This is a genomic window from Rhodobacter capsulatus (assembly GCF_005144475.1).
GTDB lineage: Bacteria > Pseudomonadota > Alphaproteobacteria > Rhodobacterales > Rhodobacteraceae > Rhodobacter > Rhodobacter capsulatus_C.
Genome location: NZ_SWJZ01000064.1, coordinates 1 through 56,018 on the forward strand (window position 1 = coordinate 1; position 56,018 = coordinate 56,018).

The window sequence follows — 56,018 nt, forward strand, 5'->3', positions numbered from 1 at the left end:
CCCCCCCCCCCCCCCCCCCCCCCCCCCCCCCCCCCCCCCCCCCCCCCCCCCCCCCCCCCCCCCCCCCCCCCCGGGTCGCCTCGGGCTTGCCCGAGGCGAAATCCCTCACAGCGCCGTCCAGCCGCCATCCACCGAAATCGTCGTGCCGGTGATCTGCGCCGCCGCTTCGGAACACAGGAACACCGTCGTTCCCCCCAGCTGCTCGACCGTCGCGAATTGCTTCGAGGGCTGGCGCGTCAGCATCACCTCGCGGATCACCGTCTCGCGGTCCATCCCGTGCACCTTCATCTGATCGGGGATCTGCGCCTCGACCAGCGGCGTCAGCACATAGCCCGGGCAGATCGCATTGCAGGTGATCGGCTCCTCGGCGGTTTCCAGCGCCACCGTCTTCGTCAGCCCCACGATGCCGTGCTTGGCCGCCACATAGGCGGATTTGAACGGCGAGGCGGTCAGCCCATGCGCCGAGGCGATGTTGACCACCCTGCCCCAACCCGCCGCCCGCATCATCGGCAGCGCCGCCGCCGTGGTGTGAAACGCCGAGGACAGGTTGATCGCCAGAATCGCATCCCATTTCTCGACCGGGAACTGATCCACCGGCGCCACATGCTGGATCCCCGCATTGTTCACCAGAATGTCGCAGCGCCCCGCCTGCGCCACCAGCGCCCGACACTCCGCGCCTTGCGACATGTCCGCCCGGATGTAGCGCGCCGTCACCCCGAATTCGGCGCCAAGCTGCGCGGCCAGGGCGTGATCCTCGGGACGATCGGTGAACGAGTTCAGCACCACATCGGCCCCGGCCCGTGCCAGTTCCCGCGCCACCCCAAGCCCGATCCCCGAATTGGATCCGGTCACGACCGCCGTCTTGCCCTTCAGGCTCATGGTTCCCTCCTCCAGCTGTTGCGCAGAAAGAAGTAACCCCATCGCGCGGTTCCGCAACTGCGAAGAGAGGTGCCAAAAGAAAAAGACGCCCGCGCAAGGCGGGCGTCAAGTCATGAGGCAGGTTTCATACAGGCAAGAAACCTATCGAGCAGTGATCTCTTTATAGACCCGCACGGCGCTGCTTCCAAGGGAAAAGTTTGCCTGGCCCTGCGGCAGGCGTTAGCTTGGCGCCTGAAAAGACAGGCAAACGGGAGATTGTTGCGATGCAGGGATCGGTGTTTTTCCGCGCTCTCGCCCTTGTGATATTGGCTTTTGGCGGGGTTTTGGCAGGCTTTTCGGTGCAGGCCGGGCCGATGCGCGGAATCGCCATGCAGGGGCAGCCCGCGCTGGATCCCGGGCGGATGCACCTGCCCTATGCCGACCCGCAAGCGCCTTTCGGCGGGCGGATGCGGATGGGCGAATCGGGAAGTTTCGATTCGCTCAACCCCTGGATCCTGCAGGGACGCCCCGCGCAGGGGATTTCGGGCTATGTCACCGAATCGCTGATGCTGCGCAGTTTCGACGAGCCCTTCAGCCTGTACGGGCTCTTGGCCGAAACCATCGAGACCGACGAGAGCCGCTCCTGGGTCGCCTTTACCCTGCGCGCGCAGGCGCGGTTTTCCGATGGCAGCCCGGTCACCGTCGAGGATGTGATCTGGTCCTTCGAGACGATCGGCACCGCGGGCGGACCGCGCTATCAGACCGCCTGGAAAAAGGTGAAATCGATCCGCCAGACCGGGCCACACAGCCTGCGCATCGACTTCACCGAACCGAACCGGGAACTGGTGCTGCTGATGGGCCTGCGCCCCGTCTTGTCGAAGAAGCAGTGGCAAGGCCATGATTTCGCGTCTGAAATGCAGATGATCCCGGTGGGCTCGGGGCCCTATGTCGTCGAAAAGGTCGACATGGGCCGGTCGATCACGCTCAGGCGCAATCCGGACTGGTGGGGCAAGGATCTGCCGATCACCCAGGGGCTGCATCATCTCGATCAGCTGCGCTGGGAATATTTCGGCGATCAGAACGTGATGTTCGAGGCCTTCAAGGCGGGCGAGATCGACCTTTACCGCGAGCTCAATGCCGTGAACTGGGCTGGCGACTATGATTTCCCGGCCGCGACCGCGGGGCGGATCGTCAAGGACGAGATCGCCCATCACCAGCCCTCGGGGATCAAGGGGCTGGTGATGAACACCAGAAAGCCGCTTTTCGCCGATTGGCGGGTGCGGCAGGCGATGATCCTCGCCTTCAACTTCGAATTCGTGAACAAGACGCTGACCGGTGGCCGTGAGCCGCGGATTTCCTCTTATTTCGCCAATTCGGCGCTGGCGATGCCGCCCGGTCCCGCGACGGGCAAGGTGGCGGAGCTGCTCGCCCCCTTTGCGCCGGATCTTCTGCCCGGCACGCTGGAAGGCTATGCGCTGCCGGTCGCCGATGGCACGGCGCCAAACCGGCGCAACATGCGCGCGGCGTCGAAATTGCTGGAGGAAGCGGGCTGGACCGCGGGCGATGACGGCGTCTTGAAGAACGCCGCGGGCATGCCTTTCCGCTTCGAGATCGTGCTGCAGCAGGGCGCGGCCGAATCGCACGCCGTGGTCGACATCTATATCGAGGCGCTGCGGCGGCTGGGCATCTTTCCACGGGTGACGGTGGTCGATGACGCGCAGTTTCAGGCGCGCAAGACCGATTACGATTTCGACATGACCTGGATGTTCGTCGCCACCTCGCTCTCGCCCGGCAACGAGCAATATCTTTACTGGGGCGCGCAGGGCGCCGACGCGCCCGGCTCGCGCAACCTGATGGGGATGCATGACCCGGCCGCCGATGCGATGATCGCGGCGCTGCTGGGCGCGCAGACACCCGAGGATTACACCGCCGCGGTGCAGGCGCTCGATCGCGTGCTGACGGCGGGGCGCTATGTGATTCCGATCTGGTATGCGCCGGTCATGCGGGTCGCGCACAGTCGTGAGCTTCACTTTCCGGCCCGGGTTCCGCTATACGGGGATTGGCCGGGCGTGACGCCCGATGCATGGTGGCATGAGGCGAAGAAATGACGAAAGCGATCCTTGTGATGGTGCTGGCCGCGGCGCTTGCGGGGTGCAACACGGTTGCGGGCGTCGGCGCCGACGTGACCGATGGCGCCCACAAGGTGCAAAGCTGGTTCTGATCCGCCCTTCGTGGCGCAGGCAGAAGTTTCCCTTTTCAGACCGCGATTTGCGGCGCAAGATCGAGACCTGCGGAGGGGCTCGGAGACGGAGGTCGAGATGAAGTGGCATCATGTGCAGGACAACTGGCCTGCCTTCTTCGAGGCGATCATCGACCGTTGGCCCGCGGCCGACGAGGCCGAGCTTGACGAGATCGACGGCGATCAGCGCGCCTTCATCGCCTATATCATCGAGCTGACCGGGCAAGAGCCCGAGGAAGCCCGGGCCGAGATCCGCGAATGGCTGACCGGGGAATTGCCGTCGGACGTGGTGATGGATCCGCGGCACGACAATCACTCGATCTCCTTGTCGAAGAAATTCGTGCCCGAGGGCGAGGACGAATACGACGACGATTCGCGCTTCGGCGACGAGGAATGATCCGGCACACGGCAAGCTGATCCCGCACCGCTTGCAACCGCAGGCGGCGCGGCTTAGCAAGGCGCATGCTGTCGATCCATTGCTCCACACCGCTCGCCGCCCCGCCTGCCGCCTTCAACATGGCGGCGCATGTGCTTGCCTGCGCCGATCAGCTGGCTGATCGCTCGGCGCTGCAGATCGTCGGCCCTTCCGGGGCCGAACGCTGGTCTTTCGGCCGTCTGGCCGCGGCGGTGCGGGGCACGGGGACCGGGCTTTTGCGCGCAGGGCTCGTGCCCGGCGATCGCGTGCTCTTGCGGCTCGGCAACACCCCCGAATTTCCGGTGGCCTTTCTGGGGGCGATTGCCGCGGGTCTGATCCCGGTGCCGACCTCGGCGCAGCTGACCGGGGAAGAGATCACGAAGATGGCGGCACAAATCGCCCCGGCCGCCGTGGTGGCCGGCGCGGGCGTTTCGCTTCCCGACAATCCGCCGATGATCCTGACTGAGGCAGATCTGAAGCGGTTCGAGGCCTTGCCGCCTTGCGATTATGAGACGGGCCCGGCCGATCGGCTCGCTTATATCGTCTTCACCTCCGGCACTTCGGGGTCGGCGCGGGCGGTGTGTCATGCCCATCGCGCGATCTGGGCACGGCAGATGATGCACGAGGGTTGGTATGGGCTGACCGGCTCGGATCGGCTGCTGCATGCCGGGGCGTTCAACTGGACCTATACGCTTGGCACCGGGCTGATGGATCCCTGGACGGTCGGGGCCACCGCGCTCATTCCCGCGCCCGGCGTCGATCCCGCCATGCTTCCCTTGTTGCTGCGGCGCTTCGATGTGACGATTTTCGCTGCTGTGCCAGGCGTTTACCGGCAGCTTTTGAAGCAACATGCGAAACTTGACCTGCCGCGTCTGCGCCATGGCCTGTCGGCGGGCGAAGCGCTGCCGCGGCTGACCCGGCAGCATTGGACCGAGGCCAGCGGCACCCCGATCTTCGAGGCGCTGGGCATGTCGGAATGCTCGACCTTCATTTCCTCCTGCCCGGCAAACCCGGCTCCGGAGGGGACGATGGGCTGGCCGCAACCCGGCAGGCAGATCGCGGTGCTGTCGCCCGAGGGCGCCCCGGTGCCCCGGGGCGAGCCGGGCGAGCTTTCGGTGCATCGCAGCGATCCGGGGCTTTTCCTTGGCTATTGGGGCGCCGAAGCCGAGGCGCGGGCGAAGTTCACCGCAGATGGGGACTGGTTCCGCACCGGCGACGTCGTGCGGATGACCGAGGCTGGCGCCATCGCCTATCAGGGCCGCGGTGACGACATGATGAACGCGGGCGGCTTCCGGGTCAGCCCGCTCGAAGTCGAAGCCGCCATGGTCAGCTGTCCCGAAGCGGGCGAGGTGGCCGCGATCGAGCTGCGCCTGTCGGAGGAGACCAGCCTGATCGCCCTGGCCCATACGGGATCGGCCTCGGCCGAGGTGCTTGCCGCGCATGCCAGCGCACATCTGGCGCGGTACAAGCAGCCCCGGATCTACCAGCATTTTCCGGCCCTGCCGCGCAACCGTAACGGCAAGATCGACCGAAAGGCCCTGCGCCAGCTGTGGCCGCCACTTGCAGACAGAGCCTCAACCAAATGATCACGCTTGATATTTTCGCAGACCCGACGTGTCCGTGGTGTTATCTTGCCAAAGCGCAACTGGACCGTGCGCTGGAAGCACGTCCTGGTCACCCGTTTCTGATCTCCTGGCATCCGTTTCAGCTCAACCCGACCCTGCCTTCCGAGGGCATGGACCGCGGTGCCTGGTTGCGCGCGCGGTTCGGTGCGCAAGCAGATCAGGCCGACCTGCCCGTGCTTGAAGCCGCCCGGACCGCCGGGGTTGCGTTGAACCTGCCAATAATCGCCCGCGTGCCCAATACGCTGAACGCCCATCGCCTGCTGCATTGGGCCGGGATCGAGGGCGCGCAGACCGCCGTCATGGCCGGTTTGCTGCGCGCTTATTGGCGGGATGGGCAGGATATCGGGCAGACCGAAAGCCTTGTGAAGATCGCCGCCGATGCCGGGCTGGAGCCGACCGTGATCCGTCGTCTGCTCGCCACCGATGCGGATATCGACACCATCAGCTCCCGCGCGGCCCATGCGCGCGAGCGCGGCATTGCCTCGGTTCCGACGTTCATTCTTGACACCGCCCATGTGATCACGGGCGCCCAGCCCGCCAAGCTCTGGATGCAGATCATCGACGAGATCGCCGCGGCGTAGCTGCGCAATCCTGCACGGCAATGTGCTGGACTGCGCTCTGGTTTTCGGCGCGCAGTCGGCTATGGTTCTGCGCAACCTTGAAAGGCTGTGCATGTTTGACCCTCACGCATCTGCGGCGCCCGCCCGCATTCCCGTCTTCGAATTCACCGCGCTCATGGCGCTTCTGGCGGCCACGGTCGCTTTCTCGATCGATGCCATGTTGCCCGCGCTGCCCGAGATCGCGGCCAAGCTTTCTCCCGAAGCGATCAACCGCGCACAACTGGTCCTGACCTTCTTCGTCCTTGGCATCGGCGTCGGCACCTTCGTCGCCGGTCCGCTTTCGGATGCGATCGGGCGCAAGCGGACGATCGTCGTCGGCGTGAGCATCTTCGTGATCGGGGCCGTCATCGGGGCCCAGGCGCAAAGTCTCGAAGTGCTGCTGGCGGCGCGATTCGTTCAGGGCCTTGGCGCCGCCGCCCCGCGGATCGTGCCGATGGCGCTGGTGCGCGACATGTATTCCGGGCGCGAGATGGCCAAGGTGACCGCCTTCATCATGATGGTCTTCATCCTTGTCCCGGCGCTCGCCCCCTCGGCCGGACAACTGATCATCGGGGTCGCGGGATGGCGCGGCGTGTTCTATGCCTTCATCCTGTTTGCACTGATCGGCCTCGCCTGGCTCAGCCTGCGTCAACCCGAGACCCTGACGCCCGAGCGGCGCCGCCCGCTGCGGGCGGCCTTGCTTTGGGCGGGGACCAAGGAGGTCCTCGGCGATCGCGACGTGCGGCTTTACATCCTGACGATGACACTTGGCTTCGGACAGATGTTCGCGCTGCTTTCCTCGTCACAACAATTGTTTGCGGCCTTCGGTGCAGTTGAGAGCTTCCCGAAATGGTTCGCTTTGATGGCGATTTTGGCGGGCTCCGGCACGGCTTTCAACGCGCTCTTCGTGATGCGTCTTGGGATGCGCAAGATGGTGCGGGGAACCTATATGATGCAGGTCGTCTCCTCGGGCGCGATGCTGGCGCTGGTGCTTGGCGGCGCGGTGACACCGCCGCACGGCTTCGTCTTCCTGTTTGCCTGGACGGTCACGGTCTTCATGATGGCAGGGATCACCTTTGGCAACCTGAACGCGCTGGCGATGCAGCGGATGGGCCATCTGGCCGGTCTGGCGGCCTCGGTCGTCTCGGCGCTCTCGACGATGGGCGCGGTGCTGATCGCCGCCCCGGTCGGGCTGATGTTCGACGGCACGGCCCTGCCGATCGTCGTCGCGACGCTGACCTGCTCGAGCCTTGCGGTGATCCTGATGGGCCTCGTGCGCGAGAACGCCTAGGGGGCGTCACGCCCCCTTTTTCTTCTCGGCCTTCTTGCCTGCTACGACCTTCTCGGCCAGATCGCGGGCAATCGCGAAGGCGCCCTTGATCTTCTCGGCCTCGTTCGTCCAGTCCCGCCGGACCACGACCTTGTTGCCGTTGATCTTCGCGGCCCCGCGTTCGGCGCTGATGAAGTCGACAAGCCCGGCCGGGTTCGGGAATTTGTCGAGATGGAACTGCACCGTGGCGCCTTTCGGCCCGGCATCCATGCGCGAAATCTCGGCGCGCTTGCACATTGCCTTGATCCGCACGACCAGCATCAGCGTGTTGACCTCCCGCGGCAGAGGTCCGAAACGGTCGATCAGTTCCGCCGCGAATCCTTCCATCTCGACCTTGCTCGCAAGGTTCGACAGCCGCCGGTAAAGCCCCAGCCTCACATCAAGATCGGGGATGTAACTCTCTGGAATCATGACCGGAACGCCAAGATTGATCTGCGGCGACCAATCTCCGTCGCCGGTCGTTTCCGTCAGCTCGCCCGATTTCAGCCTGGAAATCGTTTCCTCGAGCATCGCCTGATAAAGCTCGTAGCCGACTTCCTTGATATGGCCCGACTGCTCCTCGCCCAGAAGGTTGCCCGCCCCGCGCAGATCCAGATCCTGGCTGGCCAGCGAGAACCCCGCGCCAAGATTGTCGAGACTGCCCAGCAGCCGCAGCCGCTTCGTCGCCTGCGGCGTCAGCGGCAGGCGCGGCTTCGTCGTCAGATAGCAATAAGCGCGCAGCTTCGAGCGCCCGACCCGGCCGCGGATCTGGTACAGCTGCGACAGGCCGAACATGTCGGCGCGATGCACCACCATCGTGTTCGCCGTCGGAATATCCAGGCCCGATTCGACAATGGTCGTGGCCAGCAGCACGTCATGCTTGCCGTCGTAGAACGCGTTCATCCGGTCATCAAGTTCCCCCGCCGCCATCTGCCCATGCGCGACGATGAAGCTGACTTCGGGCACATGGGTGCGCAGGAAATCCTCGACCTCGGCCAGATCCGAAATCCGCGGCACGACATAGAAACTCTGCCCGCCGCGATAATGCTCGCGCAGCAGGGCCTCGCGGATGGTGACGGTGTCGAATTCGCTCACATAGGTGCGGATCGCCAGACGATCGACCGGCGGCGTGCCGATAATCGAGAGATCGCGCACCCCGGTCAGGCTGAGCTGCAGGGTCCGCGGAATCGGCGTCGCGGTCAGCGTCAGCACATGGATTTCGGACCGCATCTCCTTCAGCCGCTCTTTGTGCTGAACGCCGAAATGTTGTTCCTCATCAATGATCAACAGACCGAGGTTACGGAATTTCACGCCCTTGGCCAGCACCGCATGGGTGCCGATCACGATATCCACCGTACCATCCGCCAGCCCGTCGCGCGTGGTATTGGCGGCCTTGGCCGAGACGAAACGGGACAGCGGCTTCACCGTCAGGGGCGTGCCCCGAAAGCGCTCGATGAAGGTCTTGGCATGCTGACGCGCCAGCAGCGTCGTCGGCGCGATCACCGCCACCTGCATCCCGGAACTGGCCGCGACAAAGGCCGCCCGCATCGCCACTTCGGTCTTGCCAAACCCCACATCCCCCACGACCAGCCGATCCATCGGCCGCCCCGCGGCAAGGTCGGTCACCACATCCTCGATTGCCGTCAGCTGGTCGTCGGTTTCGGTATAGGGGAAGCGGGCCGCGAAGGCCTCCCAGTCATGATGCGCCGCCTCAAGGATCGGCGCCGGCCGCAGCAGCCGTTCCGCCGCAATCCGCATCAACCGGTCGGCGATCTGCCGGATCCGCTCCTTCAGCTTGGCCTTTTTCGCCTGCCAGGCGCCGCCGCCCAGCTTGTCGAGCAGCCCTTCCTCGTGCCCATAGCGCGACAGCAGCTCGATGTTCTCGACCGGCAGATACAGCCGATCGCCCCCGGCATATTCCAGCAGCACGCATTCATGCGGCGCGCCGAGCGCCGTGACCGTTTCCAACCCCTTGTAGCGCCCGACGCCGTGATCGACATGCACGACCAGATCGCCCGGAGACAGGCTTTGCGCCTCGGTCAGGAAATTCTCGGCCTTGCGCTTGCGGCGCGGTTTCGCCACCAGCCGGTCGCCCAGAACATCCTGTTCCGAGATCACCGTCAGCCCCTCGGCCTCGAACCCGGAATCGAGCGGCCAGACCGCCAGCCCCAGACCGTCGATGCCGCGGGCATCGGAAATCAGCTGCGCGCCACTCAGGCCTTCGTCTTCCAATAATCCTTTCAGACGTTCACGCGCGCCCTCGGACCAGCTGGCGATGACCACCGGCCCAAGCCGCAACCTTGCTTGCACATGATCCTTCAACGCCCCGAAAAGGCTGACATTTTCCAGCTGCCGTTCGGGCGAGAAATTTCGTCCGATGCGGCCTTCGGCATTCAGGATGCCCGGCCCGGGCGGCGCGGGCAGCACCTGCAGTTTCAGCACCCGGTGTCTTGCCAGCCCGGTCTCCCAGGCCGGTGCGTCCAGATAGAGCAGATCCGGCGGCGCGGGCTTGTAGACCGTATCCAGCCGATCGCGCCGGTTCATCGCTTCGCGTCGGGTGTCATATTGATCGGCGATGCTGTCCCAGCGCGCCGCCCGTTGCGGCTCGATCTGATCGTCCAGCATCACCGTGGCATCGGGCAGATAATCGAACAGAGTCTCCAGCCGGTCGTGGAAGAACCCCAGCCAATGTTCCATCCCGGCATGTTTGCGCCCGGCCGATACCGCTTCATAAAGCGGATCATCCGTCCCGCCCGCCCCGAATTCGATCCGATAATTCTGCCGGAACCGGGTGATGGAGGCCGGATCGAGCATCACTTCGCTGACCGGGGCGAAATCGATCTGGGACAGCTTCTCGGTCGTGCGCTGGGTCGCCGGATCGAAGCGCCGCGCCCCATCCAGCACATCGCCAAACAGATCCAGCCGCACCGGGCCGCCTTCGCCCGGCGGATAGATGTCGATGATGCCACCGCGCACCGCATAATCGCCGGGCTCCGACACGGTCGAGACCGGCGAGAACCCCATGCGGACCAGAAAGTCCTTCAACGCCTTGTCATCGATGCGCTGCCCGACCCGGGCCGAGAAACTCGCCCCCGCCACCAGATCGCGCGCGGGCAGCCGCTGCGTTGCCGCCGAAAGCGTGGTCAGCAGCACGAAGGGCCCCGTGATCACACCCTTCGCCAAAGCCGCCAGCGTTGCCATGCGCGCCGCCGAGATCTCGGGATTGGGCGAGATCCGGTCATAGGGCAGGCAATCCCAGGCCGGGAAGGTCAGAACCACCGCCTGCGGGTCGAAAAAGGCCAAAGCCGCCCGCATCGCCTCAAGGCGACGGTCATCGCGCGCGACATGAAGGACGGGCTTCCCCCTGGCCAATTCCTTGGCCAGAAGTTTCGCGTCATGGCCCTCGGGGGCACCGGAGAGAAGGAAATGCTGCATGGGCGAGAGGTATCGGAACGCGCGGACCTGTCAAGGCCTCAGCCGAAGGGCGACAGCTGCAGGTTCTGGAACATGCCCCAAAGCGCAGTGAAACAGATCGAGCCCATCCCGATCGCCTGCACCGAAACCCGATGCCGCAACAGGATCCGCGCCACCACATCCACCTCGGGCGTCTCGGCCAGAACCGGCTCCAGCCGCGCCGCGGTGCGCAGGCTCAAAAGCCCGACCCCGCTCAGCGGCACCAGGATCAGCGCCACGGCCTGGGCGAATTCGATCCGGAACACGAAGCCAAGCCCCAGGATCAGGCTGATCAGGAACGAGGCGACCAGCGTCAGCATCACCCCCGCCTCGCGGCCGATCGACAGCAACCGGCGCACGTTCACCGCGGTCAGCATCAGCATGTCCTCGGCCACGGGGCCGCCCCTGCGCCGCGCCCGCACGATCAGATCGAAGGGCACGCCCAGAACGTAATGCGAGGCGGTGGACCAGGTCACCGCCAGCGCGATCCAGTACCAGAGGTTCGAAAACGACCGCATGTCGATCAGGTCGAAGATCGTTTGCAGAATGTCCAAGGTCTTGCCCGCGCGTTGCCTGACCCCGGTTTCGCGCATCGGCGGCGTGGTTGCAAGCGCGCCTTCGCGCGGGCGCGACAATGCGGGTCTTGAGCCGGTCTGCGATCCGTGGCACCCACGGCGACGAAGGAGACCGCCCATGACCCTGATCACCCCCCCCTTTCCCACCAATCGCCTGCGCCGGATGCGCCGCACCGAAGCCCTGCGCGATCTCGCGCAGGAAAACCGCTTGTCGGTCAAGGACTTGATCTGGCCGATCTTCATCACCGACGTGCCCGGCGCCGATGTCGAGATCTCCTCGATGCCGGGCGTCGTCCGCCGCACCATGGACGGCGCGCTGAAAGCGGCCGAGGAAGCCGCGACGCTTGGCATTCCCGCGATCTGTCTCTTCCCCTTCACCGATCCGGCGGTGAAGACCGAGACCTGCGAGATGGCCTGGCAGCATGACAATTTCGTCAACCGGGTCATTGCGGCGATGAAGCAGGCGGTGCCCGAGGTCGCGATCATGACCGATATCGCGCTCGATCCCTATAACGCGAACGGCCACGATGGTCTGGTGCGCGACGGCATCATCCTGAACGACGAAACCACCGAGGCGCTGGTGAAGATGGCGCTTGCCCAGGCCGAGGCCGGGGCCGACATCCTCGGGCCCTCCGACATGATGGATGGCCGCGTCGGTGCGATCCGGCAGGCGATGGAGGCCGCCGGTCACAAGGATATCGCCATCCTGAGTTACGCCGCGAAATATGCCTCGGCCTTCTATGGCCCGTTCCGCGATGCGGTCGGTGCCTCGGGCGCGCTCAAGGGCGACAAGAAGACCTATCAGATGAACCCCGCCAACAGCGCCGAGGCCCTGCGCAATGTCGCCCGCGACATCGCCGAGGGCGCCGACATGGTGATGGTGAAGCCGGGCATGCCCTATCTGGACATCTGCCGCCAGGTGAAGGACGCCTTCGGGATGCCGACCTATGCCTATCAGGTCTCGGGCGAATATGCGATGCTGATGGCGGCGGTGCAGAACGGCTGGCTCAACCATGACAAGGTGATGCTGGAAAGCCTGATGGCCTTCCGTCGTGCCGGCTGCGATGGCGTTCTGACCTATTTCGCCCCCGCCGCGGCGAAGCTGATCGGCGCCTGACCGCGCATCGGTTGCCCTTGGCCGCGGGCGCAAGTGACAAGCGCCCGCGGCTGCGCTAATCTCGCTTCAACCGGCCCGTTCAGGCCCGGAAAGACACGGAGCGAGCAGATGACAGAACTTTCCAGACGGTCCCTTCTCGTGCTCGGCGGTGCCAGCCTTGGTCTGGCCGCCTGCGGCAATGGCGTGGGCTCGAACGGCGGCACCACAATCGATGCACGGGTCAATGCCACGCGCGACTACATGTTGCGCAGCTTCCCCTCGACGCAGCAATTGATGAGCAAATCGGTCGGCGTGCTTTACATGCCCCTGATGACCGAGGCGAGTTTCGGCTTCGGCGGCGCCTTCGGCCGCGGCGCGCTGCGGATCAACGATGTCACGGTGGATTACTATTCCGCCGCCTCGGCCTCGGTCGGCTTTCAGATCGGGGCGCAGCAATATGCCCATGCGCTGTTCTTCATGACCGAAAAGGCGCTCGCCGATTTCCGCCGCGCCGATGGCTGGGAACTGGGCGCCGATGCCCGCTACGCCCTGCCCGACGGCGGTGCCGCGATCGGCACCGACACCACCACGACGCTCGCGCCGGTGGTGGTGCAGGTCTTCGGCCAGTCCGGCCTGATCGTCGGCGCCTCGCTGGCCGGGACGAAATACACCCGCATCATTCCCTGAAGACGATCCTCCAAAAACTTGAAAGGCGCGGAATTTTCCGCGCCTTTTCATTTGGATGCAGGTCGAAGCTAAGACGTCAGCCGCCGTAGACGACCTTGACGTAATTCGTCGTCTCTTCGTAATTCGGCACGCCATCGGCCTTGTCTACCGCCTCGGGCCCGGCGTTATAGGCGGCCAAGGCCAGACGCCAGTCGCCGAAACGGTCATACATCATCCGCAGATAGCGCGCGCCGCCGTCAAGGTTCTCGAGCGGATCGGTCGCATCGACGCCCAGAAGCTGCGCCGTGCCCGGCATCAGCTGCGCCAGCCCCGTCGCCCCTTTCGGCGAGACCGCCCCGGGATTCCAGCCGCTTTCCTGCTGCACAAGGCGCAGGAAAAGATCCTCCGGCACGCCATGCCGCGCCGCCGCCGCCTTGGCATGGGCCAGATATTCGCCCTTGTAGCGGCCACTGTAGCGCGGCACCGTCCCCGAGGGCTCAAGCCCGCCCTTCGGCGCATCGGGGCGCAGCCGAACCGAATTGTCATATTGACCGGAAAGCCGACCATCCAGCAGCGCAAACTGATTGCGCCGCACGGTCGATTGCGCCTTCGACGAGGCCCGCCCCAGCACCAGCCCCTCGGCATCGGCCTTGGTGACGACAGCCGGGCTGACCGTCACCGCCATCGCAAGCCCAACCGCTGCAACGATTTTTCGCATAAACAACCCTGCAGGTGCCCTCTTCGGCCGGAACTATAGGCGCAATCGCTCCGCCTGCCTAGCGTCTTGCGCCGCGGCCCGATTTATGGGCAAAGTATTGCCGACGCCCCCAAACGGGGCCGCCTCATCGCGGCCCCGTTTGGGGGCATTTCGGACAATCGCCGGATCACTCCGGCCACTACGGAGAGTTTCATGGCAGGATCGGTGAACAAGGTCATTCTGGTGGGCAACCTCGGGCGCGACCCGGAGGTGCGCAGCTTCGCCAATGGCGGCAAGGTCTGCAACCTGCGCATCGCCACCTCGGAAACCTGGCGCGACAAGCAATCGGGCGAGCGCAAGGAGCGCACCGAATGGCATTCCGTCGCGATCTTCAACGAGGCTCTGGCGAAGATCGCCGAGCAATATCTGCGCAAGGGCTCGACCGTCTACATCGAGGGCCAGCTGGAAACCCGCAAATGGACCGACCAGCAGGGCCAGGAACGCTACACGACCGAGGTGGTGCTGCGCCCCTACACGGGCAACCTGACGCTGCTCGGCGGCCGGGACGGCGGCGGCTCGGGCGGTGGCGGCGGTGGCAATTACGGCGGCGGCGCACAGGGCGGCGGCTATGGCGGCGGTTACGACGACGGCCCGAGCTACGGCGGTGGTGGCGGTGGCGGATCCTCGGCCCCCTCGGGCGGCGGTGGCGGCGGCCGGTCGGACTTCGACGACGACATTCCGTTCTGACGACAAGGGGGGCCGCAAGGCCCCCTTCTTCTTGCGGCCCGGTCTTCGGCTGACCGCGCCGGGGGCGCTGCCCCCGCCCCCCCGAGGTCTTTGCGGCAAGATGAAGGAAAACCCGTTGCGGCTTTCACCTTGGCGCAAATATCCCGGGGGGCGGCGAAGCCGGGGGGCAGAGCCCCCCTCGCGCTCAGCCCAAAGCGCGCAGCCGCGCGATCAGGCTGGACGTATCCCAGCGCCCGCCGCCCAGCTTCTGCACATCCTTGTAGAACTGATCGACCAGCGCCGTCACCGGCAGGCTTGCCCCGGTCTCGTTCGCGGTCGCCAGACAGATCCCCAGATCCTTGCGCATCCAGTCGACGGCAAAGCCGAAATCGAAGCGGTTCTCGGCCATCGTCTGCGAGCGGTTCGTCATCTGCCAGCTGCCCGCCGCGCCCTGCGAAATCACCTCGACCAGGGCCCCGGCATCAAGCCCGGCCTTTTCGGCGAAATGCAGCGACTCGGCCAGCCCCTGCACCAGACCGGCAATCGCGATCTGGTTGCACATCTTCGCCAGCTGTCCCGCGCCGCTTTCGCCCAGCCGCCGACAGATCCGGGCATAGGCCGCAATCACCGGCTCGGCCGCGGCATAATCCGCCTCTGTGCCGCCGCACATCACCGAAAGCACGCCATTCTCGGCCCCCGCCTGCCCGCCCGACACCGGCGCATCGACGAAGCCAAGCCCCTTCTCGGAGGCCAGCGCCGCCAGCTCTCGCGTCACCTGCGCCGAAACCGTGGTGTGATCGACGAAAATCGCCCCCGGCGCCATTCCGGCGAAGGCCCCGGTCGCGCCCAGACAGACCTGACGCAGGTCGTCGTCATTGCCGACACAGGCCAGGACGAATTCCGCCCCCGAAGCCGCCTCGGCCGCCGTCGCCGCGCGGCTGCCCGCGTGCTTGCTGACCCAGGCCTCGGCCTTGGCGGCGGTGCGGTTCCACACCGTCACCGCATGGCCGCGCGCCGCCAGATGGCCCGCCATCGGAAAGCCCATCACCCCCAAGCCCAGAAACGCCACCTTGGCCATCGCCCCTCCCTCCGCACGCGTTTGCGCGTTGAACATTGCCTGCCCGTGACTTAGTAACGCCCCCGCCTGCCCCGTCAATTCTTCGCGTCAAATCCCGGTCAAAGGTCCTCGCATGTATCGGCTGTTCACCTGGTTGGTCCGCATCGTTTCGACCTTGCTTGCCTGTGCCGTCCTTGCGGCTTTCGGGGTCTGGTATTTCGCCACCCGCTCGCTGCCCGATTACGATGCCACCTACCAGATGGAGGGGCTCTCGGCCCCGGTCGAGATCGTGCGGACGACCGAGGATGTGCCGCATATCTTCGGCAAGACCGATGCCGATGTCTATTTCGCGCTGGGGCTGGCCCATGCGCAGGACCGGCTGTGGCAGATGACGATGGCGCGGCGCACGGTGCAGGGCCGGCTCAGCGAGGTCTTTGGCGACAAGACCCTGAAGACCGACGAGCTGATGCGCCGGCTTGATCTTTACGGCGCGGCGCAGGCCTCGGTCGCGGCGCAGGATCCGGTGACCGCCTCGGCGCTTGACGCCTATGCGCGCGGCGTGAACGCCTGGATCGAGGAGGTGAACCGCGCCGCGCTGGGCCGGGGGGCGCCCGAATTCTTCCTCTTCGATGCCGAGATCGCCTATTGGACCCCCGCCGATTCGATCGCGCTGCTGAAACTGCTGGCAGTGCAGACCTCCACCCAGATCGATACCGAGGTGCTGCGTGCCCAGCTTTCGATGCTGGGTCAGGGCTGGGCGCGCGATCTGATGCCCGAGGTTTCCGGCCCCGGCACCATCGCCCTGCCGCGCTATTCCGACCTGTTCCCCGATCTTGCCCCCGCGCAGGTGCAGACCGCGGCCGACAGGGAAGACCCGCTTTCCCCCTTTGCAAGCCGCGATTTCGGCGCCGCGTCGAATGCCTTCGCCGCCGCCCCCGCCCGCTCGGCCGCGGGCGGATCGCTTTTGGCCAATGACCCGCATGCGGCCTTTTCCGCGCCCTCGCAATGGTATCTGGCCCGGCTCGAGCTTTCGACCGGCGGCGTGATCGGCGCGACCATCCCCGGCATTCCCGCGATCCTGACCGGACGCAGCGACCTGCTTGGCTGGGGGATCACCGCCGCCTTTGCCGATGACGAGGACCTTTTCGTCGAGGAGCTTGATCCGAAAACGCCCGAGCGCTACCGCAGCCCCGAGGGTTGGGCCGAATTCACCACCCGCAAGGTGATCGTCACCGTCAAGGACGCCGCGCCGATCACGCTCACGCTGCGCTGGACCGAGAACGGCCCGGTGCTGCCCTCGGGTCACTTCGATCTGGGCAAGATCACCCCGCCCGGCCATGTGATCAGCCTGGGCTGGTCGGCGCTCTCGCCCGCCGATACCTCGATGAGCGCGGCGCTGAAGATCATGACCTCGAAGACCGTGCCCGAGGCGGTGGCGGCGGGCGAAGGCTTCCTCGCCCCCGCGGTCAATCTGACGCTGGCCGATGCGACCTCGGTCGGGCTGGTGACGCTCGGCGCGCTGCCGCTGCGCGATCCGGCCAATGCGACCGAGGGGCGGATGCCGCAGCCGGGCTGGCTGTTGGCGAACCGCTGGCATGGGCGGCTGCCCTATGACAGCAATCCCCGCCTGCTCGACCCCGAGGGCGGGATCGTGGTGAACACCAACAACAAGCTGATCGACCGGCCGTTTCCGCTGCATGTCAGCTACGATTGGGGCGACAGCCAGCGCGTCGCCCGCCTGACCCGGCTGATGGGTGAGCGCGAGGTGCATTCGCGCGAAAGCTTCATCGCGGTGCAGACCGACACGGTTTCCCCGGCGGCGCGCGGGCTTTTGCCGCTTGTGGGCGCCGATCTGTGGTTCACCGGCACCCCCGCGCCCGAGGGCACGCCCGAGCGGTTCCGCCAACGCGCGCTGGAACTTCTGGCCGCCTGGGACGGCGACATGAACGAACACCTGCCCGAGCCGCTGATCTATGCCGCCTGGATGCGGGAATTTCAGGACCGGCTGATCCGCGACGAGCTGGGCCCGGAACTCGCCGCGAAATTCCTCCATATCGAGCCGCTCTTTCTGGAAAAGGTGCTGCGCAACGTCGAAGGCGCCGCGCGCTGGTGCGACGTGCTGCAATCGGCGCCCTCGGAAACCTGCACCGACATCGCCCGCGTCGCGCTTGATGCGGCGCTTCTGGATCTGAAGGAAAAATACGGGCCGCAGATCGAAAGCTGGCGCTGGGGCGACGCGCATGAGGCCCGCCACGATCACGCGGTTCTGGGGCGCAATCCGCTGCTGGGCTGGCTGATGAACATCCGGCAATCGACCTCGGGGGGGGATTTCACCCTCAACCGTGGTTTGACCGCGGGCACCGGCCCCGAGCCCTTCGCCAATGTCCACGGCGCGGGCTATCGCGGCGTCTATGATTTCGCCGACCCGGATTCCTCGGTTTTCATCATCGCCACCGGGCAATCGGGCCATCCGTTCTCGGCCCATTATGACGATCTGGCCGATCTGTGGCGGCGCGGCGAATATATCCCGATGTCGCTCGATCCGGCCCTCGCCCGGGCCGCCGCCGCCGGGATCACCCGGCTGGAGCCCCTCGGCCCCTCGGATTGAGGGCGACAAGGGCGTATTTGGACCAAGAAGAAACCGCAGCTTCTTCTTGGCTTAAATACGCCCTTTTCAAAGGCTTGCGCAGCAAAGCTAAAGTGCGGCGAACTTCGACTTCTGCGCCTCGGTCCAGCGCAGACGCAGCTGCCAGCCGTCTTCGCCCTGCAGCTCGTCGCGGATCACGCCCTGCGCATGCAGCCAGGCATGTTCCTTGCCCGCGGTGAAGGGCAGATCCAGATCTTCCTCGATCCAGGCCTCGCCCAGACGCGTCTCGATCGCCGCCACCAGCGCGCCGATCCCCTCGCCCGACAGCGCCGAGACCGCCTGCACATCGAAGCGCCGCGCGTCCTGTGCGAGCAGACCTTGCCGCACCGCTTCGGACAGGGCGTCGATCTTGTTCCAGACCTCGATCAGCGCCACATCTTCGGCCACGCCCAGAGATTCGAGGATCTCGCCGACATCCTCGGCCTGTTCCTCGGTCTCGGGGTGCGAGACGTCGCGCACATGCAAGATCAGATCGGCTTCCAGCACCTCCTCGAGCGTCGCGCGGAAGGCCGCCACCAGCTCATGCGGCAGGTCCGAGATGAAACCCACGGTGTCGGAGAGGATGATCCGCCGCCCCGAGGGCAGCACAAGGCCGCGCATCGTGGGATCGAGCGTGGCGAAAAGCATGTCCTTGGCCAGCACTTCGGCCCCGGTCATGCGATTGAAAAGCGTGGATTTTCCGGCGTTCGTATAGCCCACGAGCGCGACGATGGGAAACGGCACCTTGCGCCGCGCCGCGCGGTGCAATTCGCGCGTTTTCACCACCTTTGCCAGCTGCCGCTTCAGCCGGATCACCTGATCGTCGATCGCCCGCCGGTCGGCCTCGATCTGGGTTTCGCCGGGACCGCCGACGAAACCAAAGCCGCCGCGCTGACGTTCAAGGTGGGTCCAGGCCCGCACCAGCCGGGTGCGCTGATAGGACAGCGCCGCAAGGTCCACCTGCAGCACGCCCTCGCGCGTGCGCGCCCGGTCGGCAAAGATTTCCAGGATCAACCCGGTCCGGTCCAGAAGCTTGACGCCCCATTCCTTTTCCAGATTGCGTTGCTGGATCGGCGAAACCGGCCCATCGACCAGCACCAGATCGACCTCGGCGGCCTGCAGACGTTCCTTCAGCTCGGCCATCTTGCCGGTGCCGAACAGATGCCCCGCATGGGGTTTCGGCAGGCGCACGATCTCGTGGCCCATGATCTGCAGATCGGGAAGCGCGGCCGCCAGCGACACCGCCTCGGCCAGACGCAATTCCGGCTCGCGCCGGGCATCGACCGCCTTCAGGTCCGGGTGCAGCACCCAGACGCGGGTCGGACGGTCTTTCGAAAGGATGGGATCGCTCAGTCTTCGCCCTCGTACAGAGAGATCGGCGAGCCGGGCATGATCGTCGAAATCGCGTGTTTGTAGACCAGCTGCGATTGGCCGTCGCGGCGCAAAAGCACGCAGAAGTTGTCAAACCAGGTGATCACGCCCTGCAATTTCACCCCGTTGATGAGAAAGATCGTGACCGGAACCTTGGTCTTGCGGACGTGGTTGAGGAAGGCGTCCTGAAGGTTCTGTTTGTCGGCAGCCATTTTTTCTTATGCCTTTTTTTCTGTCTTGTCCTGTCGCGCGGGGCCGGTTTCGGTCTCCCTGCGCAAGTATGCGCAAAGGTGCAAGAGATTCCAGCCAAAAAGCAGAGACTTGCGCCCGGGGCACGGAAATTGACGTTTCCTGTCGCCCGCGGGGCGCAGTCGGGGGCCAATCGGTGGCCTTGCGGCCTCAGACCTCGTCGCCCGCGGTCTCGATGTCGTCCTCTTCGGCCTCGTCGAAGCCCGCCCCGCCGCGCCCCGATTTCGCCGAGGTGACGACGCCGAGCGATTTCAGCTTGCGGTGCAGCGCCGAGCGTTCCATGCCGACAAAGGCCGCCGTGCGCGAGATGTTGCCGCCAAAGCGGTTGATCTGCGTCAGCAGATATTCGCGTTCGAACAGCTCGCGCGCCTCGCGCAGCGGCAGCGACGCGAGCTGACCGCCGAGCACGATCCGCCCCTCTTCGGGCAGGGCTGCATTGCCCGGCAGCTCGCGTGCCTCGATCGGCCCGGTGCCATCGCCCAGGATCAGCACCCGCTCGATCACGTTGCGCAATTCGCGGATGTTGCCCGGCCAGTCCATCGTCTGCAGGCTGGCCACCGCTTCCTCGGACAGCGGCCGCAGCGCCAGGCCCTGGGTGCGGTTGAACACCTCGATGAAATGACCCGCGACCAGCGGCACATCCTCGCGCCGCTCGGAGAGCGAGGGCACGGCGATCGGCACCACATTGAGCCGGTCGTAAAGTTCCTGCCGGAACCGCCCGGCGGCGATTTCGGCGGTCAGGTTGCGCGTGGTCGAGGAAATCACCCGCAGATCGACCCGCACCTTGTCGGAGCCGCCGACGCGGGTGAACTGCTGTTCCGTCAGCACGCGCAGGATCTTCGATTGCGTGCCCAAGGGCATCTCGGCCACTTCGTCGAAATAGATTACCCCGCCATGGGCTTGTTCCAGAAGGCCTTTTTCAATTCCGCGTTCCGGGGTTTCGCGGCCGAACAGCACCTCTTCCATGCGCTCGGGGGCGATCGTCGCGGAATTCACCGTCACGAAAGCCGCCGCCGCCCGGGTCGAATGCTGGTGGATGTAACGCGCCGCCGATTCCTTGCCCGAGCCGGGATCGCCCGTCAGCATCACCCGCCCGTTCGATTTCGTCACCTTGTCGAGCTGGTCCTTCAGCCGCCGGAACGCCGCGGAATTGCCGATCATCTCGCCCGAATGCAGATCCCGCCGCCGCAGGCTGGAATTTTCCCGCCGCAACCGGCTGGTTTCCATCGCCCGCGAGATCACCACCATCAGCTGGTCGATGTTGAAGGGCTTCGAGATGAAATCATAGGCGCCCTGCTTGATCGCGGCGACCGCGATCTCGATGTTGCCATGCCCCGAGATGATGATGATCGGAATGTCCGGGTTGTCGCGTTTCACCGTCTTCAGGATGTCGATGCCGTCCATCCGGCTGTCCTTCAGCCAGATGTCGAGGATCATCAGCGCCGGGGCCTCGGCGTTGATCGCCTCCATGCAGGCGTCGGAATTGGCCGCCGTCCGTGTCGCATAGCCCTCGTCCTTGAGGATGTCGGCGATCAGGTCGCGGATGTCCTTTTCGTCATCGACGATGAGAATGTCGCTCATGGCTCACTATCCTTGATGGCGCGCAGCCCGGATCGGGCGCGGGGCAGTCTGATTTCGGCACAGGCGCCCGGACGGGCGCCCTCGGCAAAGGCGGGCGCATCGGTCAGAGCCAACATGCCGCCGTGTTCCTCGATGATCTTCTTGACGATCGACAGGCCAAGCCCGGTGCCCTTGGCGCGGGTCGTGACATAGGGCTCGAAGAGCCGCGCCCGGTCGGGCGGCAGGCCGATGCCATTGTCCATGATCCGGATCTCGACCGCCTCGGGCTCGACCCTCAGGCTGACGCGGACCTGCGGCGCGTAGCCCTCGGGGGCGCCCTTCTCGATCAGGCTTTCGATCGCCTCGCCGGCGTTCTTGATCAGATTGGTCAGCGCCTGGGAAATCATCGTCGCATCGAGTTCGACCACCACCGGCGCCTCGGGCAGATCGGCGGTCAGCTTCGCCCCGTGCAGCGAGCCTTCCTGCAACAGCACCGCATCGCGGGTCAGGGCCACGATGTCATGATCGCGCCGGTCGGGTTCCGGCATCCGGGCAAAGCGCGAAAATTCATCGACGATCCGGCGCAGATCGTCGGTCTGGCGGATGATCACCCCGGTCAGTTGCGCCAGCGCCTCGGCCTCTTCGGGGGCGATCTGCCGGGTGAACTTGCGCTTGATCCGCTCGGCCGAAAGCTGGATCGGCGTCAGCGGGTTCTTGATCTCATGCGCGATCCGCCGCGCCACGTCGCCCCAGGCCGCCATCCTTTGCGCCGAGACCAGCTCGGTCACGTCGTCAAAGGCCACCACATAGCCCTCGCGCTGCCCCGAGGCCCGCCGCTCGGCCATCCGCACCAGCAGGCTTTCCAGCCGCCCCTCGCGGGAAACCCGCACCTCTTCTTGCACGACCGCATGCAGACCGTCCTGCAACTTCTGGAAAAGAGAGGCGAATTCCGGAACGGCCTCGGCCAGCGGACGATCGGTGTCGCGCGCGGCGGCCAGCTTCAGGATCCGCACCGCCGAGGGGTTGAGAAAGTCGATCCGCCCCTCGGCATCCAGCCCGATCACCCCCGAAGTGACCGAGGAGAGCACGGAATCGAACATCCGGCGCTGCTCGTCGGTTTCGCGGTGCGAGGCCACCAGTTCGGCGCGCTGCCCCTTGAGCTGGCCGGTCATCCGGTTGAAGACCTGCCCCAGCGTGGCGATTTCGTCATCGCCCTCTTCCTCGATCACCCGCGCGTCCAGATCGCCCGCGCCGACGCGCTCGGCCGCCGCCGCCAACCGCCCGATCGGCCGCGACAGACGTTCGGCAAACCACAGCCCCGCCCAGATCGCCGCCAGGATCAGGATCAGCGCGAAACCGACATAGATCAGCCCGAATTCGAACAGCACCCGCCCGCGCGAGGTCTCAAGCTGTTGATAAAGATGGACAGTTTCGCGCGTATTGTCGAGCAGCGACAGGATCTGGCCATCGACCGCGCGCGAGACATAGAGATAGCGGTCGACATAGGCATCGAGCTTGATCAGCGCCCGGAATTCCGAATTCGACCAATCCTCGATCAGGACGGTGTCGCCCTTGGCCGCCGCGACCACCTTTTCCGGCGCCGGGGTTTCATAGTCGAAAAGATAAGAGCGATCGCCGCGGGCGATGATCGCGGCGCCGCCATCGATCACATAGGCTTCCTTCAGCCCGCGCTGAATCCCCTGCTGCCCCGCCACCAGCCATTCGCGCAGATCGCCGTCATCGGCAAAGGTCGCCGCCTGACGGCGCAGGTTGAGAAACCCGGCCAGCGCCCCGGCATCCTGCACCAGATCGTGGCGGTGTTCCTCCTGATAGGCTTCGGCGGCCGACAGCGAGGTGCCGACGACCGAGCGCACCCGGTCGGAAAACCAGCCTTCAAGCCCGATATTGACGGTCAGCCCGGCAAACAGCGCCACCAGCACGGTCGGCACCAGCGCGATCCCGGCAAAGACCCCGGTCAGCCGCAATGTCAGCCGCGAGCCCGTCGCCCGCACCCGCCGCGCCGCCATCATCTGCGTCAGCCGCAGCAGAATCAGCCCGGCCAGAACGAGGAAGTAGATGAAGTCGCCCAAAAGCGTCAGCCGCAGCGCGATGCTGTCGGCGCCCTGCCCCAAAGGCCCCAGCACGACAAAGGTGATGATCGCCAGCGCCGGGCCCAGCACCGCAAGGCCAAAGACGAAGCCGCTTTGCACCCGGCGCTGGCGCCGCAGCCGCGCCAGCTTCTCCCAAGCTGAGCCACTCCTCGTCATGGACACGACGGGTCCCCCGGTTCTCCGCCGCGGCGAATCCCGTGAGGTGGATTTGCCACAATTACCTGTGGCCTATTTACATCAGTTTGCGCCGCCTTGTCACCTGAATATCCAGATCGGTGATCTTTTTGCGCAAGGTATTGCGGTTGATCCCCAAAAGATCGGCACATTTGGCCTGGTTGCCGCCGGTGGCATCCAGCGCGATCTCGATCAGCGGCGCTTCCATCTCCGCCAGAATCCGGTCGTAAAGCCCGGGCGGCGGCAGGTTGCCGCCATGCAGATCGAAGTAGCGCCGCAGATGCCGGGCGATCGAGGCGGAGAGTTTCTCGCCCTCGCCGCCCGCGCCGCGCAGCGGCTCGACCGCGGGCTGGTTGCCCAGAACGAATTCCACCTCGGCGCGGGTGATCTCCTCCTCGGACGCCGTCACGACGAGCCGCCGCACGGTGTTTTCCAGCTGGCGCACATTGCCCGGCCAGGCATAGGCGCGCACCAGCCCCATCGCCTCGACCGAGAAGCGGCGCATGCCCAGACCGTCGCGCTCGGCCCGGCCCAGGAAATGTTCGGCCAGAAGCGGAATGTCCTCGACCCGCTCGCGCAGCGCGGGCACGGCCAGCGTCACCCCGCCCAGACGGTAGTAAAGATCCTGCCGGAACCGGCCCGCCTCCATCAGCGCGCCCAGATCGACCTGGGTCGTCGCCATGATCCGCGGCGCGGGATCGGGCAGCGCATCGAGCATCCGCACGATCCGGCCCTGGGTCTCGTCGTCGTAATCGCCGACCTCGTCGAAGACGAGCGAGCCGCCCTTGACGCGCGCCAAAAGGCTGGAGGGCCCGTCCGCCCCCAGCAGATCGGCCGCCTGCGCCACCACGAAGGGCAGCGTGCGACGGTCGGAGAAATCGTGAATCGCCTTTGCGATCAGGGATTTGCCGGTGCCGGATTCGCCCATGATCATCACCGGCAGATCGGCATTCATCACCCGCGCCACCAGCCGGTAAAGCGCCTGCATCGCCGCCGTGCGCCCGACCAGCGGCAGATCGGTGCCCTCGGGGCGCGAGGTCTCGATCACCTTCGGCACCACCTGCGCGCGGCGTTTCAGTTCCAGCGCGCGCGCCGCCCGTTTCATCAGATCGGGCAGATCGAAGGGCTTGGGCAGATAGTCGTAAGCGTCGGCCTCGGCCGCCTGAATCGCCGTCATGATGGTGTTTTGCGCCGAGATCACGATCACCGGCAGGCCCGGCCGTTCCCGCGCGATCCGCGGCAGCGCCTCGAGCCCGTTGCCGTCGGGCATGACCACATCCGAGATCACCAGATCGCCCTTGCCCTCCTCGACCCAGCGCATCAGCGTCATCAGGGACGCCGTCGCATGGACCTTGCAGCCGGCGCGGGTCAGCGCCTGGGTCAGAACGGTGCGGATCGTGCGGTCGTCATCGGCGACGAGAACGGTGCCATCCATCTGTCAAAGCTCCTTCGGGGCGACGGGCAAGGAAATGCGGAACAGGGTGCGGCCAGGGGCGCTTTCGACGCTGACCCAGCCGTTGTGTTCGGAGATGATCTTCGACACGAGCGCCAGGCCAAGGCCGGTGCCGTTCTCGCGTCCGGAAACAAAGGGCTCAAAGATCGAGCTGGCAAGATCGGCGGGAATGCCCGGACCGTCGTCGATCACCTCGACCTGCAGCGGCAGCCGCTGCCCGCCGCCATCGGGCCGCCGCAGCCGCAGCGCATAATCGTAAAAGGTGCGCAGCCGGATCGTGCCTTGCCCCTTCGCGGCCTCAGAGGCGTTCTTCAGAAGGTTCAGGAACACCTGTGTCAGCTGATCGGCATCGCCGAGCGTCGGCGGCAGCGAGGGGTCGTAATCCTCGACGATCAGCATATGCGCGCCAAAGCCGACGCCCGCAGATTTCCGTGCCCGATCAAGCACATCGTGGACGTTCACCGGTTTCATCTCGGGCGGGCGGACATTGCCGAACTGCTCGACCTGTTCCAGCAGTTTCACGATGCGGCGGGTTTCATCGACGATCAGATCGGTCAGCTCCAGATCCTCGCCCGACAGCCCCATCGACAGAAGCTGCGCCGCCCCGGCAATCCCCGCCAGCGGGTTCTTGATCTCATGCGCCAGCATCTCGGCCATGCCGATCGCCGAGCGCGCGGCCGATTTCACCATGCTGGCGCGGCCCAGCCGATCGGCGATTTCGCGCGGCGAAATCAGCAGCAGCACCGTTTCCGGATCATCGGCGATCGGCGCGGCCTGCAGGTTGCACTGCACCGGCGCGCGTTCGCCCGTGGTCAGATCGACATCGTTGACGAACAATGCCGAGCGGTTCTTGCGCACGCGGGCGAAAATCTCTTCCAGCGGCGCGGAAATCGCCAGCCGCTCGCCCAGGGCCTGGCCCTTGAGCGCGCGGGCCGAAAGGTTGAGGAAAAGTTCCGCCGCCGGGTTGATCTCGATGACCCGGTCGTTGACGTCAAGCATCAGCGCGGGCAGCGGCAGCGAGTTCCAGATGATGCCGGGCGGGGGCAGGTTCATGCGGCCTCCCTGTCGGAAAAGGCGCTGCGGATCAGCGCGAGCGTGGCGGCGGGATCGGTTGCGCGCATCATCTCGGCGCGCAGCGGCGCGGCGGCGGCCTCGGCATACCAGCCCAGATGCTTGCGCGCGATGCGCAAGCCCAGATCGCGGCCGTAAAAACTGAGGATCGCCTCGTAATGCTCTGACACGAAGTCGGAAAATTCGGATCCCACCGGAAGCTTCGGAACCGCCGTGCCAAACAGCGCCGCGGCGATCTGCGCCAAGCGCCAAGGTGCCCCCTGCGCGCCGCGCCCCACCATGACACCCGCCGCCCCGCTGTGATCGAGCGCCGCCCGCGCCGAGGCGGCATCGACGATATCGCCATTCGCCACCACCGGCACCGAGACCGCCTGCCGGATCGCGGCAATCGCCCGCCAATCCGCCGCACCGGTGTAAAACTGCATCCGCGTGCGGCCGTGAATGACGATCATCTTCACCCCCGCAGCTTCGGCCCGGGCGGCGATCTCGGCCGCGTTCAGCTGATCGCTGTCCCAACCCAGCCGCATTTTCAGCGTCACCGGCAGATCGACCGCGCCCACCACCGCCTCGATCAGCCGCAGCGCGTGATCGGGATTGCGCATCAGCGCCGCGCCCGAAAGCCCGCCCGTCACCTTTTTCGCCGGACAGCCCATGTTGATGTCGATGAGTTCCGCGCCCATGTCGGCGACGATCTTCGCCGCCTCGGCCATCGGCGCCGCCTCGCGGCCCGCCAGCTGCACCGAGGTCGGCAGCCCCGCCGTCAGTTCCGCCTGCGCCTTCGCCCGGACCGAGGGCTTGGCGGTCAGCATCTCTCCGCTTGCGACCATCTCGGAGACGACGAGCCCGGCGCCGAACCGCGCCACCATGCGCCGGAACGGCAGATCGGTGATGCCGGCCATCGGCGCCAGAAGCACCGGAGGGTCGAGGCGAAGGCTGTCGAGGCGGATCGTCACTTGGTCTCTCTCTTGCAACTGCTCAAGGAAGTAGCGACCGGCGGCGGGAATCACAATTGCGTCCGGTGATCTGACCCATCACAGGGGCGGGAAAATCGGCAGTTGCACAAATTAAAGGCAATCAGCTGCGGCTCTGTGTGCATTGCACCCGCGCGGCGCATGTCCTAAGCCTTTGGCAAGCAAGGAGGCATCATGGCGGTTGCGGTGATCATCGTCGCGGCGGGTCGCGGCACGCGGGCGGGCGAAGGCCTGCCGAAACAATGGCGCGAGCTGGCCGGGCGGCCGGTTCTGGCGCAGACGGTTGCGGCTTTCGCCGGGCTGGGCCGGATTCTGGTGGTGCTGCATCCCGACGACATGGGGCTTGGCATGGATCTGCTGGGCGGCTCGGTCGTGCTGGTCGCGGGGGGCGCGACGCGGTCGGAAAGCGTGAAGAACGCGCTGGAGGCGCTGGAAGGCTCGGATGTGACGCGCGTCCTGATCCATGACGGCGCAAGGCCGCTGGTTCCGGCTTCTGTGACCGCGGCGGTTCTCTCGGCGCTCGACACCACGCCGGGGGCTGCGCCCGCGCTGGCGGTGACCGATGCGCTTTGGCGCGGCGAGGCCGGTCTGGTGGCGGGCACGCAGGATCGCGAGGGGCTTTACCGCGCCCAGACGCCGCAGGGCTTCCGTTTCCCCGAGATTCTGGCCGCGCACCGGGCCCATCCGGGCGGTGCCGCCGATGATGTCGAGGTCGCCCGTCACGCGGGGCTTTCCGTGGCGATCGTTCCGGGGCATGAAGACAATCTGAAGATCACCTATGCGCCGGATTTCGCCCGCGCCGAGGCGATCCTGCGCGAAAGAAAGGGGCTGACGATGGATGTGCGACTGGGCAACGGCTATGATGTGCACGCCTTTTGCGAGGGCGATCATGTGGTGCTGTGCGGGGTGAAGGTGCCGCATGTGAAAGCGCTTCTGGGTCATTCCGACGCCGATGTCGGCATGCATGCGCTGACCGACGCGATCTATGGCGCGCTGGCCGAGGGCGATATCGGCCGTCACTTCCCGCCCTCCGATCCGCAATGGAAAGGCGCGGCGAGCTGGATCTTTCTGGATCACGCCGCGAAACTGGCGAAGTCGCGCGGCTTCCGCATCGGCAATGCCGATGTGACGCTGATCTGCGAACGACCCAAGGTCGGTCCGCATGCGGGCGCGATGGCGGCGGAACTTGCCCGGATCATGGAGATCGAGCCCTCGCGCGTGTCGGTCAAGGCCACGACCTCGGAGCGGCTGGGCTTCACCGGGCGCGAGGAAGGCATCGCCTCGATCGCCACCGTGACGCTGATCGGCGCGTGAGATGACAGCCCGCTGGCTGCAGGCCATCACCACCTTCGGCTTCGTCGGCCGGTTGCGCCCGGCGCCGGGCACCTGGGGCACGGCGGCGGGTCTTGCGCTGCTTTGGGCGGTCGAGCGCTTTGCCGGATTTGGCCCGCTTGTGGCGGCAACGGCTGTGATCACGGCCTTGGGCTTTTGGGCGGTGGCGCGTGAACTGCGCGACCGCCCGGGCGAGGACCCGTCGGAAATCGTCATCGACGAGGTGGCGGGCATCGGCGTCGCGCTGATCTTCCCCGCCGCCGGGTTCTGGATGCGGGACATGTCGATGGTCTGGCCGGGTCCGGTGGCGGCCTTCCTGTTCTTCCGGCTGTTCGACATCTGGAAGCCCTGGCTTGTCGGCCGCGCCGACCGTCGCGGCGATGCGGCGGGGGTGATGCTCGACGATCTCTGGGCGGGGCTTTTTGCGGGCATCTGCACCGTGATCGCGGCCGGTCTCTGGCACGGGTTCCTCCGATGATCGCCGTGGAAGTGCTTGATATGGCGCGTGAAAAGGGAATTCGCATTGCCGCGGCCGAAAGCTGCACCGGCGGCATGGTCGCCGTGGCCTTGACCGAGATCCCCGGATCGTCAAGCGTCTTCGAGCGCGGTTTTGTCACCTATTCGAACGCCGCCAAGGTCGAGATGCTGGGGGTCCTGCCCGCAACGCTGGACGCCTTTGGCGCGGTTTCCGAGCAGGTCGCCCGCGAAATGGCCGAAGGTGCGCTTGCCCGTTCCGCCGCCGATCTCGCCGTGTCGATCACCGGCATCGCAGGCCCCGGCGGCTCGGACTTCAAACCCGAGGGCCGGGTCTGTTTCGGCCTTGCCCGGCGCGGCGGTGAGACGCGGACCGAAACCCAGGAGTTCGGTGCCCTTGGCCGGTCCGCGGTCCGCGCGAAATCCCGCGATCACGCCCTGTCGCTGCTGGCCGCGGCACTTTCGTAACCTGCCGCAAATCACGGCTTGGCGCAACAATTGCGCCCAATCCTTCAGCAACAAGAATACGCCCATGAATTAAGCGCATATCGCCGCCACGCGCGCCTTTTCACGGCGGTTTCGGCATGCTTCGCCGCTGCCAAACCGACGAGGAGGATTCGGGATGAACGGGGCAGATACCGCCTGGGTCAGCATGGCGACGGCACTCGTGCTGTTGATGACGCTGCCGGGCCTTGCGCTTTTCTATGGCGGGCTGGTGCGGGCCCGCAGTGTGCTGTCAATTTTCATGCAGTGCTTCGCGCTCGCGGCGGCGATGAGCCTTCTGTGGCTGCTGGCAGGGTATTCGATCGCCTTTGGCGATGTCGGCGGCGTCTGGGGCGGCCTGTCGCGTCTGGGGATGATCGGCGTCACGGCCGACAGCCTGCGCGGCACCCTGCCCGAGATTCTGTTCTTCGCCTTCCAGATGACCTTTGCTGTGATCACACCGGCGTTGATCCTTGGCGCCTTTGTCGAGCGGGTGAATTTCTGGTGGGTCTTCACCTTTTCGGCGGTCTGGATGCTGCTGGTCTATGCGCCGGTCGCGCATTGGATCTGGGGGGCGGGCTTTCTGTCGGATGGCGGGATCTTCGGCGACAAGGGCACGCGGGATTTTGCGGGCGGCATCGTCGTGCATGAAACCGCCGCTTTGGCGGCCCTGCTGCTGGCCGTGATGATCGGGCCGCGCCGCAACCGCCACACCCCGCCGCACAACCCCGGCATGGTCGCGATTGGCGCGGGGCTTCTTTGGGTCGGCTGGTTCGGCTTCAACGGCGGCTCGGAACTGGCCGCCGACGGCACGGCCGCCATGGCGATCACCGCCACGCATCTGAGCGCCGCCGCCGCCTCGCTGTCGTGGATGTTCTGGGAGCGGATCAAGTTCGGCCGTGCCTCGCTTGTGGGCATCGTCACCGGCGCGATCGCCGGCCTTGCCTCGGTGACACCCGCTTCGGGCTATGTCTCGCCGCTGCAGGCGGTGATTATCGGCACGGTTGCGGGGATTCTGTGCCAGGAATCGGTGCTGATCGTGCGCGAACGGCTGAAACTGGACGATTCTCTCGATGTCTTCGCCGTGCATGGCGTCGGCGGCATCTTCGGGACGATCATGGTGGCGGTTTATGGTGCAGCAAGTTTTACCGCACAGTTCGGGGCGCTCATCATCGTCGGCCTTTATACGATCGCGCTGACCTGGGGCATCGCCCGTGCGGTGGCGCTAGTCTTTCCGATGCGCGTCGACAAGGAATCAGAGACCAACGGTCTGGACATCTCGACCCATGGCGAGCGCGCCTACGACTTGAACTCCTGATCGCAAGCCCTTGTAAAAAAAGAAAGGCCGCCAAGAGCGGCCTTTTTCATCAACCTGCGTCACACAGGCTCAGCTCTGCACGCGTCCGGACCAGCCGTAAAGCGCGATGGCCCGATCTTCGAAGGCCTTCACGATCATCCGCATCGCCTGATCGAAGACGATCCCGATAACCCCCTGCAGCAGCGCGTTCTTGAATTCGAAATCGACGAAGAAATCGACCTCGCAGCCGCCCGGCCGATCCGAGAACTGCCACCAGGAATGCATGTGCTTGAACGGCCCGTCGAGATATTGCGTATCGACGCGGAAGTTGTCGGGGTCCAGCACGACGCGCGAGCCGAAGCGCTCGCGGAACACCTTGAACGAGATCACCAGATCCGCTTCCATCAATTCGGTGCCCGGACGCGGTCCGGGTTTGCGGGCGCGGATGCGGGCCGCGGAATTCCAGGGCAAGAACTCGGGATAGCGCGCGACATCGGCCACAAGCGCATACATCTGCGCCGCCGAATAGGGCATCATACGCTGTTCGGTGTGCCGCGGCATCGTGCCCGTCTCCCTTTTCCCGCGCTTCTTCTTGCGATAAAGCAACCGAATTGCAAGGGCCGAGAGGCCGCAGGAGGAACGATGTCGCAAGACGGTTACGTAATCGACCAGATGATCTCGGCCAAAGCCATCGCGGCCCGGGTCGAGGCGCTTGGCGCCGAAATCACCGAGGCCTTCAAGGACACCGACCGTCTGGTGGTGGTGGGGCTGTTGCGCGGCTCCTTCGTCTTCATCGCCGATCTGATCCGCGAGATCGGCGTGCCCTGCGAGGTCGATTTCCTCGAAGCCTCAAGCTATGGGAATGAAACGACTTCCACCAGAGAGGTTCGCGTTCTCAAGGACTTGCGCGGCACAATTGGCGGGCGTGACGTGCTGGTCGTGGAAGATATCGTCGACACAGGGCATACGATTTCGAAGGTGATGGAAATGCTGCGCGCCCGCGCGCCGCGGCGGATCGAATGCTGTGCCATGCTCGACAAGCCGTCGCGACGCGAGGTCGATGTGAAAGCGCGCTGGACCGGCTTCGACATCCCCGACGAATTCGTCGTCGGCTACGGGCTCGATTATGCGCAAAACCACCGCAACCTGCCGTTCATCGGCACGGTCCGTTTCACGGATCCGCAGAAGTGATCACAGCCCGGCGGCAATCCGGGCGCCTGCACCTCATTCCCCCGCGCCAGCGAGGAGCGGGTCTATCTTGCTTGTGATCACATCCTCGGTCAGCGGCCCGGCGATGCGGGTCAGGATACGTCCCGCGCCATCGACCAGAAAGGTTTCCGGAACGCCCGCCACGCCCCAGTCCAGCCCCATCCGGTTGCCGGGATCGGCGCCAAGCTTCGTATAGGGACTGCCCATCTCGGCCAGGAACCCCTGTGCCTTGTCGGGTGTATCCTTCCAGTTCACACCCATAATCTCGACCCCGTCCTGTTTCAGGCCGATCAGATTCGGATGTTCGACCCGACAGGGCGCACACCAGGAGGCCCAGAAGTTCACCAGCTTGATCTTGCCATCGCGCAGATCGGCATCGGTGAAGGGCACCTCCGCGCCCAGGGGCTGCAGCTGAACTGCGGGCGCCTCCTTGCCGGCAAGCGCGGTGGGCATGGCATTCGGGTCATTTTGCTGCATCGCAAAGAATCCCGCGCCCACAAAGCCCGCCATCACCAGCAGCGGCAGAAACATCAAGGGCTTAGCCATCGTTCTTCATCCGTTCTTCCTGCGCCTTCAGCGCCCGTTTCACCTGCGCGCCGCGGATCAGCGTGGCCGCGATCAGCCCCGCCAACAGCACCAGCGTCACCCCCCAGGAGGCAAGGATGGTGACAGCGTATTTTCCGAACTCCGGCATCATGCCATGCGCTCCCTCTGCTCCAATGCCTTGAGACGACGGGCCCGAATCTCGGTGCGGGTGCGCAACAGCAGCAGCGTCACGAACAAAAGCCCGAACCCGATGATCGAAAGCACCAGGGGCTGCCAATAAACATCCGCAATGTGCTCTTCCTTGTCGAGGCTGAGTGTCGAACCCTGATGCAAACCCTGATTCCAGAAGATTGCCGCATAGCGCGAGAGCACCGCAAAGACCGAGCCCACAAGACACAACACCCCGGTCAGATCGGCCGCGGTATCGGGCGTGTCGATCGCTTCCCACAGCGCCATGTAGCCCAGATAGAACAGGAACAGAATCAGGAACGAGGTCAGCCGCGGGTCCCATTCCCACCACGTCCCCCACATCGGCTGGCCCCAGAACGCGCCGGTGATCAGCGCGATCAGCGTCATCACCATGCCGATCGGTGCCGCGGCCCTCGCGGCCAGCGCCGAGACATGATGACGCCGGATCAGCCAGATCAGCGAGGCGACAAGCATCATCACCCAGATGTTGATCGCCAGCGTCGCCGCCGGAACATGGACATAGATCACCTTCACCGTCGCGCCGAACTCGGCTGCGACCGGGGTGAAGAAGAACCCCCAGACGAGCCCCGGCACCAGTGTCAGAACCGTGGCCCCCACGACCCAGGGCAAAAGCCGGCCCGAAGTCTGCATGAACTTGACCGGGTTTGCATAGTCCCAGATCGACATCGGCTCTCCTCCCTCTCGCGTCCCGTCGGACATGTCACGCTTTGCCACGGCGCGGATTGACTCGCATCAAGCTGGACTACGTCTCACCGCAAATTGACCCGGATCGCCGCCGCCGAGGCAAAGGGCACCAAAGCCACCGTGGCCGCCGTGATCCCCGCCAGCATCGCCAGCGGCACCTGCGTCGCCATGCCCTCGGCGCCGCGCCGCACCAGCTCGGCGCCAAAGATCAGCGTCGGCACATAAAGCGGCAGCACCAGCAGCGACAACAGCAACCCGCCGCGCTTCAGCCCCACCGTCAGCGCCGCGCCGAAGGTGCCCAGCACCGACAGCGCCGGGGTGCCCAGAAGCAGCGACACCTCGAGCCAGAGATAGGCGGGCGCGGGCAGATGCAGCAGCACGGCAAAAAGCGGCGCCGCCAGAACCAGCGGCAGGCCGGTGGTGATCCAATGCGCCAAGGCCTTGATCGTCACCACCGCTTCCAGCGGGATCGGCGCGGTGGCCAGCAGATCGAGCGAGCCATCCTCGAAATCGAGCGCGAAGATCCGGTCCAGCGACAGCAGACAGGCCAGCAAGGCGCCAAGCCAGAGGATGCCGCTGGCAATCCGGGCGAGAATCTCCCCCTGCGGACCGACACCGAACGGCACCAGCGTCACCACGATCAGGAAAAACGCCAGCCCGAGCCCGAAGCCGCCCCCGGCGCGGATCGCCAGCCGCAGATCCCGCGACAAAAGCGCCCTCATGGCGAAACCCTCCGCCCGCGGCCGATGTCGGCAAGCGCGTATTTGACCCAAGAAAAAGCCATGCGGTTTCTTCTTGGCGCAAATACGCCCTGACGCGGCAGGATCCGGGGGCCACGGCTCACAGGAAGGCCCCGTCAAAGTCATGATCGAAGGCGCTGCGATGGCCGCCCGCCTCGGGCGGACGCGCCTTGAACGGCGCAAGATCCAGAACCTTGGCCTCGGACAGGCCCAGATCGATATGCGTCGCCATCAGCGCCGCCCCGCCCGTCCCCAGATGCGCCCGCACCGCTTCGGCAAAAAGCGCGACCGAGGCCGCATCCAGCGACACCGTCGGTTCATCCAGCACCCAGACCGGACGCCCGGTGACCAGAAGCCGCGCCAGACCCAGCCGACGCTTCTGCCCGGCCGAAAGGCTTGCGGCGGTGCGGTGTTCGAGCGCGCGCAGATTCATCTGCGCCAGCGCCGTCTCGACGCTCTCGGTCGCGTAGATCGCGGCCCAGAACTGCAGGTTTTCGCGCACCGACAGCGTCGCCTTCAGCCCGTCGGCATGGGCCGCATAGGCCATCGACTCGGGCGGCATCGAGATCCGACCGGCCAGAGGCGGCTGCAGACCGGCCAGCGTGCGCAGAAGCGTCGTCTTGCCGATCCCGTTCGGGCCGCGCAGCACCAGCGCATGGCCCGAAGCCAGCGAAAAGCTCACCCCCTCCAGCACGGCAAGACCGCCCCGGCTGACAGTGAGCTGATCGACGGCGAGCAGCGTCATGCCGTCGGCACCGTGCCCGGCATCGGCAAAAGGGCGGCGCCGACGCGGCGGCCCTCGGACAGAAGCACATTGTAGTGGCGCGCCGCAGAGGGCGTGGACATCGGTTCGGCCATCACCCCGAGCGCTTCAAGGTCAACCTGCAAGCCCTTGGGAAGATGGGCGATATCCGCGCCCATCCCGCACAGCAGCAGATCCACCTGCCCCGCCAGCGCGCGCAGCGCGTCAAGATCGTCGAAGCCGGTCCAGAGCGTCGCCGCCTCGGCGCGGATCAGAAGGCCGCCCCGATGCACCGCCCCGGCGATGCGGAAAAAGCCCGGCCCGTAACCGTCGATCGGCAGCGCCGATCCGAAGCCCGCCTCACGGCTTTGCATCTTGCGCCCCGCCGGAGAAGAACTTGTCCGAAGGGTCCTTCTTTTCCTTGTTCCGGTCGAGACCGATGAACAGCACGATGTTCTTCGCCACATAGACCGAGGAATAGGTGCCGGTGAACACCCCCCAGACCATGGCGAAGACGAAGCCGCGGATCACGTCGCCGCCCCAGATCAGCATCGGCACCAGCGCCAGAAGCGTCGTCATGCCAGTCATCACGGTGCGCGAGAGGGTTTCGTTGACCGACAGGTTCATCACGTCGCGCAGCGGCATCGTCTTGTATTTGATCAGGTTTTCGCGCAGCCGGTCAAAGACGACAACGGTGTCGTTGATCGAATAGCCGGTGATCGTCAAAAGCGCCGCCACCGTGGTCAGGTCGAACTTCAGCTGCAGCACGGCGAAAAGCCCGACGGTCAGCAGCACGTCATGCACCAGCGCCACCACGGCGCCGAGCGCGAATTGCCATTCGAACCGGACCCAGATGTAGAACATGATCACCACGGTCGCCGCCAAAAGCGACCAGACCGCGGTCCAGACCAGCTCGCCCGAGACCTTGGGGCCGACGGATTCAAACGAGGTGATCTTCAGCGCCGGATCGACCGAGGTCAGCGCGGTCTCGACCTTGTTCACCAGCTCCTGGCCCTGCGCGCCCTGCCCCTCGGCGCCCTGACCATCCCCCTGCATCTGGATGCGGATCATCGCCACATGCTGATCGGCGCGGAAGCTGGGATCGCGCACCTCGGAGATGATCACGTCGCCCAGATCCAGCGGCTCCAGCGCGGCGCGATAGACGCCGACATCGACCGCCGTCGTGGATTCGGTGCGGATCGTCGTGCCGCCCTTGAAATCGATGCCGAAGTTCAGCCCGATCACCAGCGGCAGGATCACCGAGGCGATCATCAGCACGACGGCGGCGCCGAAGGTCGCCCATTGCCAGCGGAAAAAGTCGAAGTTGGTCTTTTCGGGAACCAGTTTCAGACGGAAAGCCATGGATGGTTCCTCCTCAGATGACGATGGTCTTGGGACGACGCCAGCCGTACCAGATGACGATCATCAGCCGGACCACCCAGATCGCGGTGAAGATCGAGGCGGCGATGCCGATCATCGTGGTCACGGCGAAGCCGCGCACCGGCCCGGCCCCCAGCACGAACAGGATCGCCGAGGACAGGAACGAGGTGACGTTCGCGTCGATGATCGCCGACATCGCCTTGTCGAAGCCCAGCTCGATCGCGCGCACGGGCGATTTCCCGGCGCGGATTTCCTCGCGCATGCGTTCGTAGATCAGCACGTTGGCATCGACCGAGGTGCCGATGGTCAGCACGATCCCGGCGATCCCGGGCAGGGTCATCGTGCCGCCGATCGCGCCCATCACGGCGAAGATGAAGGCGATGTTGATGAACAGCGCCACCGAGGAAAAGAAGCCGAACAGCCCGTAGGAGGCGATCATGTAGGCCACGACCGCGACGAAGCCGATCACCGAGGCGACCATCCCCGCCTTGACGCTGTCGGCGCCCAGTTCCGGCCCGATCGTGCGTTCCTCAAGGAACGTCATGCCCGCGGGCAGTGCGCCTGCCCGCAAAAGCAGCGCCAGATCGGTGGCTTCCTCGATGCTGAAACGGCCGGTGATGATCCCCGATCCGCCCGCGATATGCGCCTGGATCGTCGGCGCCGAAATCACCTTGCCGTCCAGCACGATGGCGAAGGGCTCGCCGATATGGCTGGCGGTGTAATCGCCAAAGGCCCGCGCGCCGCTGACGTTGAAGCGGAACGACACCGCCGGGGCGCCGTTGTCGTCGGTGGTCGGGCGCGCATCGGTCAGATCATCGCCCGTCACCACCGGAACTTCGTCGAGCAGGTGGTAAAGCCCCTGCCGTTCGGCATCGGGCAGAAGTTCGTTGCCCGAGGCGACCGGCGCATTCGGGTTCGAGGTCGTGCTCAGCACCGGATGGAAGGTCAGCTTGGCAGTGGTGCCGATCAGATCCTTCAGCTCCTGCGCCGAGCCGATGCCGGGCACTTCGATCAGGATGCGGTCGGTGCCTTCGCGCATGATCGTCGGTTCGCGCGTGCCCGCCGCGTCGACGCGACGACGCACGATTTCCAGCGATTGCTGCATGGTGCGGTCATCGGTGGCTTTCTGTTCCGCCTCCGAGAGCCGGAAGACGACGGTGTCGCCCTCGGCCGTCACCTCGTAGTCGGACTGGCCGACCCCGGTCAGACTGACCACCGGGCTGGCCAGCGTCCGGGCGGCTTCGACGGCGCGGGCGATCTGCGCGCGCTCGCCGATCTGGATGCGCAATTCCCCCTCGGGCGAGGGCACGCGCCGAATCGCGCCGATGCTGGCGCGTTCGGCCGCCAGAACCTTGCGCGCCTCGGGCCAAAGCGCATCCATCCGGGCCTTGTGGACCTCGCCCAGATGCACCTCGGCCAGAAGATGCGCGCCGCCGCGCAGATCGAGCCCCAGATTGACCAGCGCCGAGGGCGCCCAATCGGGCCAGGCGGCCTTGGCGGCCTCCTGGGTCTCGGTCATCGCCCCGGTCTTTTCGAAGGCGGCAACGGCGTCGTTATGCCCTTCGACCCGGGCATAGAACATGTTGGGCGCCGCCGTGATCAATGCCGCAAGGCACAGACCCAGAATGACAAGACGCTTCCAAAGCGAAATCTGCAGCATGGCGGCGCGGCCCCGGATTCAGGTCAGGTATTGGCGGCCGGTTCGGTCTTCGACAGAACCTGCACGACGGCGCTGCGGATCATCCGCACCTTCATGTCCTTGGCGATCTCGACTTCGACTTCGCCGTCTTCGCGCAGATGCACGATCTTGCCGATGATGCCGGCCTGGGTCAGCACCATGTCTCCGCGGCGCAGCGCGTCGACCATCGCCTTGTGCTCCTTGGCTTTCTTTTGCTGCGGGCGGATCAGCAGGAAATACATGATCACGAAGATCAGGATCAGCGGCACGAATTGGCCGAAGGCGGCCAGGCCACCAGCGGCGGCAGAGGCATCCTGAGCATAGGCGGGAGAGACGAACATGGCATGGTCCTTTCGTTAGGGCCGTGGGGGCGATGCCCCGGTTTTCGGCGCGCACCCTAGCCGCGCCCCCCCGCAATGGCAAGGCAGTCGCGGCGGCGCAGGGGGGTGCTCACGGTTGTGTCAGGCAAAGGGGGCGCTGCCCCCTCTTCGGCTGCGCCGAATTCACCCCCGGGATATTTGGACCAAGGTGAAAGGGAACGGATTGGATTTCACCTTGGCGCAAATATCCCGGGGCCGCCGCTTGCGGACGGGGGCAGAGCCCCCGGGCCTCAGCGGGCCGGAAGCGCGCGCTCGACCAGCCGGGCGAAGAAGCTCGCGCCGATCGGGGCCGCCTCGTCGTTGAAATCGAAGGCCGGATGGTGCAGCCCCGCCCCCGGCCCGGTGCCAAGGAACAGATAGGCGCCCGGCCGTGCCTCGAGCATGTAGGAAAAATCCTCGGCGCCCATTTCGCGCCCGGCATCATCCTTCACCGCCTCGGGGCCGGACACTTCGCGCGCCACTTCGGCGGCAAAGCGGGCCTTGTCGCCATCGTTGATGGTCGGCGGATAGCCCTTGTCGTAGCGAATCTCGACGTTGACGCCAAAGGCCGCCGCCGTGCCCTCGACGATCTCGTGGAAGCGGCGCTCGACCATGGCGCGGACATCGGGGGTGAAGGAACGGATCGTGGCGCAGAACCAGCCGGTTTCGGGGATGATGTTGTTCGCCGTGCCGACATGGATCTGCGTCACGGAAACGACCAGCTCGTCCATCGCGAAAAGGTTGCGGCTGACGATCGTCTGCAGCGATCCGACCATCGCGGTGATCGCCGGGATCGGGTCGATGCATTCATGCGGCGTGGCCCCATGCCCGCCGCGGCCCGTCACCGTGACCCAGGCGGTGTCGACCGCGGCCATCAGCGCGCCCTGGGTGGTGTGGAAATGGCCAAAGGGCAGATTGGGCGCATTGTGGATGCCGTAAACCTCGGTGATGGCGAAACGGTCCATCACGCCTTCGCGCACCATCACCTCGCCGCCGCCGCCATCTTCCTCGGCGGGCTGAAAGAGCAGCGCCACCGTGCCCGCGAAATTCCGCGTCTCGGCCAGATACTTGGCCGCGCCCAGCAGCATCGCCGTATGGCCGTCATGGCCGCAGGCATGCATCTTGCCTTCGTGTTCCGAGGCATAATCGACCCCGGTGATCTCGTCGATCGGCAGCGCATCCATGTCGGCGCGCAGCCCGATCACGGGCCCGTCCTGACGGCCCTTGATCAGCGCCACGATCCCCGTGGTGGCGATGCCTTCGTGGATCTCGTCCACGCCGATTTCGCGCAGCCGCTCGGCCACGAAAGCGGCGGTCTTCGGCAGCTTGAATTCCAGTTCGGGGTGACGGTGCAGCCAGTGCCGCCATTCCTTCATCTCGGGGGCAAGGGCGGCGATGCGGTTGATCACGGGCATGGTGGACTCTGGGTTTTGGAAAGCGATACTGGATTAGATGGACCTGCAGGGGGCAAGAGGCAATGGCGAAACCGACCGATCCGGGGATCTTCGTGCAAACCGACAGCGTGGGGGCGGAAACCGAGCGGCTGGCGGCGATCATGGCCTGTCTGCGCGATCCCGAGAGCGGCTGCCCCTGGGATATCGCGCAGGATTTCGCCACCATCGCCCCCTATACGATCGAGGAGGCGCACGAGGTCGCCGATGCGATCGCGCGCCAAGCCTGGGGCGAATTGTCGGGCGAATTGGGCGATCTGGCGTTGCAGGTGGTCTATCATGCGCAGATGGCGGCCGAAGCCGGACATTTTTCGCTGCTTGAGGTGCTGCGCGGGATCAACGCGAAGATGATCGCGCGGCATCCGCATGTCTTCGGCGATGAAAGCCGTGTGAAGAGCGCCGCGCAACAGACGGAAGATTGGGAGAAAATCAAATCCGCCGAGCGCGCGGCCAAGGCCGAGACCGGGGTGCTCGACGGCGTCGCGCTGGGGCTTCCGGCGCTGACGCGGGCGCTGAAGCTGCAAAAGCGCGCGGCGCGGGTGGGGTTTGACTGGCCCTCCACCGCCGAGGTGGTGGCGAAGATCGTGGAAGAGGCGCAGGAGCTGGTCGAGGCCCGGGATACGCTTGGCCCCGAGGAAATCGCCGAGGAATACGGCGATCTGATGTTCGTGATGGTGAACCTTGGGCGCCATCTGGGGCTGGAGGCGGAAGCCTGTCTGCGCGCGGCGAATGGCAAGTTCACCCGGCGGTTCGCGTTTATCGAAGCGGAACTGGCGAAGGCGGGCAAGCGGCCGGCCGACAGCGATCTGGCCGAGATGGATGCGCTTTGGGACGCGGCCAAACGTTCGGGGCTTTAAGCTGGGCGCTGCCCCGCACCCCGAGGTATTTTTCGCAAGATGACGTCAGAACAGGGCTTTGCGCAGCATGTTCAGCGCGACAAGCATCAGAAAGCCCGCGAAGATGCGTTTGAGCGGTTTCGGGTCGAGCCGATGCGCGAGCGCCGCGCCCCAGGCGGCAGTCACAGCCGTGGTGGCGCCGATCACGATCAGCGCGGGCAGGTTGATCGCGCCCACCGTATAGGGCGGCGCGTTTTCGACCGGGGTCATGAGGAAGGCCACCGTCGAGGGCACCGCCATGATCACACCGAAACCCGCCGAGGTGGCGACGGCGCGATGGATCGGGATGCCGTGCAGCGTCTGCATCGGCGTCGAGATCGAGCCGCCGCCGATGCCCAGAAGCACGGAAATCGCCCCCATCAGCGGCCCGAACCAGATCCGGAAACCGCGCCCCGGCATGCCCTCGGCGAGGCGCCAGCTTTGCTTGCCAAAGGCCATGTAAAGCGCGATCGCCAGCACCAGCGTGCCGAAGATGACTGTCAGGGCATGGGTGTTCAGATGCGACACCAGAAGGACGCCGATCAGCGCGCCGCTGGCCACAAAGGGGGCCCAATCGCGCAGAAGCTGCCAATCGACCGCGCCCTTGCGGGCATGGGCGGTGACGGAACGTGTCGAGGTGATGATGATCGTCGCCATCGAGGTCGCGACGCAGACCTGCATCACCCCGTCCGCGCCATAGCCCAGACCGCTGAAAAGATAGAAGAAAGCGGGGACGAGAACGATGCCGCCGCCGACACCGAGAAGCCCCGCCAGCACCCCGGCGAAAGCGCCGACCGCCAGCAGGATCGCCAGCAGCGGCAGGACTGCGGTCAGATGCTCCATCTTACGCCCCTTGCGCCACTTCGGCCAGCGCCAGATCGTAAAGCGCCAGGCCCGCCCCCGGCCGTGTTGCCCCTTCCGACAGCACCCGCCGCCAGCCGCGCGCGCCGGGGCGGCCGTGAAACAGGCCCAGCATGTGCCGGGTGATCTGATGCAGCCGCCCGCCCGCCGCCAGATGCTGCGCAATATAGGGCTTCATCGCTTCGGCCACCGCCATCGCCGAAAGCGCCTCGCCCCGGCCCCACAGCGCCACATCGGCACCGGCCAGAACCTGCATCGGCTCCTGATAGGCGGCGCGGCCGACCATCACCCCGTCCATGCCCGCGGCCAGATGCGCCTCGACCTGGGCCAGCGTCGTCACGCCGCCGTTCAGGCTCAGGTGCAGATGCGGGAACGCGCGCTTCATCGCATGCACCAGCGGATAGTCAAGCGGCGGGATTTCCCGGTTTTCCTTGGGCGACAACCCCTGCAGCCAGGCCTTGCGGGCATGCAGCGTGAAGCGGCTGACCCCGGCCTCGGACACGGTTTTCAGAAAGGCGGGAAGCACCTCCTCGGGGATCTGATCATCGACGCCGATCCGGCATTTCACCGTCACCTCGACCGCGGCGGCGGTCTGCATCGCCTCGACGCAACGGGCGACCAGATCGGGCGTTTTCATCAAGACCGCCCCGAAGGCCCCCGATTGCACCCGGTCCGAGGGGCAGCCGACATTCAGGTTGATCTCGTCATAGCCCCAGTCGCGCGCGATCCGCGTGGCCTCGGCCAGCTCGGCCGGATCGGAGCCGCCCAGTTGCAGCGCCAGCGGGTGTTCGACGGCGCTGAAATCAAGCAGCTGCGCCCGCTTGCCATGGATCACCGCCGGGGCGGTGACCATCTCGGTGTAAAGCAGCGCGTGGCGCGAGATCATCCGGTGAAAGACCCGGCAATGCCGATCCGTCCAGTCGAGCATCGGCGCAACCGACAGACGCGCATGTGAGGAAACCCCCGCAGAGCCTTGTTTCGTATTCATTTTATCAACGGGGTTGAGAGAGGCGCCTGGCTTCATGTGAATGTGTTTTCTGCTTTCGGTGCCGCCGCAGCCCCAAACGGGGCGTGAAACGATGCGGAATGTCGACAGGGCAATCGCCCGTCGGTTGTCGATCATAAAGAGGCCCGGAAGGATCGTCCACCGGGATCGGCGCAACGAAAATCCCCCGGGGGGTCTCCCGGGGGATCGTGGCCGTGGCAAGGGGCGTGGTTCCGCCCCGACCTTACAGGAAAGCGTCCGGCACGGATGCCTTTTTCCGGGCCACATAGTCGGCCAGCGCCTCGTTGATGCCCGGATCGATCGCCGGCGCCTGATAATCACCGAGCATCTTCTTCACCCGCACGCTGGCAAGCGTCGCGGTGTCACGCGCGCCTTCCTCGTCCCAGGTCTCGAAGGGCTTGTAATCAAAGAGATCCGTCTTCCAGAACGCATCCTTGAAGTTGGCCTGCGTATGCCCGCAGCCCAGGAAGTGACCGCCCGGGCCAACCTCGCGCAGCGCCTCCATCGCCTGACCGTTCGCGCTCATGTCGATGCCCGCCGCCAAGCGATGCAGCACGCCCAGCTGATCGGCATCCATCACATATTTCTCGTAAGACGAGACCAGACCGCCTTCGAGCCAGCCGCAGGCATGCAGCATGAAGTTGACGCCCGCCAGCAACCCGATGTTGAGCGTGTTCGCCGTTTCATAGGCCGCCTGCGCATCGGGCAGTTTCGAGCCGCAGAACGAGCCCGCCGAGCGGAACGGCAGGCCCATCCGCCGCGCCAGCTGCCCGGCGCCAAGGGTGATCTGCGCCGCTTCCGGCGTGCCGAAGGTCGGCGCCCCCGAGTTCATGTCGATCGAGGTCACGAAGGCGCCGAAAATCACCGGCGCCCCCTTGCGGATGATCTGGCTGTAGGCGACGGCCACCATCACCTCGGCCAGCACCTGCGTCAGCGTGCCCGCAACCGTCACCGGCGCCATCGCGCCGCCGACGATGAAGGGCGAGACGATGCAGGCCTGGTTCGCGGCGGCGTAAACCTCCAGCGCGTCCATCATGATCGGGTCGAAGGTCAGCGGCGAGTTGATGTTGACGAGCGAGGTCATCACCGTGTTCTCGTCGACGAATTTCTCGCCAAAAAGGATCTTCGACATTTCGATCGAATCGACGCAGCGCGAGCGTTCGGTGACAGACCCCATGTAGGGCTTGTCCGACAGCGTCATATGCGCGTGCAGCATGTCGAGGTGACGCTTGTTCACCGCCACATCGGTCGGTTCGCAGACGGTGCCGCCGGAGTGGTGCAGATATTTCGACATCTGCCCGAGTTTGACGAAATTGCGGAAGTCGGCAATCGTTGCATAGCGCCGCCCGCCTTCCAGATCGCGCACGAAGGGCGGCCCGTAAACCGGCGCCAGCACAAGGCTTTTTCCGCCGATGGTGACGTTGCGGTCGGGGTTGCGGGCATGCTGCACGAAGCTTGCGGGCGCGGTCTTGCACAGCTCGCGCGCAAGGCCCTTGGGGAAGCGCACGCGCTCGCCCTGCACATCGGCCCCCACTGCGCGCCAGCGATCCAGCGCGGCCGGGTTCTCGACGAAATTGACGCCGATCTCTTCCAGCACCGTCTCGGCATTGGCTTCGATGAGCGCAAGCGCTTCCTCGTTCAGGATCTCGAGGTTCGGGATGTTGCGCTCGATGTATTTCGCGAATTCGACCCGGACCGCGGTGCGCTCGGCCCGCCGGGCCGCCCCGCCGCCGCCGCGCGCCCGCCGTCCGCCGCCTGCCGCCTGTTCGATCTCTTCGCTCATCGCGCACCTCCGCTTGGGTCTTTCCCAGTTTTACCTGACGATGGCGCGCCTTCATGCGCGGTTTGCGACATCAGCGATAAAGAAGCGACCGACCGGCGTGGAACAGATGCACCTTTTCCGGCGCCGCGGTCAGGCTGACCGTCGCGTGACGCAGCCCGGCATGAATGCCCGGCAGCTTCGCGATCACATGCGGCGCCCCCGGCTTTGCCGCAAAGTAAAGCAATGTCACCTCGCCAAGCGCTTCGACGATCTCGACCGCGCCGGTAAAAAGACCGCCTTTTGTGATCACGGTCAGATCCTCGGGCCGCACGCCGATATTCACCCGCAACCCCAGGTCTTCCGCCCGCGTCGGCACGGTCGATTCTGCCGTGCCGCCCTCGTCCAGCGTGATCACAGTTCGCGCCTCGGCTTCCGTGATCACACCCGGCAGCAGGTTCATCTGCGGCGAACCGATGAATTGCGCGACGAACTCGGTTTCGGGCTTTTCGTAAAGCGCGAGCGGCGTGCCGACCTGGGCGATGCCCTTGTTCGCCAGCACGACGATCCGGCTGGCCAGCGTCATCGCCTCGACCTGATCATGGGTGACATAGATCATCGTGCGTTCGGGCATCGCCTCTTTCAACTGCGCGATCTCGATCCGCGTCGCCACCCGCAGCGCGGCGTCAAGGTTCGAGAGCGGTTCGTCGAACAGATAGACCTTGGGGTCGCGCACGATCGCCCGCCCGATGGCGACGCGCTGACGCTGCCCGCCCGAAAGCGCTTTCGGCAGCCGGTCGAGATAGGGCGTCAGCTGCAGGATGCGCGCGGCGTTTTCGACAGCTTTGTCAATCTCTTGCCGGGGCTTCTTCGCAATCTTCAGGGCGAATTCCATGTTCTGCCGCACCGTCATGTGCGGATAAAGCGCGTAGCTTTGAAACACCATCGCAATGCCGCGCTGCGCGGGGGGCATGTCGTTCACCCGCAGGCCGTCGATGCGCAATTCGCCCGCGCTGATCCGCTCAAGCCCCGCGATCATCCGCAGAAGTGTCGATTTTCCACAGCCCGAAGGGCCGACGAAAACGATCAGCTCGCCCGCCTTGATGTCGAGGTCGATGTCCCTCAGAACATCCACCTCGCCATAGGATTTGCCGACGCCGGTCAGCTTCAGATCAGCCATGATGCCCTCCGCCCCGACGCAAGATCGCGTGCCCCCAGGGGCACAGCGCCACCGTGCCCCCGGCCGGCACGGCGCCGTCCAGCGCGGTACAATCCCCGGCACAGATGACAGTTGCCGGATTATCGGTCAGGTTGAACAGGCAAAGCAGCTCGGTTTCGCCTTCCGAGCGCAGAAACCGCAGCACGCCCGTCTCGGCGGCGATCCCGGTCATCGCCCCCTTTGCCAAAGCCGGATGGGCATGGCGCAGCGCAATCGCCCGGCGATAGTGGTGGATCAGCGCCCCGGGATCGCCTTCGACGACATCGGGCGCCAGCGCGCAATGGGACGCCGGAACCGGCAACCAGGGCTTTGCCGTCGAAAACCCGCCCTGCGGATCGTTGCCCTGCCAGACCATCGGCGTCCGGCAGCCATCACGCCCCTTGAACTCGGGCCAGAATTCCTTGCCATAGGGGTCTTGCAGATCCTCATAGGCGATCTCGGCCTCGGGCAGGCCCAGTTCCTCGCCCTGATAGAGGCAGACCGAGCCGCGCAGGCACATCAGCAGCGTGGTGTAGCACCGCGCCGCCGGGTCGGAGAGCGACCAGCGACTGATGTGGCGCACGACATCGTGGTTGGAATAGGCCCAGCAGGCCCAGCCTTCGGGGGCGACGGTCTCGACCTTGCGGAAGACCTCGGCGATGTCCTCGGCCCGCAAGGCGGCATGGCCCGAGAGCAGCTCGAAGGCATAGGACATCTGCATCGCCTCCGTCCCCGAGGTATACTCGCCAAGGATCTCGAGCCCGCGCTGGCTGTCGCCGATCTCGCCCACTGCGGCGGCCTTGTAGTCATCCATCAGCTTGCGCAATTTCCGCAGAAAAACAATGTTCTGCGGGTGGTTCTTGTCGTAGATGTGACGCTGGTGGTTGTAGGGATTGACCTTGGGCGCGGTCTGATCGTTGCGCTCCTCGGGCGGCAGCGGCGGATTATTGCGCAACTCGGAATCATGCATGTAGAAGTTGATCGTATCAAGCCGGAAGCCGTCGACGCCCCGGTCAAGCCAGAACTTCGCCACGCCCAGAAGCGCCTCCTGCAGCTCGGGGCAATGAAAGTTCAGGTCGGGCTGCGCAGTCAGGAAGTTGTGCAGATAGTATTGCTCGCGCCGGGCATCCCAGGCCCAGGCCGGGCCGCCGAAGATCGACAGCCAGTTGTTCGGCGCCGTGCCGTCGGGCTTCGGCTCGGCCCAGACATACCAATCGGATTTCGGATTTTCCCGGCTTTGGCGGCTTTCCCGGAACCACGGGTGCTGATCGGACGTATGCGAGAGCACGAGATCGATCAGCACCTTCAGTCCGAGGTCATGCGCCCGGGCAATCAGCGCGTCGAAATCGGCCAGCGTGCCAAAGAGCGGATCGACATCGCAATAATCGCTGACGTCATAGCCGAAATCCTTCATCGGCGAGGTGAAAAAGGGCGAAATCCAGATCGCATCGACGCCAAGGCTGGCCACATGATCCAGCCGCCGGGTGATCCCGGGCAGATCGCCGACCCCGTCGCCATTGGTGTCCTGAAAGCTGCGCGGGTAGATCTGATAGATCACCGCACCGCGCCACCAGTCGGGGGATTTCTCAAGGAAGGTCATTCAGCCACCTTTCACCGAGCCGGCCAGCAGGCCGCGCACCAGATATTTCTGCAACGCAAAGAAGACGCAAAGCGGCACCGCGATCGAGACGAAAGCCGAAGCCGCAAGGATTTCCCAATCGCCGCCGCGCGAGCCCAAAAGCGCGCGCAAAGCCCCGGTCATCACCTGGGTATCTGTGGAATTTCCAAGGAAAACAGTGGCTACGAGGAGGTCGTTCCAAACCCAGAGGAACTGGAAAATGGCAAAAGACGCCAGCGCCGGGAAGGAGAGCGGCAGCACGATGCGGCGAAAGATCTGGAATTCGGTGGCGCCATCGACGCGGGCCGACTCGATGATCTCGCGCGGCAGGCCGACCATGTAGTTGCGCAAAAGGTAAATGGCGAGCGGCAGGCCGAAGCCGGTATGGGCAAGCCAGATGCCGAGGTAGCTCTGGTTCAGGCCGATCTGATTGTGCAGCTTGAGAAGCGGGATCAGCGCCAGTTGCAAGGGCACCACCAGCAGGCCGACGATCACCGCCACCAGAAGCGCGCGTCCCGGGAACCGCATCCAGGCCAAAGCATAGGCCGCAAAGGCGGCAATCAGGATCGGGATGATGGTGGCCGGGATCGTCACCGTCATCGTGTTCAGAAAGGCCCGCCCGATCCCCTCGGCTGTGATCACACGGGCATAATTCTCGGTGGTCAGACGCGGCGGGGCCACGGTGGTGATGAAGATCCGCATGCCGCGCCCCTCGGCAAAAGCTGTCGGAGAGGTCAGCCGATAATCGCCATTTTCCGCAACCGTCAGACGTTGCCCGTCTTTCAGATCGGCCGTCTCTCCGGGGGCATAGGCGGCGGGCGCCTTTGACGACACCCCCCAGGATCTCAGCTCAGCTTTCGGCGGCAAGACATTGCCGGATATGACAAAAACATCGCCCTCCCGGGTCTGGTCCGCAGCCGTTCCGGCGCGCACGAAATCGGTGGCCGTCGCCGAAAACGCCGCCCGCCACCAGCCCGAGGTGATGATCTGATCGCGGTCCCGGAACGACGACACGAGCAAACCCACCGTCGGGATCGTCCAGAGCAGCACCAGCGCCGCCGCCGCCAGATTGACCGCCCAGACCAGCGCCGCAGACCTCCCGGCCAGACCTTTTGCGCCCCGTGCCGTCATCCCTGCATCTCCCGGTTCGCAGTGCGGATGTTCCAGACCATGATCGGCGTCACCAAGGCCATGATCACCAGCGCCACCGTCGAGGCCCGCCCGGTGTCATTCGCCCGGAACATCCAGTCGAACATCAGGTTCGCCATCACCTGCGTGCCCCATTGCCCGTTCGTCATCGTCAGCACGATGTCGAAGACCTTCAGCACGGTGATGGTGATCGTCGTCCAGACAACCGCGATCGTACCCCAGATCTGCGGCACCTTGATGCGGAAAAAGATCTGCAAGGGCGTCGCCCCGTCAATCGTCGCCGCCTCGAGGGTTTCCTCGGGAATGCCGCGCAGCGCCGCCGACAGGATCACCATCGCAAAGCCGGTCTGGATCCAGATCAGCACCACCATCAGCAGGAACGAATTCCAGCCCGGCACCGTCAGCCAAGCCCGTGCCGTGCCCCCCAGACTGGTGACCAGCGCCGAGAGCAGACCGATCTCGGCCTGACCCTCGCCGCGATAGTCATAGACGAATTTCCACACCACCGCGGCGCCGACAAAGGACACTGCCATCGGCATGAAGATCAGCGATTTCGCGACATTCCCCCAGCGGATGCGGTCGGTCAGCGCGGCCGCGACAAGGCCGAAAAACGTCGCCATAGTCGGCACAACAACGAGCCACAAGGCATTGTTGCGCAAGGATTCGTAGAATTTGCCATCAGCCAGAAGCCAGCGGTAGTTGGCAAGCCCCACAAAGGTCTCGCCGCGGCTGTCATGGAAGGACAGCCAGATCGAGACGAAGATCGGATAGACCAGATAGACGCCAAGCGCGATCAGCGCCGGTCCCAGAAACAGCCAGGGCCGGATCGTCGCCGACAGCGCCAGATTGCGGCCGATCTTCGGCCCGCGCGGCGGCAGCACCGCATCCAGCGCCAGGTTCGACAGCCAGAACCAGGCGACGCAGCCGAAGACGCCGATCACGATGGTCGAGAGCGCCGACAGCGCCTGCGCGATCAAGGTCTGATCCATCCGCCCCCTCCCCGAAGCGTTTGAGGCACGCCGTCCGGCATGCCCCGTCGGTTGCGCTTACTTGATCGCGTCCCAGGATTTCTGGATCTCGGTCGCGACGGTGGCGCTGTCCTTGCCGCCGACGTAATCGACCATGCCGGTCCAGAACGTGCCCGCGCCCACCGCGCCCGGCATCAGATCCGAGCCGTCAAAGCGGAAGGTCGAGGCATTGAGCAGGATCTGCCCCATCTTCTTCAGCGTCGCATCGCCGTAAACCTCGGGGTTCACCGTCTTAAGCGGCGTCAGGAAACCCGTCTGCGCCATCCAGATTTCATGCGCGATCGGCGTTTGCAGGAAGTCGAAAAAGGCTTTGGCGGCCGGGCTTTCCCGCGTCATCACGAAGACCGTGCCCGCGCCCAACACCGGCTTGCCCAGATCCTTGCCCGCATAGGCCGGGAAATAGAAGAAATCGACATCCTCGCCGATCTGCGTGCCTTCGGGGAAGAAACTCGGGATGAACGAGGCCTGCCGGTGCATGTAGCATTGCGGCGGCGAGGTGAAGAGCCCCTTCGGACTGTCGCGGAAATCGGTCGCGCCCACGGCCCCCGCGCCCCCGGCCACAAAGGCGTCCGTCTTTGCGAACCAGCCGAAATCGTCGATCGCGGCCCGCACCTTGGGGTCGGTGAAGGGCAGCGCATTCGTCGTCCAGGCGTCGTAATCGGCGGGCGTGTTGTTGCGCAGCATCATGTCCTCGACCCAATCGGTCGCGGGCCAGCCCGTCGCGGGCCCCGATCCCAGCCCGATGCACCAGGGCGTGCCGCCGTCCGCCACGATTTTTTCGGTCAGCGCCTTCAGCTCTTCCATCGTCTGCGGCACCTCATAGCCCGCATCCTCGAAATTCTCGGGGCTGAACCAGACCAGCGATTTCAGATCGATCTTGTAAAACAGGCCATAAAGCGCCTTCGTGCCATCGGGCCCGGCATAGCTGCCCAGATCGACCCAGCTTTGCCCGGCGGCGTAATTCGTGGCCAGCCAGCTTTGCGCCTGTGCCCCCAAAGGCACCAGCTTGCCGCGCCGCGCCAGATCGGCGGCCAGACCGGGCTGCGGCACCACCGCGATATCGGGCGGCGATCCGGCCTCGACATTGACCATGATGCGCTGCTCGAAGCCGTCGCCGCCGTTATATTCGACACGCGCCCCCGTCGCCGCCTCGAAAGCCGCCAGCACGGTTTCGAACAGGGCCTTGTCAACGCCCCCCCAGGGACCGTCGATCACCAGCTTCTGCCCCGTCAGGTCGTGGCGCGCCTTGAAGCTGTCGAAACTGTCCCAATGAAACCGGGCATCCTCCCCCGGAGCGAATTTCATCTCGCGCGCAAGCGCCCCCGAGGTGGCCAGCGCAAGCACCGCCGCGCCCAGCAAAAGATGTTTCGTCATTGCGTCCTCCCGAGACCGGGCCCAGGGCCCTTGACCGCTGCGGCCCGGGGCGGATCCGACTCGACCCCAAAGCGCTTTGGATGCGAAAGCGTCCTCCAAAGCGGTTTCAAAGTCAACCGCGGCACAAGCTGCAGTTGCAGCATTCACGGGGGTTCATGCTGCATCGGCAGCATCAGCCGCCGCGCCACGATCCGATTGACGCCCCCCGGCCGAGAGCGGTAGGCTCGGCCTATCCAAACCGCTTTGAACAGCGGTCACACCGGACCCCGCCATGAACCTCAAAGACCTCGCGCAGCATCTGGGGCTTTCGCCGACCACCGTCAGCCGGGCGCTGAACGGCTTTCCCGAAGTGGCCGAGGCGACGCGGGCCCGGGTCGAGGCGGCGGCGCGGCAGCACAACTACAGGCCGAACACCCAGGCGAAGCGGCTGGCCACCGGCCGGGCGATGGCGATCGGCCATGTGATCCCGATTTCGACCCAGCACGAGATCGTCAACCCGGTCTTTGCCGATTTCATCGCCGGCGCCGGCGAGGTCTATGCGCGGGCGGGCTATGACATGGCTCTGACCCTCGTGCCCGACGCCGATCAGGAGCGCGCCTATCGCGAGATCCGCTCCAAGGGCAATGTCGATGGCATCATCCTGCACGGGCCGCGGGCGGGCGATGCGCGGATCGCGCTTCTGCAAGACCTCGGCCTGCCCTTTGTGGTGCATGGCCGCGCTTCGGGGGTCGCGCGGCGCTATGCCTTTGTCGACGTGAACAATTCCCGCGCCTTTGAACGCGCGACGCGGTTCCTGCTCGACCTTGGCCACCGCCGCATCGCGCTGGTGAACGGCATCGAGACGATGGATTTCGCGCTGCGCCGCCGCCGCGGCTTCGAGCGCGCGCTGGCGGCGGCCGATCTGACCGCCGATCCCGGCCTGATGGTGGCGGGCGAGATGACCGAGGCGCAGGGGCATGATGCAGCCCGCGCGATGCTGCGCCGCGCCGAGCCGCCCACGGCTTTCCTGACCTCCTCGCTGCTCTCGGCGATGGGGGTGCGGCGGGCACTGTGGGAGGAAGGTCTGGTGATGGGCCGCGATGTCTCGATCGTCACCCATGACGACGAGCTTGGCTATCTGAAGAACGGCGCCGAGGAGCCGATCTTTACCGCCACCCGCTCTTCGGTGCGCGAGGCCGGGCGACGCTGTGCGGCGATGCTTTTGCGGATGATCGAGGCGCCAGCGCCCGAGCCCGTCTCGGATCTGCTCGAGGCGGTCCTGGTCGTCGGAAGCTCCACAGGACCGGCCCGCAACCCTCTGGCCTTGAAAGACAATCCATGACCGCCCTGCCCCCGCGTTCGGCCTTTCCGCAAGGCTTCCTGTTTGGTGCCGCCACCTCCTCCTATCAGATCGAGGGGCATGGGTTCGGCGGCGCAGGCCCGACGCATTGGGACACTTTCGCCGCCACGCCGGGCAATGTGAAGGGGGCGGACACCGGCGCCCGCGCCTGTGATCACTACCACCGCTGGGCCGAGGATCTTGACCTTGTGGCGGCGGCGGGGTTTGACTCCTATCGCTTTTCCACCTCCTGGGCCCGCGTCCTGCCCGAGGGCCGCGGCGCGGTGAATGCCGAGGGGCTCGATTTCTACGACCGTCTGGTCGATGGCATGCTGGAACGCGGGCTGAAACCGGCGCTGACGCTGTACCATTGGGAACTGCCCGCGGCGCTGGCCGATCTGGGCGGCTGGCGCAACCGCGACGTGGCGCAGTGGTTTGGCGATTTCACCCGGATCATCGCCGGGCGGCTCGGCGACCGGATCTGGTCCGCCGCCCCGATCAACGAGCCCTGGTGCGTGGGGTGGCTCTCGCATTTCCTTGGCCTGCATGCACCGGGCCTGCGCGACATCCGCGCGACGACCCGGGCGATGCATCACCTCTGCCTGGCGCATGGCACCGCGATCGGCGTGCTGCGCGCCGAAGGGGTGACGAACCTCGGCGCCGTTTGCAATTTCGAACATGCCCTGCCCGCCGAAGACACCCCGGAATATCACGCCGCAGCAAGGCGTTACGACGCGATCCTCAATCGCTTCTTCGTCGAGGCGATGTTCCTTGGCCGCTACCCTTCGGAGGTTCTGGAGGGCTTCGCCCCCCATCTGCCCAAGGGCTGGGAGCAGGATTTCCCCACCATCACCGCGCCGCTCGACTGGTTCGGGATCAACTATTACACCGCCAAACGCATCGGCCCCGCCGCCGGTCCCTGGCCCGGCACGGCCGAGCTTCCCGGCCCTCTGCCCAAGACCGCCTTGGGCTGGGAAATCTGCCCCGAGGGGCTGAGCCATCTGCTGACCCGGCTGCAGCGCGACTACACCGGCACGACACCGCTTTACATCACCGAAAACGGCATGGCGGCCGAGGACCGGCTGATCAATGGCCGCTGCGTCGACGCAGACCGCATCACCTATCTGGCCGCGCATCTGCAGGCCTGCCGGGCCGCGATCGCCGCGGGCGTGCCCGTGGCGGGCTATTACGCCTGGTCGCTTCTCGACAATTACGAATGGGCCGAGGGCTATGCGGGCCGCTTCGGTCTTGTCCATGTCGATTTCGAAAGCTTGCAGCGCACCCCCAAGGCATCCTATCACGCGATCAAGAAGGCCCTGGAGCGCTGAGATGATCACTGCCACCCCGAACCGTTACGCGCTTCTGGCCGATATCGGCGGCACCAACACCCGGGTGGCGCTGTCCGAACACGGGCAGCTCCTGCCCGAATCGATCCGTCGTTATGCCAATGCCGGGCGGCCCGCGCTGGAGCCGATCCTGGCGGAGTACATGCAGACCGAGGGCGTCACCGATCTGGCGGGCGCCTGCGTCGCCGCGGCGGGGCCGGTGCGCGATGGCGTGGCGCATATGACCAATCTTTCCTGGGTGATCGAAAGCGCCGCCATCGCCCACGTCACCGGCGCCGAGACGGTTGCGGTGCTGAACGACCTGCAGGCGCAGGGCCATGCGCTGGGCCATCTTGCCCCCGGGGCGGTGGCGACCATCCTGCCCGGCCAGCCCGCGCGGCCCGGCTCGGCGCAGCTTGTCATCGGTGTGGGCACCGGCTTCAACGCCGCCCCCGTGCACGAGGCCCCGGGCGGACGCATCGTCACCGCCTCGGAATGCGGCCACATCACCTTGCCCACCGTCACCGACGAAGACATCCGCCTGATGCGCTTTGTCGAGGCGGCGCATGGCTTTGCCGCGGTCGAGGACGTGCTGTCCGGCCGCGGTCTCGAACGTGTCTTCGCCTTCGCCGCCGCCGAGGCCGGGCAGCCGCAAAGCCGCACCGCCGCCGAGGTGATGGCCGAAATCACCGGCCGCAGCCCGCTTGGCCTGGAAACCGCCCGCATCTTCGTGCGCCATCTCGGCGCGGTCGTCGGCGATCTGGCGCTGATTCACCTGCCCTTCGGCGGCATCCATCTGTGCGGCGGCGTCGCCCGCGCCTTCACCCCGCTGCTGGCCGAGTTCGGAATCGCCGCGGCGATGCAGGCCAAGGGCCGGTTTTCCGACTTTCTCGCCGCTTTCCCGCTGCGGGTGATCGAGGATGATTACGCTGCCCTCGTCGGTTGTGCCGCGCATTTGCACGCCTGCGCCCCGCGGATCTGACCGAACTCCGTAAAAGGCGACAAGATCGCGCGGAAAAACCCTGCGCCGTCAAACCTTATTTAACCCGCAGCCGCTAATCCTCTTTCATGCAGGAATGAAAGGGGAACACGTGTCCGTTTTCCAAACCCATATTTTGGCGAGGTCGGAATGACCACGATTGCCCTCGCCTCCCGGCTCGACCTGTCTCAGGTCACACCGCTCGCCACGGCCTTGCGCGGTGCGGCCGGTGCCGATCTCGTCCTTGATGCCTCGGCCGTCACCCATCTGGGCGGTCTTGCGCTGCAAGTCCTCGCTTCCGCCGCCAAAAGCGCCCGGCAGGCCGGAACTTCCCTCATCATCACGCCGCGTTCGGAGGCTTTCGACGACGCTCTTGCCGTCTTCGGAGTGACCGCCGCGGATCTTCAAACCGGAGAGGCCGCATGAGCCTGACTGTTCTGGCGGTCGATGACAGCCGCACCATCCGCGACATGCTGAAACTCGCGCTGACCGACGCGGGGATCACATTGCATCTCGCCGAAGACGGGGTCCACGGGCTCGAAGTGCTCGACGGCATCGCCCCCGATGCGATCATTTCCGACATCAACATGCCGCGCCTTGACGGCTTCGGCTTCATCGAGGCGGTGCGGGCGCAAGACAAGCACCGGGCGACGCCGATCCTCGTGCTGACCACCGAATCCGCCCCGGAACTCAAGGCACGCGCCCGTGCCGCCGGGGCCACCGGCTGGATCGTGAAGCCTTTCGACCCGCCGAAGCTGGTCAAGGCGCTGCAAATGGTTACCGGCTAAGGAGAGCGTGATGGCAACGGACCCGATGGCAGAAATCCGGGCCAGTTTCTTCGTCGAATGCGAAGAACTGCTCGAAAGCCTGCAGGATGCCCTGTCCGACATGGACGAGGGCAACCATGACAACGAGACGATCAACATCGTCTTCCGCGCGGTCCATTCCATCAAGGGCGGCGCGGGAGCTTTCGGGCTTGACGCGCTGGTCGGTTTTGCCCACCGCTACGAAACCGTGCTGGACGAACTGCGCTCGGGCCGGATGACGATCACGCCCGAGGCGATGAAGCTGTTCTTCCAGGCGGCCGACTTCCTGCAAGACCATGTCCGCGCCGCGCGCGATGCCGCCCCCCCGCCCGATGGCTCGGAGGATTGCCTCGTCGCGCTCGAAGCGCTGATCGGCGGCGGCGCCGGTCCCGCGGTCGAGGAAGACGTGAGCGATTTTCAACCGATGGGGCTCGCCTTCGATTTCGGCCCTGTCGAAACAGCCACGGCGACCCCGGTCTGGACGGTGCGCTTCCGTCCCGCGGCGGCGCTTTACAGCTCGGGCAACGAGCCGCTGCACCTGTTGCGCGCGCTTGGCAAGCTGGGCGCTGGCATCACGCGCTGCGATCTGACGCGTCTGCCGACGCTTGAAGCCCTCGACCCAGAGAGTTCCTGGCTCGAATGGACGGTCGAAATCACTGGCGACGTGACCGATTTCGACATCCGCGAGGTCTTCGACTTCGTCGAGGATGTCTGCGAAATCGAGATCATCAACGGCGCGGCCGACACGGCGCTTTCCGATCCGGGCGGGTTCCCGCTGCCGGAGGTCGACGCCCCCGGGCTGCCCGATCTGCCGCCGCTGGCGCAGGATCCGCAAGACCCGGTTCCGCTTGCCCCCGCTCCGGCGCCGCAAGCCGAAATCGTCCCGCTGCCGAAGTCCGAACCCCGGGCCGAGGTCACTCCGCCCCCTTTTGTCGCGGTTGACCAGGCGGCGGCACCGGCTGGCGGCGCTGCGCCGCGGGAAGCCGCGTCCGAGCCCTCGGCGACGGTGCGGGTCGATCTCGACCGCATCGACCGGCTGGTCAACCTTGTTGGCGAGCTGGTGATCAACTAGGCGATGCTGGCGCAAAGCGTGGCCGAGGCCGGGCTGCCGCCGAATTCGGCGGTGATGACCGGGCTTGAAGCCTTCATGATGCTGACCCGCGACATCCAGGACAGCGTGATGATGATTCGCGCCCAGCCGGTGAAGCCGCTGTTCCAACGCATGGCGCGGATCGT

Annotated in this window: 52 protein-coding genes and 1 pseudogene (1 of these 53 running past the window's edge); 22 read left to right on the top strand and 31 right to left on the bottom strand. The window is 65.7% G+C overall.

Annotated features, from left to right (window positions below; all coding sequences use genetic code 11):
• Positions 1-105: 105 nt before the first annotated feature.
• Positions 106-879 carry a 3-hydroxybutyrate dehydrogenase gene (locus FBT96_RS14615; RefSeq protein ID WP_136907917.1) on the bottom strand — a complete coding sequence of 258 codons (774 nt, stop codon included), beginning with the start codon at positions 877-879 and terminating at the stop codon, positions 106-108.
• A 263-nt stretch (positions 880-1,142) separates the two neighbouring features.
• Here FBT96_RS14615 and FBT96_RS14620 point away from each other — a divergent pair, with 263 nt between their 5' ends.
• The 6 genes from FBT96_RS14620 (at position 1,143) to FBT96_RS14645 (ending at position 7,027) form a co-directional block, all read left to right on the top strand.
• A complete protein-coding gene (locus FBT96_RS14620) occupies positions 1,143-2,966 on the top strand; it encodes an extracellular solute-binding protein (RefSeq protein ID WP_136907918.1) in 1,824 nt (607 codons plus the stop codon).
• Positions 2,963-3,079 (top strand): entericidin, encoded by a 117-nt coding sequence (locus FBT96_RS14625; RefSeq protein ID WP_136907920.1) that lies wholly within the window; start codon positions 2,963-2,965, stop codon positions 3,077-3,079. The genes FBT96_RS14620 and FBT96_RS14625 overlap by 4 nt, the downstream gene beginning before the upstream one ends.
• 97 nt (positions 3,080-3,176) lie before the next feature.
• The gene (locus FBT96_RS14630) at positions 3,177-3,494 is read left to right on the top strand and encodes a hypothetical protein (protein ID WP_136907922.1); all 318 of its coding nucleotides are present in this window, start codon (positions 3,177-3,179) and stop codon (positions 3,492-3,494) included.
• Positions 3,495-3,559: 65 nt separating this feature from the next.
• Positions 3,560-5,098, top strand: a complete 1,539-nt coding sequence (locus tag FBT96_RS14635) for a class I adenylate-forming enzyme family protein (protein WP_136907924.1) — start codon at positions 3,560-3,562, stop codon at positions 5,096-5,098.
• Entirely contained in the window at positions 5,095-5,718 is a 624-nt protein-coding gene (locus tag FBT96_RS14640) for a DsbA family oxidoreductase (protein ID WP_136907926.1), read from the top strand. The genes FBT96_RS14635 and FBT96_RS14640 overlap by 4 nt, the downstream gene beginning before the upstream one ends.
• 91 nt (positions 5,719-5,809) lie before the next feature.
• Entirely contained in the window at positions 5,810-7,027 is a 1,218-nt protein-coding gene (locus tag FBT96_RS14645; RefSeq protein WP_136907928.1) for a multidrug effflux MFS transporter, read from the top strand.
• 6 nt (positions 7,028-7,033) lie between these two features.
• Here the strand turns inward: FBT96_RS14645 and mfd are convergent, their stop codons facing one another.
• Together mfd and FBT96_RS14655 are read right to left on the bottom strand one after the other, a co-directional pair.
• Complete coding sequence (gene mfd / locus FBT96_RS14650; protein ID WP_136907930.1) at positions 7,034-10,480, bottom strand: transcription-repair coupling factor; 3,447 nt, start codon at positions 10,478-10,480, stop codon at positions 7,034-7,036.
• A 38-nt stretch (positions 10,481-10,518) separates the two neighbouring features.
• The gene (locus FBT96_RS14655) at positions 10,519-11,091 is read right to left on the bottom strand and encodes a component of SufBCD complex (RefSeq protein ID WP_136908022.1); all 573 of its coding nucleotides are present in this window, start codon (positions 11,089-11,091) and stop codon (positions 10,519-10,521) included.
• Positions 11,092-11,191: 100 nt separating this feature from the next.
• Between FBT96_RS14655 and hemB the strand changes: the two genes are divergently transcribed.
• Positions 11,192-12,190: a porphobilinogen synthase gene (hemB, locus tag FBT96_RS14660; protein WP_136907932.1), complete on the top strand. Its 999-nt coding sequence runs from the start codon at positions 11,192-11,194 to the stop codon at positions 12,188-12,190.
• A gap of 108 nt (positions 12,191-12,298) precedes the next feature.
• Positions 12,299-12,856 (top strand): lipid-binding SYLF domain-containing protein, encoded by a 558-nt coding sequence (locus FBT96_RS14665; RefSeq protein ID WP_055208378.1) that lies wholly within the window; start codon positions 12,299-12,301, stop codon positions 12,854-12,856.
• A 76-nt stretch (positions 12,857-12,932) separates the two neighbouring features.
• On the opposite strand, the gene FBT96_RS14670 is transcribed toward FBT96_RS14665, so the two are convergent.
• Positions 12,933-13,553 carry a lytic transglycosylase domain-containing protein gene (locus FBT96_RS14670; RefSeq protein WP_136907934.1) on the bottom strand — a complete coding sequence of 207 codons (621 nt, stop codon included), beginning with the start codon at positions 13,551-13,553 and terminating at the stop codon, positions 12,933-12,935.
• A 192-nt stretch (positions 13,554-13,745) separates the two neighbouring features.
• Between FBT96_RS14670 and ssb the strand changes: the two genes are divergently transcribed.
• On the top strand, positions 13,746-14,279 hold the full coding sequence (ssb, locus tag FBT96_RS14675; protein ID WP_136907936.1) for a single-stranded DNA-binding protein: 534 nt from the start codon (positions 13,746-13,748) through the stop codon (positions 14,277-14,279).
• A gap of 184 nt (positions 14,280-14,463) precedes the next feature.
• Here the strand turns inward: ssb and FBT96_RS14680 are convergent, their stop codons facing one another.
• Positions 14,464-15,372, bottom strand: a complete 909-nt coding sequence (locus tag FBT96_RS14680) for an NAD(P)-dependent oxidoreductase (RefSeq protein WP_136907938.1) — start codon at positions 15,370-15,372, stop codon at positions 14,464-14,466.
• A 76-nt stretch (positions 15,373-15,448) separates the two neighbouring features.
• Between FBT96_RS14680 and FBT96_RS14685 the strand changes: the two genes are divergently transcribed.
• On the top strand, positions 15,449-17,923 hold the full coding sequence (locus FBT96_RS14685) for a penicillin acylase family protein (RefSeq protein WP_136907940.1): 2,475 nt from the start codon (positions 15,449-15,451) through the stop codon (positions 17,921-17,923).
• 87 nt (positions 17,924-18,010) lie between these two features.
• Here the strand turns inward: FBT96_RS14685 and hflX are convergent, their stop codons facing one another.
• The 7 genes from hflX to dusB form a co-directional block, all read right to left on the bottom strand.
• Entirely contained in the window at positions 18,011-19,294 is a 1,284-nt protein-coding gene (gene hflX / locus FBT96_RS14690; RefSeq protein WP_136907942.1) for a GTPase HflX, read from the bottom strand.
• Entirely contained in the window at positions 19,291-19,524 is a 234-nt protein-coding gene (hfq, locus tag FBT96_RS14695) for an RNA chaperone Hfq (protein ID WP_013067525.1), read from the bottom strand. Before hfq ends, hflX begins: the two co-directional genes overlap by 4 nt.
• 187 nt (positions 19,525-19,711) lie before the next feature.
• Positions 19,712-21,142: a nitrogen assimilation response regulator NtrX gene (gene ntrX / locus FBT96_RS14700; protein WP_136907944.1), complete on the bottom strand. Its 1,431-nt coding sequence runs from the start codon at positions 21,140-21,142 to the stop codon at positions 19,712-19,714.
• Positions 21,139-23,388 carry a sensor histidine kinase NtrY-like gene (locus FBT96_RS14705; protein ID WP_136907946.1) on the bottom strand — a complete coding sequence of 750 codons (2,250 nt, stop codon included), beginning with the start codon at positions 23,386-23,388 and terminating at the stop codon, positions 21,139-21,141. The genes ntrX and FBT96_RS14705 overlap by 4 nt, the downstream gene beginning before the upstream one ends.
• 76 nt (positions 23,389-23,464) lie before the next feature.
• Entirely contained in the window at positions 23,465-24,841 is a 1,377-nt protein-coding gene (locus FBT96_RS14710; RefSeq protein ID WP_136907949.1) for a response regulator, read from the bottom strand.
• Between the two features lie 3 nt (positions 24,842-24,844).
• Positions 24,845-25,912, bottom strand: a complete 1,068-nt coding sequence (locus FBT96_RS14715; protein WP_055208392.1) for a two-component system sensor histidine kinase NtrB — start codon at positions 25,910-25,912, stop codon at positions 24,845-24,847.
• Positions 25,909-26,883 (bottom strand): tRNA dihydrouridine synthase DusB, encoded by a 975-nt coding sequence (gene dusB / locus FBT96_RS14720; protein WP_136907951.1) that lies wholly within the window; start codon positions 26,881-26,883, stop codon positions 25,909-25,911. Before dusB ends, FBT96_RS14715 begins: the two co-directional genes overlap by 4 nt.
• A gap of 192 nt (positions 26,884-27,075) precedes the next feature.
• Between dusB and FBT96_RS14725 the strand changes: the two genes are divergently transcribed.
• The 4 genes from FBT96_RS14725 to FBT96_RS14740 all read left to right on the top strand — a co-directional run bounded on the left by FBT96_RS14725 (position 27,076) and on the right by FBT96_RS14740 (position 30,508).
• Positions 27,076-28,215 carry a bifunctional 2-C-methyl-D-erythritol 4-phosphate cytidylyltransferase/2-C-methyl-D-erythritol 2,4-cyclodiphosphate synthase gene (locus FBT96_RS14725; protein WP_136907953.1) on the top strand — a complete coding sequence of 380 codons (1,140 nt, stop codon included), beginning with the start codon at positions 27,076-27,078 and terminating at the stop codon, positions 28,213-28,215.
• Position 28,216: 1 nt separating this feature from the next.
• Positions 28,217-28,711: a phosphatidylglycerophosphatase A family protein gene (locus tag FBT96_RS14730; protein WP_136907955.1), complete on the top strand. Its 495-nt coding sequence runs from the start codon at positions 28,217-28,219 to the stop codon at positions 28,709-28,711.
• Positions 28,708-29,175, top strand: a complete 468-nt coding sequence (locus FBT96_RS14735) for a CinA family protein (protein ID WP_136907957.1) — start codon at positions 28,708-28,710, stop codon at positions 29,173-29,175. The genes FBT96_RS14730 and FBT96_RS14735 overlap by 4 nt, the downstream gene beginning before the upstream one ends.
• 154 nt (positions 29,176-29,329) lie before the next feature.
• The gene (locus FBT96_RS14740) at positions 29,330-30,508 is read left to right on the top strand and encodes an ammonium transporter (RefSeq protein WP_136907959.1); all 1,179 of its coding nucleotides are present in this window, start codon (positions 29,330-29,332) and stop codon (positions 30,506-30,508) included.
• A gap of 69 nt (positions 30,509-30,577) precedes the next feature.
• Here the strand turns inward: FBT96_RS14740 and FBT96_RS14745 are convergent, their stop codons facing one another.
• A complete protein-coding gene (locus FBT96_RS14745) occupies positions 30,578-31,048 on the bottom strand; it encodes a type II toxin-antitoxin system RatA family toxin (protein WP_136907961.1) in 471 nt (156 codons plus the stop codon).
• Positions 31,049-31,129: 81 nt separating this feature from the next.
• On the opposite strand from FBT96_RS14745, the gene hpt reads away from it, so the two are divergent.
• On the top strand, positions 31,130-31,678 hold the full coding sequence (gene hpt, locus FBT96_RS14750; protein ID WP_136907963.1) for a hypoxanthine phosphoribosyltransferase: 549 nt from the start codon (positions 31,130-31,132) through the stop codon (positions 31,676-31,678).
• 33 nt (positions 31,679-31,711) lie between these two features.
• On the opposite strand, the gene FBT96_RS14755 is transcribed toward hpt, so the two are convergent.
• From FBT96_RS14755 to FBT96_RS14800, 10 genes are all read right to left on the bottom strand, one after another.
• On the bottom strand, positions 31,712-32,242 hold the full coding sequence (locus FBT96_RS14755; RefSeq protein WP_136907965.1) for a DsbE family thiol:disulfide interchange protein: 531 nt from the start codon (positions 32,240-32,242) through the stop codon (positions 31,712-31,714).
• On the bottom strand, positions 32,235-32,393 hold the full coding sequence (gene ccmD / locus FBT96_RS14760) for a heme exporter protein CcmD (RefSeq protein WP_136907967.1): 159 nt from the start codon (positions 32,391-32,393) through the stop codon (positions 32,235-32,237). The genes FBT96_RS14755 and ccmD overlap by 8 nt, the downstream gene beginning before the upstream one ends.
• Positions 32,390-33,118 carry a heme ABC transporter permease gene (locus FBT96_RS14765; RefSeq protein ID WP_136907969.1) on the bottom strand — a complete coding sequence of 243 codons (729 nt, stop codon included), beginning with the start codon at positions 33,116-33,118 and terminating at the stop codon, positions 32,390-32,392. Before FBT96_RS14765 ends, ccmD begins: the two co-directional genes overlap by 4 nt.
• A gap of 83 nt (positions 33,119-33,201) precedes the next feature.
• On the bottom strand, positions 33,202-33,858 hold the full coding sequence (gene ccmB, locus FBT96_RS14770; protein ID WP_136907971.1) for a heme exporter protein CcmB: 657 nt from the start codon (positions 33,856-33,858) through the stop codon (positions 33,202-33,204).
• 118 nt (positions 33,859-33,976) lie between these two features.
• A complete protein-coding gene (gene ccmA / locus FBT96_RS14775) occupies positions 33,977-34,621 on the bottom strand; it encodes a heme ABC exporter ATP-binding protein CcmA (RefSeq protein ID WP_136907973.1) in 645 nt (214 codons plus the stop codon).
• Positions 34,618-34,992, bottom strand: a complete 375-nt coding sequence (locus FBT96_RS14780) for an Mth938-like domain-containing protein (RefSeq protein ID WP_136907975.1) — start codon at positions 34,990-34,992, stop codon at positions 34,618-34,620. Before FBT96_RS14780 ends, ccmA begins: the two co-directional genes overlap by 4 nt.
• Positions 34,979-35,980: a protein translocase subunit SecF gene (gene secF / locus FBT96_RS14785; protein ID WP_136907977.1), complete on the bottom strand. Its 1,002-nt coding sequence runs from the start codon at positions 35,978-35,980 to the stop codon at positions 34,979-34,981. Before secF ends, FBT96_RS14780 begins: the two co-directional genes overlap by 14 nt.
• Before the next feature lie 13 nt (positions 35,981-35,993).
• Positions 35,994-37,658 (bottom strand): protein translocase subunit SecD, encoded by a 1,665-nt coding sequence (gene secD / locus FBT96_RS14790; protein WP_136907979.1) that lies wholly within the window; start codon positions 37,656-37,658, stop codon positions 35,994-35,996.
• Between the two features lie 23 nt (positions 37,659-37,681).
• Complete coding sequence (gene yajC / locus FBT96_RS14795; protein WP_136907980.1) at positions 37,682-38,017, bottom strand: preprotein translocase subunit YajC; 336 nt, start codon at positions 38,015-38,017, stop codon at positions 37,682-37,684.
• Between the two features lie 269 nt (positions 38,018-38,286).
• Positions 38,287-39,450, bottom strand: coding sequence for a M20 aminoacylase family protein (locus FBT96_RS14800; protein WP_136907982.1), 1,164 nt, complete (start codon positions 39,448-39,450; stop codon positions 38,287-38,289).
• Between the two features lie 62 nt (positions 39,451-39,512).
• Between FBT96_RS14800 and mazG the strand changes: the two genes are divergently transcribed.
• Complete coding sequence (mazG, locus tag FBT96_RS14805) at positions 39,513-40,343, top strand: nucleoside triphosphate pyrophosphohydrolase (protein ID WP_136907984.1); 831 nt, start codon at positions 39,513-39,515, stop codon at positions 40,341-40,343.
• Positions 40,344-40,388: 45 nt separating this feature from the next.
• Here mazG and FBT96_RS14810 read toward each other — a convergent pair whose 3' ends face one another.
• The 8 genes from FBT96_RS14810 to FBT96_RS14845 all read right to left on the bottom strand — a co-directional run bounded on the left by FBT96_RS14810 (position 40,389) and on the right by FBT96_RS14845 (position 50,354).
• Positions 40,389-41,204, bottom strand: coding sequence for a sulfite exporter TauE/SafE family protein (locus tag FBT96_RS14810; protein ID WP_136907986.1), 816 nt, complete (start codon positions 41,202-41,204; stop codon positions 40,389-40,391).
• Position 41,205: 1 nt separating this feature from the next.
• A complete protein-coding gene (dusA, locus tag FBT96_RS14815) occupies positions 41,206-42,210 on the bottom strand; it encodes a tRNA dihydrouridine(20/20a) synthase DusA (protein ID WP_136907989.1) in 1,005 nt (334 codons plus the stop codon).
• 241 nt (positions 42,211-42,451) lie between these two features.
• A complete protein-coding gene (locus FBT96_RS14820; protein WP_136907991.1) occupies positions 42,452-44,011 on the bottom strand; it encodes a trimethylamine methyltransferase family protein in 1,560 nt (519 codons plus the stop codon).
• Positions 44,012-44,081: 70 nt separating this feature from the next.
• A complete protein-coding gene (locus FBT96_RS14825; protein ID WP_136907993.1) occupies positions 44,082-45,167 on the bottom strand; it encodes an ABC transporter ATP-binding protein in 1,086 nt (361 codons plus the stop codon).
• Positions 45,160-46,785 carry an alpha-amylase family glycosyl hydrolase gene (locus tag FBT96_RS14830; protein WP_136907995.1) on the bottom strand — a complete coding sequence of 542 codons (1,626 nt, stop codon included), beginning with the start codon at positions 46,783-46,785 and terminating at the stop codon, positions 45,160-45,162. The genes FBT96_RS14825 and FBT96_RS14830 overlap by 8 nt, the downstream gene beginning before the upstream one ends.
• Entirely contained in the window at positions 46,786-47,934 is a 1,149-nt protein-coding gene (locus tag FBT96_RS14835; protein WP_136907997.1) for a carbohydrate ABC transporter permease, read from the bottom strand.
• Positions 47,931-48,941 (bottom strand): carbohydrate ABC transporter permease, encoded by a 1,011-nt coding sequence (locus FBT96_RS14840; protein WP_136907999.1) that lies wholly within the window; start codon positions 48,939-48,941, stop codon positions 47,931-47,933. Before FBT96_RS14840 ends, FBT96_RS14835 begins: the two co-directional genes overlap by 4 nt.
• Before the next feature lie 57 nt (positions 48,942-48,998).
• Positions 48,999-50,354 carry an ABC transporter substrate-binding protein gene (locus FBT96_RS14845; protein WP_136908001.1) on the bottom strand — a complete coding sequence of 452 codons (1,356 nt, stop codon included), beginning with the start codon at positions 50,352-50,354 and terminating at the stop codon, positions 48,999-49,001.
• Positions 50,355-50,625: 271 nt separating this feature from the next.
• Here FBT96_RS14845 and FBT96_RS14850 point away from each other — a divergent pair, with 271 nt between their 5' ends.
• The 6 genes and pseudogenes from FBT96_RS14850 to FBT96_RS14875 form a co-directional block, all read left to right on the top strand.
• Positions 50,626-51,675, top strand: coding sequence for a LacI family DNA-binding transcriptional regulator (locus tag FBT96_RS14850; protein ID WP_136908003.1), 1,050 nt, complete (start codon positions 50,626-50,628; stop codon positions 51,673-51,675).
• A complete protein-coding gene (locus tag FBT96_RS14855; RefSeq protein ID WP_136908005.1) occupies positions 51,672-53,000 on the top strand; it encodes a GH1 family beta-glucosidase in 1,329 nt (442 codons plus the stop codon). Before FBT96_RS14850 ends, FBT96_RS14855 begins: the two co-directional genes overlap by 4 nt.
• A gap of 1 nt (position 53,001) precedes the next feature.
• A complete protein-coding gene (locus FBT96_RS14860; protein ID WP_136908007.1) occupies positions 53,002-53,979 on the top strand; it encodes a glucokinase in 978 nt (325 codons plus the stop codon).
• 147 nt (positions 53,980-54,126) lie between these two features.
• Positions 54,127-54,402 carry an STAS domain-containing protein gene (locus FBT96_RS14865; protein WP_136908009.1) on the top strand — a complete coding sequence of 92 codons (276 nt, stop codon included), beginning with the start codon at positions 54,127-54,129 and terminating at the stop codon, positions 54,400-54,402.
• A complete protein-coding gene (locus FBT96_RS14870; RefSeq protein WP_013067490.1) occupies positions 54,399-54,764 on the top strand; it encodes a response regulator in 366 nt (121 codons plus the stop codon). Before FBT96_RS14865 ends, FBT96_RS14870 begins: the two co-directional genes overlap by 4 nt.
• A gap of 10 nt (positions 54,765-54,774) precedes the next feature.
• Positions 54,775-56,018 (top strand): annotated as a pseudogene (locus FBT96_RS14875) (chemotaxis protein CheA) (it continues 961 nt past the right edge of the window).

Bases quoted from the DNA above. Each gene is read 5' to 3' on its own strand.
- FBT96_RS14745 (WP_136907961.1), bottom strand. From the start codon at position 31,048: ATGCCGCGGCACACCGAACAGCGTATGATGCCCTATTCGGCGGCGCAG.
- FBT96_RS14655 (WP_136908022.1), bottom strand. From the start codon at position 11,091: ATGCGCGAAACCGGGGTCAGGCAACGCGCGGGCAAGACCTTGGACATT.
- FBT96_RS14710 (WP_136907949.1), bottom strand. From the start codon at position 24,841: ATGGATGGCACCGTTCTCGTCGCCGATGACGACCGCACGATCCGCACC.
- ccmA (WP_136907973.1), bottom strand. From the start codon at position 34,621: ATGACGCTGCTCGCCGTCGATCAGCTCACTGTCAGCCGGGGCGGTCTT.
- FBT96_RS14640 (WP_136907926.1), top strand. From the start codon at position 5,095: ATGATCACGCTTGATATTTTCGCAGACCCGACGTGTCCGTGGTGTTAT.
- ccmB (WP_136907971.1), bottom strand. From the start codon at position 33,858: ATGAGGGCGCTTTTGTCGCGGGATCTGCGGCTGGCGATCCGCGCCGGG.
- FBT96_RS14835 (WP_136907997.1), bottom strand. From the start codon at position 47,934: ATGACGGCACGGGGCGCAAAAGGTCTGGCCGGGAGGTCTGCGGCGCTG.
- FBT96_RS14825 (WP_136907993.1), bottom strand. From the start codon at position 45,167: ATGGCTGATCTGAAGCTGACCGGCGTCGGCAAATCCTATGGCGAGGTG.
- ccmD (WP_136907967.1), bottom strand. From the start codon at position 32,393: ATGATGCCGGAGTTCGGAAAATACGCTGTCACCATCCTTGCCTCCTGG.
- FBT96_RS14800 (WP_136907982.1), bottom strand. From the start codon at position 39,450: ATGCCCGTGATCAACCGCATCGCCGCCCTTGCCCCCGAGATGAAGGAA.
- FBT96_RS14635 (WP_136907924.1), top strand. From the start codon at position 3,560: ATGCTGTCGATCCATTGCTCCACACCGCTCGCCGCCCCGCCTGCCGCC.
- hemB (WP_136907932.1), top strand. From the start codon at position 11,192: ATGACCCTGATCACCCCCCCCTTTCCCACCAATCGCCTGCGCCGGATG.
- FBT96_RS14840 (WP_136907999.1), bottom strand. From the start codon at position 48,941: ATGGATCAGACCTTGATCGCGCAGGCGCTGTCGGCGCTCTCGACCATC.
- FBT96_RS14645 (WP_136907928.1), top strand. From the start codon at position 5,810: ATGTTTGACCCTCACGCATCTGCGGCGCCCGCCCGCATTCCCGTCTTC.
- hfq (WP_013067525.1), bottom strand. From the start codon at position 19,524: ATGGCTGCCGACAAACAGAACCTTCAGGACGCCTTCCTCAACCACGTC.
- FBT96_RS14730 (WP_136907955.1), top strand. From the start codon at position 28,217: ATGACAGCCCGCTGGCTGCAGGCCATCACCACCTTCGGCTTCGTCGGC.
- FBT96_RS14865 (WP_136908009.1), top strand. From the start codon at position 54,127: ATGACCACGATTGCCCTCGCCTCCCGGCTCGACCTGTCTCAGGTCACA.
- FBT96_RS14685 (WP_136907940.1), top strand. From the start codon at position 15,449: ATGTATCGGCTGTTCACCTGGTTGGTCCGCATCGTTTCGACCTTGCTT.
- FBT96_RS14670 (WP_136907934.1), bottom strand. From the start codon at position 13,553: ATGCGAAAAATCGTTGCAGCGGTTGGGCTTGCGATGGCGGTGACGGTC.
- FBT96_RS14850 (WP_136908003.1), top strand. From the start codon at position 50,626: ATGAACCTCAAAGACCTCGCGCAGCATCTGGGGCTTTCGCCGACCACC.
- FBT96_RS14860 (WP_136908007.1), top strand. From the start codon at position 53,002: ATGATCACTGCCACCCCGAACCGTTACGCGCTTCTGGCCGATATCGGC.
- FBT96_RS14780 (WP_136907975.1), bottom strand. From the start codon at position 34,992: ATGCAAAGCCGTGAGGCGGGCTTCGGATCGGCGCTGCCGATCGACGGT.
- FBT96_RS14830 (WP_136907995.1), bottom strand. From the start codon at position 46,785: ATGACCTTCCTTGAGAAATCCCCCGACTGGTGGCGCGGTGCGGTGATC.
- FBT96_RS14870 (WP_013067490.1), top strand. From the start codon at position 54,399: ATGAGCCTGACTGTTCTGGCGGTCGATGACAGCCGCACCATCCGCGAC.
- FBT96_RS14820 (WP_136907991.1), bottom strand. From the start codon at position 44,011: ATGAGCGAAGAGATCGAACAGGCGGCAGGCGGCGGACGGCGGGCGCGC.
- mfd (WP_136907930.1), bottom strand. From the start codon at position 10,480: ATGCAGCATTTCCTTCTCTCCGGTGCCCCCGAGGGCCATGACGCGAAA.
- FBT96_RS14665 (WP_055208378.1), top strand. From the start codon at position 12,299: ATGACAGAACTTTCCAGACGGTCCCTTCTCGTGCTCGGCGGTGCCAGC.
- yajC (WP_136907980.1), bottom strand. From the start codon at position 38,017: ATGTTCGTCTCTCCCGCCTATGCTCAGGATGCCTCTGCCGCCGCTGGT.
- FBT96_RS14620 (WP_136907918.1), top strand. From the start codon at position 1,143: ATGCAGGGATCGGTGTTTTTCCGCGCTCTCGCCCTTGTGATATTGGCT.
- FBT96_RS14845 (WP_136908001.1), bottom strand. From the start codon at position 50,354: ATGACGAAACATCTTTTGCTGGGCGCGGCGGTGCTTGCGCTGGCCACC.
- ntrX (WP_136907944.1), bottom strand. From the start codon at position 21,142: ATGAGCGACATTCTCATCGTCGATGACGAAAAGGACATCCGCGACCTG.
- FBT96_RS14715 (WP_055208392.1), bottom strand. From the start codon at position 25,912: ATGAACCTGCCCCCGCCCGGCATCATCTGGAACTCGCTGCCGCTGCCC.
- FBT96_RS14765 (WP_136907969.1), bottom strand. From the start codon at position 33,118: ATGTCGATCTGGGACTATGCAAACCCGGTCAAGTTCATGCAGACTTCG.
- ssb (WP_136907936.1), top strand. From the start codon at position 13,746: ATGGCAGGATCGGTGAACAAGGTCATTCTGGTGGGCAACCTCGGGCGC.
- secF (WP_136907977.1), bottom strand. From the start codon at position 35,980: ATGGCTTTCCGTCTGAAACTGGTTCCCGAAAAGACCAACTTCGACTTT.
- dusA (WP_136907989.1), bottom strand. From the start codon at position 42,210: ATGAATACGAAACAAGGCTCTGCGGGGGTTTCCTCACATGCGCGTCTG.
- mazG (WP_136907984.1), top strand. From the start codon at position 39,513: ATGGCGAAACCGACCGATCCGGGGATCTTCGTGCAAACCGACAGCGTG.
- FBT96_RS14615 (WP_136907917.1), bottom strand. From the start codon at position 879: ATGAGCCTGAAGGGCAAGACGGCGGTCGTGACCGGATCCAATTCGGGG.
- FBT96_RS14810 (WP_136907986.1), bottom strand. From the start codon at position 41,204: ATGGAGCATCTGACCGCAGTCCTGCCGCTGCTGGCGATCCTGCTGGCG.
- FBT96_RS14705 (WP_136907946.1), bottom strand. From the start codon at position 23,388: ATGACGAGGAGTGGCTCAGCTTGGGAGAAGCTGGCGCGGCTGCGGCGC.
- hpt (WP_136907963.1), top strand. From the start codon at position 31,130: ATGTCGCAAGACGGTTACGTAATCGACCAGATGATCTCGGCCAAAGCC.
- secD (WP_136907979.1), bottom strand. From the start codon at position 37,658: ATGCTGCAGATTTCGCTTTGGAAGCGTCTTGTCATTCTGGGTCTGTGC.
- FBT96_RS14855 (WP_136908005.1), top strand. From the start codon at position 51,672: ATGACCGCCCTGCCCCCGCGTTCGGCCTTTCCGCAAGGCTTCCTGTTT.
- FBT96_RS14725 (WP_136907953.1), top strand. From the start codon at position 27,076: ATGGCGGTTGCGGTGATCATCGTCGCGGCGGGTCGCGGCACGCGGGCG.
- FBT96_RS14755 (WP_136907965.1), bottom strand. From the start codon at position 32,242: ATGGCTAAGCCCTTGATGTTTCTGCCGCTGCTGGTGATGGCGGGCTTT.
- FBT96_RS14625 (WP_136907920.1), top strand. From the start codon at position 2,963: ATGACGAAAGCGATCCTTGTGATGGTGCTGGCCGCGGCGCTTGCGGGG.
- FBT96_RS14735 (WP_136907957.1), top strand. From the start codon at position 28,708: ATGATCGCCGTGGAAGTGCTTGATATGGCGCGTGAAAAGGGAATTCGC.
- FBT96_RS14740 (WP_136907959.1), top strand. From the start codon at position 29,330: ATGAACGGGGCAGATACCGCCTGGGTCAGCATGGCGACGGCACTCGTG.
- FBT96_RS14630 (WP_136907922.1), top strand. From the start codon at position 3,177: ATGAAGTGGCATCATGTGCAGGACAACTGGCCTGCCTTCTTCGAGGCG.
- FBT96_RS14680 (WP_136907938.1), bottom strand. From the start codon at position 15,372: ATGTTCAACGCGCAAACGCGTGCGGAGGGAGGGGCGATGGCCAAGGTG.